38 protein-coding genes and 10 pseudogenes are annotated in these 57,671 nt (G+C 69.3%); 21 read left to right on the forward strand and 27 right to left on the reverse strand.

The window, feature by feature from the left end; all coding sequences use genetic code 11:
* Window positions 1-889: 889 nt before the first annotated feature.
* Window positions 890-1,363 (forward strand): annotated as a pseudogene (locus ABD347_RS20540) (DEAD/DEAH box helicase family protein); the annotation flags it as partial.
* 850 nt (window positions 1,364-2,213) lie between these two features.
* A complete protein-coding gene (locus ABD347_RS20545; RefSeq protein ID WP_344363453.1) occupies window positions 2,214-4,853 on the forward strand; it encodes a DEAD/DEAH box helicase in 2,640 nt (879 codons plus the stop codon).
* 145 nt (window positions 4,854-4,998) lie between these two features.
* Here ABD347_RS20545 and ABD347_RS20550 read toward each other — a convergent pair whose 3' ends face one another.
* The 3 genes from ABD347_RS20550 to ABD347_RS20560 form a co-directional block, all read right to left on the reverse strand.
* The gene (locus ABD347_RS20550) at window positions 4,999-5,877 is read right to left on the reverse strand and encodes a Shedu anti-phage system protein SduA domain-containing protein (RefSeq protein WP_344363455.1); all 879 of its coding nucleotides are present in this window, start codon (window positions 5,875-5,877) and stop codon (window positions 4,999-5,001) included.
* Window positions 5,878-6,318: 441 nt separating this feature from the next.
* Window positions 6,319-7,740: a hypothetical protein gene (locus ABD347_RS20555; RefSeq protein ID WP_344363457.1), complete on the reverse strand. Its 1,422-nt coding sequence runs from the start codon at window positions 7,738-7,740 to the stop codon at window positions 6,319-6,321.
* Window positions 7,737-8,159: a hypothetical protein gene (locus tag ABD347_RS20560; protein ID WP_344363460.1), complete on the reverse strand. Its 423-nt coding sequence runs from the start codon at window positions 8,157-8,159 to the stop codon at window positions 7,737-7,739. Before ABD347_RS20560 ends, ABD347_RS20555 begins: the two co-directional genes overlap by 4 nt.
* Before the next feature lie 377 nt (window positions 8,160-8,536).
* On the opposite strand from ABD347_RS20560, the gene ABD347_RS20565 reads away from it, so the two are divergent.
* From ABD347_RS20565 to ABD347_RS20590, 6 genes are all read left to right on the forward strand, one after another.
* Entirely contained in the window at window positions 8,537-9,790 is a 1,254-nt protein-coding gene (locus ABD347_RS20565) for a DNA-binding protein (protein ID WP_344363462.1), read from the forward strand.
* Window positions 9,745-9,930, forward strand: coding sequence for a hypothetical protein (locus tag ABD347_RS20570; protein WP_344363464.1), 186 nt, complete (start codon window positions 9,745-9,747; stop codon window positions 9,928-9,930). The genes ABD347_RS20565 and ABD347_RS20570 overlap by 46 nt, the downstream gene beginning before the upstream one ends.
* 200 nt (window positions 9,931-10,130) lie before the next feature.
* Window positions 10,131-10,940: a TnsA-like heteromeric transposase endonuclease subunit gene (locus tag ABD347_RS20575; protein WP_344363526.1), complete on the forward strand. Its 810-nt coding sequence runs from the start codon at window positions 10,131-10,133 to the stop codon at window positions 10,938-10,940.
* Window positions 10,937-13,069, forward strand: coding sequence for a Mu transposase C-terminal domain-containing protein (locus tag ABD347_RS20580; protein ID WP_344363466.1), 2,133 nt, complete (start codon window positions 10,937-10,939; stop codon window positions 13,067-13,069). Before ABD347_RS20575 ends, ABD347_RS20580 begins: the two co-directional genes overlap by 4 nt.
* 113 nt (window positions 13,070-13,182) lie before the next feature.
* A complete protein-coding gene (locus tag ABD347_RS20585) occupies window positions 13,183-14,169 on the forward strand; it encodes a TniB family NTP-binding protein (protein WP_344363468.1) in 987 nt (328 codons plus the stop codon).
* A 38-nt stretch (window positions 14,170-14,207) separates the two neighbouring features.
* Entirely contained in the window at window positions 14,208-14,963 is a 756-nt protein-coding gene (locus tag ABD347_RS20590; protein ID WP_425575719.1) for a helicase associated domain-containing protein, read from the forward strand.
* A gap of 94 nt (window positions 14,964-15,057) precedes the next feature.
* Here ABD347_RS20590 and ABD347_RS20595 read toward each other — a convergent pair whose 3' ends face one another.
* On the reverse strand, window positions 15,058-15,819 hold the full coding sequence (locus ABD347_RS20595; RefSeq protein WP_344363470.1) for a TIGR02391 family protein: 762 nt from the start codon (window positions 15,817-15,819) through the stop codon (window positions 15,058-15,060).
* Between the two features lie 299 nt (window positions 15,820-16,118).
* Between ABD347_RS20595 and ABD347_RS20600 the strand changes: the two genes are divergently transcribed.
* Window positions 16,119-16,595, forward strand: coding sequence for a helicase associated domain-containing protein (locus ABD347_RS20600; RefSeq protein ID WP_344363471.1), 477 nt, complete (start codon window positions 16,119-16,121; stop codon window positions 16,593-16,595).
* A gap of 1,399 nt (window positions 16,596-17,994) precedes the next feature.
* Here the strand turns inward: ABD347_RS20600 and ABD347_RS20605 are convergent.
* The 6 genes from ABD347_RS20605 to ABD347_RS20630 form a co-directional block, all read right to left on the reverse strand.
* Window positions 17,995-19,836, reverse strand: coding sequence for a hypothetical protein (locus ABD347_RS20605; RefSeq protein WP_344363473.1), 1,842 nt, complete (start codon window positions 19,834-19,836; stop codon window positions 17,995-17,997).
* Window positions 19,833-20,312 carry an ABC-three component system middle component 2 gene (locus ABD347_RS20610; protein ID WP_344363475.1) on the reverse strand — a complete coding sequence of 160 codons (480 nt, stop codon included), beginning with the start codon at window positions 20,310-20,312 and terminating at the stop codon, window positions 19,833-19,835. The genes ABD347_RS20605 and ABD347_RS20610 overlap by 4 nt, the downstream gene beginning before the upstream one ends.
* The gene (locus ABD347_RS20615; RefSeq protein ID WP_344363478.1) at window positions 20,309-21,322 is read right to left on the reverse strand and encodes an ABC-three component system protein; all 1,014 of its coding nucleotides are present in this window, start codon (window positions 21,320-21,322) and stop codon (window positions 20,309-20,311) included. The genes ABD347_RS20610 and ABD347_RS20615 overlap by 4 nt, the downstream gene beginning before the upstream one ends.
* 364 nt (window positions 21,323-21,686) lie before the next feature.
* Window positions 21,687-24,413: a hypothetical protein gene (locus tag ABD347_RS20620; RefSeq protein ID WP_344363480.1), complete on the reverse strand. Its 2,727-nt coding sequence runs from the start codon at window positions 24,411-24,413 to the stop codon at window positions 21,687-21,689.
* Window positions 24,410-24,817, reverse strand: coding sequence for a hypothetical protein (locus tag ABD347_RS20625; RefSeq protein WP_344363482.1), 408 nt, complete (start codon window positions 24,815-24,817; stop codon window positions 24,410-24,412). The genes ABD347_RS20620 and ABD347_RS20625 overlap by 4 nt, the downstream gene beginning before the upstream one ends.
* A gap of 104 nt (window positions 24,818-24,921) precedes the next feature.
* Window positions 24,922-25,047 carry a hypothetical protein gene (locus ABD347_RS20630; protein ID WP_344363484.1) on the reverse strand — a complete coding sequence of 42 codons (126 nt, stop codon included), beginning with the start codon at window positions 25,045-25,047 and terminating at the stop codon, window positions 24,922-24,924.
* A 177-nt stretch (window positions 25,048-25,224) separates the two neighbouring features.
* Between ABD347_RS20630 and ABD347_RS20635 the strand changes: the two genes are divergently transcribed.
* Window positions 25,225-25,764 carry a hypothetical protein gene (locus tag ABD347_RS20635; RefSeq protein ID WP_344363487.1) on the forward strand — a complete coding sequence of 180 codons (540 nt, stop codon included), beginning with the start codon at window positions 25,225-25,227 and terminating at the stop codon, window positions 25,762-25,764.
* Window positions 25,765-25,825: 61 nt separating this feature from the next.
* Here ABD347_RS20635 and ABD347_RS20640 read toward each other — a convergent pair.
* The 8 genes and pseudogenes from ABD347_RS20640 to ABD347_RS20675 form a co-directional block, all read right to left on the reverse strand.
* Window positions 25,826-26,218 (reverse strand): annotated as a pseudogene (locus ABD347_RS20640) (DUF6415 family natural product biosynthesis protein).
* Between the two features lie 320 nt (window positions 26,219-26,538).
* Window positions 26,539-27,120 carry a DUF5753 domain-containing protein gene (locus ABD347_RS20645; RefSeq protein WP_344363527.1) on the reverse strand — a complete coding sequence of 194 codons (582 nt, stop codon included), beginning with the start codon at window positions 27,118-27,120 and terminating at the stop codon, window positions 26,539-26,541.
* A 135-nt stretch (window positions 27,121-27,255) separates the two neighbouring features.
* Window positions 27,256-29,001: an ABC transporter ATP-binding protein gene (locus tag ABD347_RS20650; protein WP_344363490.1), complete on the reverse strand. Its 1,746-nt coding sequence runs from the start codon at window positions 28,999-29,001 to the stop codon at window positions 27,256-27,258.
* A 20-nt stretch (window positions 29,002-29,021) separates the two neighbouring features.
* A complete protein-coding gene (locus ABD347_RS20655) occupies window positions 29,022-29,453 on the reverse strand; it encodes a lasso peptide biosynthesis B2 protein (RefSeq protein WP_344363492.1) in 432 nt (143 codons plus the stop codon).
* Entirely contained in the window at window positions 29,450-29,788 is a 339-nt protein-coding gene (locus ABD347_RS20660; RefSeq protein WP_344363494.1) for a lasso peptide biosynthesis PqqD family chaperone, read from the reverse strand. The genes ABD347_RS20655 and ABD347_RS20660 overlap by 4 nt, the downstream gene beginning before the upstream one ends.
* On the reverse strand, window positions 29,785-31,602 hold the full coding sequence (locus ABD347_RS20665) for an asparagine synthase-related protein (RefSeq protein ID WP_344363528.1): 1,818 nt from the start codon (window positions 31,600-31,602) through the stop codon (window positions 29,785-29,787). Before ABD347_RS20665 ends, ABD347_RS20660 begins: the two co-directional genes overlap by 4 nt.
* 128 nt (window positions 31,603-31,730) lie before the next feature.
* Window positions 31,731-31,922 (reverse strand): lasso RiPP family leader peptide-containing protein, encoded by a 192-nt coding sequence (locus ABD347_RS20670; protein WP_344363495.1) that lies wholly within the window; start codon window positions 31,920-31,922, stop codon window positions 31,731-31,733.
* Window positions 31,923-32,773: 851 nt separating this feature from the next.
* On the reverse strand, window positions 32,774-32,905 hold the full coding sequence (locus tag ABD347_RS20675; RefSeq protein ID WP_344363496.1) for a hypothetical protein: 132 nt from the start codon (window positions 32,903-32,905) through the stop codon (window positions 32,774-32,776).
* Between the two features lie 440 nt (window positions 32,906-33,345).
* On the opposite strand from ABD347_RS20675, the gene ABD347_RS20680 reads away from it, so the two are divergent.
* Together ABD347_RS20680 and ABD347_RS20685 are read left to right on the forward strand one after the other, a co-directional pair.
* On the forward strand, window positions 33,346-35,430 hold the full coding sequence (locus ABD347_RS20680; protein WP_344363497.1) for a cellulase family glycosylhydrolase: 2,085 nt from the start codon (window positions 33,346-33,348) through the stop codon (window positions 35,428-35,430).
* 94 nt (window positions 35,431-35,524) lie between these two features.
* Entirely contained in the window at window positions 35,525-36,913 is a 1,389-nt protein-coding gene (locus ABD347_RS20685) for a cellulase family glycosylhydrolase (RefSeq protein ID WP_344363498.1), read from the forward strand.
* A 606-nt stretch (window positions 36,914-37,519) separates the two neighbouring features.
* Here ABD347_RS20685 and ABD347_RS20690 read toward each other — a convergent pair.
* Window positions 37,520-38,459 (reverse strand): annotated as a pseudogene (locus tag ABD347_RS20690) (LacI family DNA-binding transcriptional regulator).
* A 376-nt stretch (window positions 38,460-38,835) separates the two neighbouring features.
* Here ABD347_RS20690 and ABD347_RS20695 point away from each other — a divergent pair.
* The 5 genes from ABD347_RS20695 (at window position 38,836) to ABD347_RS20715 (ending at window position 43,666) form a co-directional block, all read left to right on the forward strand.
* Window positions 38,836-39,507, forward strand: a complete 672-nt coding sequence (locus ABD347_RS20695) for a lytic polysaccharide monooxygenase auxiliary activity family 9 protein (RefSeq protein ID WP_344363499.1) — start codon at window positions 38,836-38,838, stop codon at window positions 39,505-39,507.
* Window positions 39,508-39,741: 234 nt separating this feature from the next.
* Window positions 39,742-41,286, forward strand: a complete 1,545-nt coding sequence (locus tag ABD347_RS20700) for a PQQ-dependent sugar dehydrogenase (RefSeq protein WP_344363500.1) — start codon at window positions 39,742-39,744, stop codon at window positions 41,284-41,286.
* A 147-nt stretch (window positions 41,287-41,433) separates the two neighbouring features.
* Complete coding sequence (locus ABD347_RS20705; protein ID WP_344363501.1) at window positions 41,434-42,420, forward strand: fibronectin type III domain-containing protein; 987 nt, start codon at window positions 41,434-41,436, stop codon at window positions 42,418-42,420.
* Window positions 42,421-43,111: 691 nt separating this feature from the next.
* Window positions 43,112-43,468, forward strand: coding sequence for a PRC-barrel domain-containing protein (locus ABD347_RS20710; RefSeq protein WP_344363502.1), 357 nt, complete (start codon window positions 43,112-43,114; stop codon window positions 43,466-43,468).
* 24 nt (window positions 43,469-43,492) lie between these two features.
* Complete coding sequence (locus tag ABD347_RS20715; protein ID WP_344363503.1) at window positions 43,493-43,666, forward strand: hypothetical protein; 174 nt, start codon at window positions 43,493-43,495, stop codon at window positions 43,664-43,666.
* A gap of 106 nt (window positions 43,667-43,772) precedes the next feature.
* Here ABD347_RS20715 and ABD347_RS20720 read toward each other — a convergent pair.
* The 6 genes and pseudogenes from ABD347_RS20720 to ABD347_RS20745 all read right to left on the reverse strand — a co-directional run bounded on the left by ABD347_RS20720 (window position 43,773) and on the right by ABD347_RS20745 (window position 49,786).
* Window positions 43,773-44,755 (reverse strand): annotated as a pseudogene (locus ABD347_RS20720) (MSCRAMM family protein).
* Between the two features lie 168 nt (window positions 44,756-44,923).
* Window positions 44,924-45,355, reverse strand: a pseudogene (locus tag ABD347_RS20725) (hypothetical protein); the annotation flags it as partial.
* Between the two features lie 30 nt (window positions 45,356-45,385).
* Window positions 45,386-46,254: pseudogene (locus ABD347_RS20730) on the reverse strand (SPDY domain-containing protein).
* 14 nt (window positions 46,255-46,268) lie between these two features.
* Window positions 46,269-47,023: pseudogene (locus tag ABD347_RS20735) on the reverse strand (ATP-grasp domain-containing protein); the annotation flags it as partial.
* 324 nt (window positions 47,024-47,347) lie between these two features.
* Complete coding sequence (locus ABD347_RS20740) at window positions 47,348-48,508, reverse strand: lytic polysaccharide monooxygenase (protein ID WP_344363504.1); 1,161 nt, start codon at window positions 48,506-48,508, stop codon at window positions 47,348-47,350.
* A gap of 483 nt (window positions 48,509-48,991) precedes the next feature.
* On the reverse strand, window positions 48,992-49,786 hold the full coding sequence (locus tag ABD347_RS20745; protein WP_344363505.1) for a LacI family DNA-binding transcriptional regulator: 795 nt from the start codon (window positions 49,784-49,786) through the stop codon (window positions 48,992-48,994).
* A gap of 301 nt (window positions 49,787-50,087) precedes the next feature.
* Between ABD347_RS20745 and ABD347_RS20750 the strand changes: the two are divergent.
* The 3 genes and pseudogenes from ABD347_RS20750 to ABD347_RS20760 all read left to right on the forward strand — a co-directional run.
* A pseudogene (locus ABD347_RS20750) lies at window positions 50,088-52,325 on the forward strand (glycoside hydrolase family 9 protein); the annotation flags it as partial.
* Window positions 52,326-52,387: 62 nt separating this feature from the next.
* Window positions 52,388-53,778 (forward strand): annotated as a pseudogene (locus ABD347_RS20755) (cellulase family glycosylhydrolase).
* A 717-nt stretch (window positions 53,779-54,495) separates the two neighbouring features.
* Entirely contained in the window at window positions 54,496-54,618 is a 123-nt protein-coding gene (locus tag ABD347_RS20760; protein WP_344363506.1) for a hypothetical protein, read from the forward strand.
* A gap of 29 nt (window positions 54,619-54,647) precedes the next feature.
* Here the strand turns inward: ABD347_RS20760 and ABD347_RS20765 are convergent, their stop codons facing one another.
* Together ABD347_RS20765 and ABD347_RS20770 are read right to left on the reverse strand one after the other, a co-directional pair.
* Window positions 54,648-55,310: a response regulator gene (locus ABD347_RS20765; protein WP_344363507.1), complete on the reverse strand. Its 663-nt coding sequence runs from the start codon at window positions 55,308-55,310 to the stop codon at window positions 54,648-54,650.
* A pseudogene (locus tag ABD347_RS20770) lies at window positions 55,307-56,435 on the reverse strand (sensor histidine kinase). Before ABD347_RS20770 ends, ABD347_RS20765 begins: the two are co-directional and overlap by 4 nt.
* A 186-nt stretch (window positions 56,436-56,621) precedes the next feature.
* Between ABD347_RS20770 and ABD347_RS20775 the strand changes: the two are divergent.
* Entirely contained in the window at window positions 56,622-56,996 is a 375-nt protein-coding gene (locus tag ABD347_RS20775; RefSeq protein WP_344363508.1) for a DUF6223 family protein, read from the forward strand.
* The last annotated feature ends 675 nt before the right edge of the window (window positions 56,997-57,671 follow it).

A 57,671-nucleotide genomic window follows, 5' to 3' on the forward strand; every position in this document is an offset into this window, starting at 1 on the left:
CCCGCGGAGCGGGTACCACATCGCTGCGCGATGTGCAAGCGAACCCCCGCGCTGCGCGCGGGTGTTGCGCTCCCGCTCCGCGGGAGCGCTGGCGGGGGGCTGCGCCGCCCGCTCACCCCCGCCTGCTGCGCAGGCGGGGGTGACGGTCCGTCCGCTGCGCTCCCGGACCGGGCGGGGCGTTGCCCCGCTTCCCGGGCTTCCGCTGCGCTCCATCCCGGGTCGGCTCGTCCGCTTCGCTCCCTCGCCTCAACGCCCCTTTCGGCTGCGCCTTCAGGGGTGCTGGGCCCGCTGACGCGGGCCGGTCTGGCAGCAAGGGTGGGGTGTCGCTCGTTCGTGTCGGGTTCTAGTGTGCGCGTGCATCAGGTTGATGCAGCATGTACCGTTGGCGGAAACACAGGACACCCGCCAACGATCCTGGCCGGGTGTTTTCTTACCAGGAGGGTGGTGGCAGGTCGGGGCGGCATACCTCGCAAGCGCCGAGCCTGGCCTGGACGTCGCTGCGTGGGACGGACTCGATGTCGTGGACATCGTGGCCTTTCCAACGGGCATACCGTTGGCCGTCCTTGAGGCCTTCGCAGTTTGGTGTGCGGTGGTAAACGCTGCCGCCCTTCGTGATGTACACCCTTCGGGGGAGGTTTGATTGTGCTGAACGGCAATGGTCGCACTGGGAGGATGGAAGGAACATGACCTCGCAGAAGTCGTTAGCCATGACCAAAATTCTAATGTGCTGCTCCTCTCGTGACCATGTTCTTTTTGGTCAAGGAAGGTCGTGAACCGATGTTGCACCGAGTCCTCTGACTGGGTGACAGGTGGAGAGGCAGGCTTTCAGAGTAGATTCTGCTCGCCTCTGTAATAATTATCTTTGAACTCAGGAAATAGGAGACATTGAATGCCGGTGATCCAACTCCGGGAACACCAGGTAGACCAGAAAGCGCGTTTCCGTAAGTGGGTGGGATTCCCTGCTAGGTCGTCCGTGCCCCGCAGGATGCCCGGGGCACGATCGTGTCAGCGACCGGATCGGGAAAGACGATCACGGCAGCCGCGTGCGCGCTGGAGTCGTTCGCGGACGGCCGGATCCTCGTCACTGTTCCGACTCTGGACCTGCTGGCGCACCGCCCGGGCGTGGCGCCTGGTGGGCCACCGGGCCCCGATGGTGGCGGTGTGCTCCCTGGAGAACGACCCGGTGCTGAACAAGCTGGGGGTGCGCACCACTACCAATCCGATCCAGCTCGCGCTGTGGGCCGGATCCGGGCCGGTCGTCGTGTTCGCTACGTACGCCTCTCTCGTGGACCGGGAGGACCCGGAGGACCCGACGGGTCGGCGGAAGGTTCGCGGGCCGCTGGGGGCTGCTCTGGTGGACGGGTGTGGAGCGCCTTCCTCCTTGCGGCAGTCCTCTGGAGGGAACCATGGCTTGTTAAAAGAGACGGTCTGTGACGGGCACCAGCCGCTTCGGCATGGTGTCCACGTACCTTTCGCCCGGCTTCGTGGGGGCGACCGCTGGTCCGTCCAGGGCGACGCCGGCCACGGGCTGGCCTCGGGTGGCACCGTGCGCGTCCAGGCCGGCCCTACGGCGAACAACAGGTGCGGTATCTCGCCCGGCGGACTGTCACTGTGTCATTGGCAGCGAGAATGCGGCGGGTGAAGTCAGGCGGCTGCGTGGCCCGCTACGGGCCATCTGCGACCTGCAGCCCTTCAAGGGCCGCAGGGAGAGGAGAAGAGGGGGCTGGTGTCGGAGAGGTCCGGGGTTCGGTATGAGGACTGCTCAATCTATGTCGATGCGCAGGACAGCTCGACGGTCATCACCTGGCTCGGTGAACGGCTCGGTCGAGGTGAGGGGCATCAAGCCCTGAGCGTGGGGCCGCTGTGGGTGGACGGCGTATCCAACGACTACGTCACGGGCGGGAAGGCGCATCCTTTCGTCTTCCTTGAGTGGTCGACCGTGCTGGAGTGTGAAGCACCTGCAGGAGCGGAGCCCGGTGGGGTGGTGGCCGCGGTCACGGAGGTGCTGGAGACGCTGTGGTGCGGGGGGTGGAAGGCGATGGCGGCATGTGACTTCGAGGACGAACTGCCGGCTCGCGGTGGGCGCGAGCACTACCCCTTACCGTCCCCCTCTGAGGGTCTGCCGCAGGCAAGAACGGGCAGTTGGCGACGCCTGCTGGTACGGAGTGGGAAAAGAAAAGGAAATCTGTGTGATTCAGCTCCGAGAACACCAAATGGACCAGAAATCAGCCTTCCGGAAATGGGCAGGATTCCCTGCAAGATCATTTGTGCCCCCTCAGGGAGCCCGGGCCACAGGGGTGTCCGCGACAGGCTCCGGGAAGACGATCACGGCCGCTGCGAGCGCTCTGGAATGCTTCCCCGAGGGCCGGATCCTCGTCATGGTTCCCACTCTGGACCTGATCGTGCAGAGCGCCCAGTCCTGGCGGCGGGTCGGCCACCGTTCTTTGATGGTGGCGGTCTGCTCGGTGGACAAGGACGAGGTCCTCGAACAGCTCGAAGTGCGCACCACCACCAACCCGATCCAGCTCGCCCTGTGGGCCGGGACCGGGCCGGTGGTCGTGTTCGCCACGTACGCCTCCCTCGTGGACCGCGAGGACCCCGCCGACGTCACTGGTCGCCGGACAGTCCCTGGGCCGTTGGAATCGGCTCTGGCGGGCGGGGAGCGGCTGTACGGGCAGCGGATGGCTCCGTTTGACCTGGCCATTCTGGACGAGGGGCACATGACGGCCGGAGACATGGGGCGGCCGTGGGCGGCGATCCACGACAACAGCCGGATCCCTGTCGACTTCCGGCTCTACCTGACCGCCACCCCGCGCATCCTCGCCGCGCCCCGGCCGCAGCGCGGGCGGGACGGCCGGGAGCTGGTCATCGCGTCGATGGAGGACGACTCCAGCACCTACGGCACCAGGATTTTTGATCTTGGGCTGGCGGAGGCGGTAGAACGCTCGATCCTCGCCGGTTTCGAGATCGACGTGCTCGAGATCCGCGACCCCGACCCGATCCTCGGCCTGTCCGAGGACGCGCTGCGCGGCCGGCGCACGGCTCTCCTCCAGGCCGCACTGCTGGAGCACGCGGCGCAGCAGAATCTGCACACCACCATGGTCTTCCACCAGCGGGTCGAAGAAGCCGCGGCGTTCGCCGAACAGATGCCGCGCACAGCCGCCGAGCTGTACACCGCTGAGACCTCCGCGGCGGCGCTGGCCGAGGCGGAGGAGCTGCCCGCGTCGTCGATCGACGCTGAGCTGTACGAGCTGGAGGAGGGCCGACACGTGCCTCCGGACCGGGTATGGGCGGACTGGCTGTGCGGGGACCATCCCATCGCGCATCGGCGTGAAGTGATCCAGCGGTTCGCCAACGGCATCAACGCCCAGAACCGGCACGTACACCGGGCGTTCCTGTCCTCCGTACGGGCCCTCGGGGTCGGGGTCGACATCACCGGACTACGCGGAGTCGAGGCCGTGTGCATCGTCGGCTCCCGCAGCTCCCAGGTCGACATCGTCCAGAACATCGGACGCGCACTGCGCCCCAACCCCGACGGCACGACCAAGACCGCCCGGATCATCATCCCCGTCTTCCTCCAGCCCGGGGAGGACCCGAAGGACATGGTCGCCTCCGCCAGCTACCAGCCCCTGGTCGACATCCTCCAAGCCCTGCGCTCACACTCCGAACGCATGGTCGACCAGCTCGCTTCCCGCGCCCTGACCCGCGGCGCCGAACGGCGGCGCATCCACGTCCGCTCCTCCCCCACGACCGCGGCCGGCCTGGAGAACGGGGACATGCCCGCGGAGACCAGCCAGGCGCAGCAGGAGGTCGACCGCGTCACCTCCATCGTGGTCAACTTCGCCTCCCCCCGCGACGCCGCCGACATCGCCGCCCTCACCCGCTGCCGCGTCATCCGCCCCCAGTCCCTCGTCTGGCTCGAGGGCTACCAAGCCCTGATCCGCTGGCGTTCCGAGAACGGCATCACCGGCCTGTACGCCGTCCCCTATGACGTCGAGACCGAGGTCGGCACGACGAAGGGCTATCCCCTGGGCCGGTGGGTCCACCAGCAGCGCCGCGCGCACCGCGCAGGCGAACTCGACCCCCACCGCAAAGAACTCCTCGACGACGCCGGGATGATCTGGGAGCCCGGCGACGAAGCATGGGAGAACAGACTTGCCGCGTTCCGCTCCTATCGGCGCGCGCACGGGCACCTGGCACCCCGGCAAGACGCGGTGTGGGGCGAGGGCGAGGCGATGGTGCCCATCGGGCAGCACCTGGCCAATCTCAGGCGCAAAGGCGCGAAGAACGGCCTGGGCAAAGACCCGGAGCGAGCAGCGGTGCGTGCCGCGCAGTTGGCGGAGATCGACCCGGACTGGGACTGCCCCTGGCCGCTGGACTGGCAGCGGCACTATAAGGTGCTCGCGGACCTGGTCGACGCTGACGGTGTGCTGCCCGACATCCAGCCCGGCGTGCTCTTCGAGGGTGACGACATCGGACGATGGCTCCAGCAGCAGCGCAAGCCAAGCACCTGGGCGCAGCTCTCCGCAGAACAACAGGAACGGCTCACCACGCTCGGCATCAAGCCCCTTGAGGCACCGTCTCCCGCCCCTGCGGCTCCTCGTACGGCGAAGGGACCGAGCAAGGCGCAGGCGGCGTTCCAGCGAGGCCTGGCGGCCCTCGCACAGTGGGTCGAACGGGAAGGCCAACGGCCTGTACCGCGCGGCCACACCGAACAGATCACGGTCGACGGCGAAACCGAGCCGGTAGCCGTCAGGCTGGGCGTATGGGTATCGAACACCAAATCGAGGAAAGACAGGCTGGCCGCCGAACAGCTCGCCGCGCTACGGGAGCTGGGCGTGCAGTGGGCGTGACACCGGTCCTCGGCAGGCAAGGGGTTGTAGGGGCATCATCGCCTTGCCGCTGGGGCGTTCGGGAGGATGTCAGACCGGCCTGGTACGCAGCCAAGTCAGAAAAGGTCACCGCCCGGTCCAATGACGTCCACGCGCCATGGGAGAGCTATGCAGTCAACCCATTCGGCTGGTCCTCGGCGGTATCATCGATAGCGGTGACGTGACTTAGAAGTGTGTGGCATTGGGAAAGGAGCTGGTCATAGGTCATGACTGTGATCCCGTGCATTCTGCTGTTCAGCCCGTGTAGAGCACGCAGCTGAGCCTCCTCCCAATTGTGCGACCGCCCGATGATGACGACGGCACGCGGGTGGTAGGCGACAATTTCGGGCCGCGCAGGTCGCAGACCGAACTCCGCAGCACGATGCAAGGTATCGAGGTAGCGGTGGCACTGCCCGATCGCCTTCGCAGTATGCGATGACCAGTACCAGTTCTGGTGAGTGTCGTCGTACAGGATAACGTCCTTATCGGGGCGCTTCAGCTCGTACACGTCACGCAACCCGCTGGCGGTGGACTTCATAAGGAGATCGACGTGGTCCCCGATTCCGATGACTCGTTGGTCGTCGCGGGCAACGTAGGCGTTACCGAAGGCCCAGGAGTGGCGCTCACACCAGTCCTGGTAGACGTCCTCTCGATTACGCCCTTCTGCGAGGTGCTCTTGCAGTTCAGTGACGGCGGATCTCAGCTCGCCGATCCTGACGGCAGCTGAAAATGCTTTGGCCAAGGTCTCCGGGCTCACCTGCTGCGCGAGTTGGGCAGCGAATCGACGGTTTTCCAGGGCGCTACCGATAGCATCGACGGCGTCATCGGAAGCGTCCAGTTGCGCCCCGAACCCATCCGTTCTGAGCACCAGGTACTGACCATCATCGTCTTGCTCAGATACGGATAGGGCCTGGGCGATGTGGCTCTTGAGTATGTGCAGGTCCTCTGACTTGAGCGTCATCTCACATTGCTCGCCTGTCCGCTTGTCGGTGCGGACAAGCTTCATAGACAGCTCAGTCGATGAGTTCCTGTGTGGGATGAAGAAGGGGATTGCCTCAATCAATACATACGACGTGTCCCTGACTGCTAGTCGACTTCCGTACGAGAGTGCTCCCGACGCGGCAGGGCGCCGATCGAAGAAAGTAGGCTCATCTCCATCCATACCGGCATGTTGGGCCACTGCATCACTCTCTGTCCCAACTTTCCTGAAAGTGGATCGTTTGTTCGATCGCGCTTGCGGCATCCCGAAGACGGGGTTAACTTCACGGACGCAACCGACGGCCTCACCGACCGCAACCTGGGCACGCTCTGTTTCCGGGCGTAGCAACACAGTCTGGGGTGTGGTGTTCTCGCGCGGTGCTCGCGGCCAGCTTCGTGACGGGGTGACGGGGTGGTCACCTGCAATGCGGCCAGTGCCCACCTTCTACTGGCTGGTCGGGCACGAACCTTATATGTCGTCGAAGCTGGGCTGACTCCATGGCTGGTCGGGAGGCGGCCCTTGAGCACCGAGGAGCTGGGTGATCTTCTCGGCTTCGTCGTTTGAGAGCTCGGAGAGCAGCCGTGTCGTCGTACCGAGGAGGGCGTCCAGTGGTACCTGGGTACGTGCGCCGCGGGCGCTGGCGATTCCGGAGCCGAACATGCATTGGAGAGTCTCGCCGGAGGGGATGCGGGCTTCGGCTTCGATGACTCCCTCGGCCTGTCCCAGTGCGTCGCTGATGCCGTCGAGTTGGGTGTCGTGGGAGATGTCGTCGCCGGGGCCGCCGTAGCCGACGTGGCGGTCCGTTACGACCATGCGGAGAGAGGTCAGCGGGATGCCGAAGCGGTCGGCCCTGTTCCTCACTTCGTCGAGGCGGGGCAGATCGTGTTCCTGGCCGGACGGGAGCTGGCGCTGGGACTGGGCGACCAGTACATGGAAGCGCGGGGTCTGCAGGATCAGCTGGCCGGCCTTCACTGCCCAGCGCCACGGGCTGATGTCCGCGTCTGCCACGCCGGGCACGATCATGCAGACGCGGCTGGTCCAGAGCCGGATCGCCTCATGCATGAGGTATTGAAGATTGCCGGTGCCTGCAGCCGGGGTGCGCAGCAAGATGGGGAGGCTGATCATGCGGACGACCCGGTTCCAGAACGCGGTGTCGGTGATGTCCTCGGATTCCAGCAGGTACATCAGGGCCGTCTCGTCGAGATGGCCGACGCCTCGCTGAGGTGCGGGGAAGTTGGCGAGCGTGGATCCGCCGCCCTGCCAGAGCGCGGCGAGGAAGGCTGACATCCGGTCGGCGACGTCGGTGGTCATCCGTGCGGTGAGGGCGTCGACGGCATCGCGGGTGGGAACGCGTTCTCCCGCACGGGCGGCTTCCGCCCCTTGGACGACTGTGTTCAGGAATGCTTCGGTCGCCGGTTTGTCGAGGGTGCCGCGGCCGCCTTCGAGGACGGAACGGGACACCAGATGGGGGATGCCGGGAGAGTCGTCGGCCGGCTGGAGTGCGCCGAGCGCGGAAGCGTCGAGGAGGAGCGCGGTGCTGCTGCCGGGTAGTGGGGGGAGATCTCCTTGTTGCCGGGTGGAGGACAGTTGACCGAGGGCGAGAAGCACCGGCCGGTCCGCGCGGGGAAGGCGCTGCAGGTCGTCCTCGAGTTCGCGCTGATCCGATGTGGTGCGCAGGTAGATGAACCGGCGGGGTGTGCGGGGTCTGCCGGGCCATTCCAGGACCATGTCGGGGACGTGGGTGTGGTTGAAGAACTCGGTCTTGGTGACGGTGGCGCCGGGGTCCATGCGGCGTAGGTGCCGAGCGACGATGTCCTTGATCCGGGTGAACATCATCCGGTCGTCGGGCTCGTCCATGGCCTGGGAGATCGACTGTTCGACGATGTTCACCACGAGCCCTCTCTGCGGGTGAGTTCGGCGGCGACGATGGCTGCCCAGTCCTTGAGCGGCAGGAGAGTTTCCTGCTTGTCCGAGAGGACGATCAGCCACAGGCGTGCGGCGACCGACTGGGCGAGTTCGCTGTCCAGGAGTTTGCGGGCTTCCTGGGTGTCGCTGGTGCCGAAAACGCGGCTGCTGTGCTGAAGGACTGCGGTCTCGACCTGGCCGGGTGAGTTGAGGGTGGACCAGGAGTTCGCCCGGAACGGTGCCCAGGTGATCCACATGAAGTGATCGCTGAGATGGTGCTGGGCCTGGGCGGCCACGTAGCACTTGGCGAGGAACTCGTCGAACTGCGTTCCCTGGTCGCTCGGCTGCGCGTAGTTCTTGACCTCTGCGCAGAACATGTCGTTCTGGTAGGGATCACCGCGCATGGCTCCCCCCAGATCGAAGGAGAAGGTCCGGCCTCCGTGCGGCCATTTCAGAGTCAGCCGACGGCCGCAGGACTCCGAGTCCGTGTTCGCGTACGCACCGAAGATGCGCATCGTGCCCTCGAGCCACTGCTTGGCTCTTCGAGCCCCCGAGAAGCCCTTCACTTGAGCGTCTTCACCAACCACCACAGGCGTAGCTTAGTGCGATCGGATGATCACGGTGTGCTCGAACGGGCTATTTCTCCCGCCACACTGAGAGGGGTTGGCTTCAGGAAGGGGCAGCTGCGGCCTTGGGAAGGGCAGCCGACGACGGCCGGGAGGCCGGAAGGAACTACTGCGAAAACGCCCTCCCTGATCGGCAAACACGAGACCGTGGCGGAGTGATCCTTCCTCCCGGCCTCCTGCGGACCGCTCCCCTGCACGGAGAGACGACCTCGTCGCTGATCTGCCGCATCGCGAGCCGCTACGGGATGGAAGCGAAGGTGTTGCGGGCGTGGTGGAAGTGGCGCAACTATCCGCCCGGGCACGAGGGCGGGGGTGCGCGGGCCGATGCCGAGGTCCTGCTGAACGCCGCCGGGCGGCAGCTCCTGGCAGGTTTGTGCGGCGTGGAGGAGGACGTGCTGGCGCGGGCGTTGCCGTCCTGGGCAAAAGGGGACGCCAACCTGCGCGCTGATGCTGGTGGTCCGGTGGGGGTGTGGCGAGTCGGTGGTGTGGTGGCCGGTCCGGTGGGGTTCGGTTGCCGGCTGTGCACGGCCCGGCGTACGGGGGCGGCCGTGCGGGTGGTGCGGTATGCGCCCCGGTGGGAGCGGGTGTGCGTGCGGCATGGGCGGTGGCTGCTGGACGCGGACGCCAATCAGCCGCTGGAGCACCTCGATCTGCGGAGCTTGCCGGAGGTGGTGGCGGCGCAGCGGCGGTGGGCCCGAGTGGCGCAGCGCGCTGTGCGGGCCGGAGCGGAGCCGGAGCGCGTGTTCGGGCTGGCTCAGGCGGTGGTGGCCCGGTGGTGGGAGCAGGCTTACGGCTGGGAGCGGGAGAAGATCTGGCCGCGGCGCCTGCATCAGGTCGCGGGCGGTGATGCCGGTGATGATTTGGAGCGGTGGCGGATCGTGGGGCGGGACGCGGTCGTCTTCCCGGAGGTGGTGGCGGTGGCCGACGCGCTGCTGGATCCGGCCATGGTCGAGCTGGTGTGGGCCGACAGCGGTGCCGGGCAGCCGCGGGTGCTGCCCGCCGACAAGTTGTTCTGCCGCCGGCTCGGTGAGCGGCTGGAGCGGGAATGGCTGGGGCCGCTGGCGGCGACGGACCACGGCGGGCCGCTCATCGCGTGGATGGGCAGCGTCATCCGTCTTCGCCGCGGCGCCGGCGGGCCGCCCGGATACGCGGATGATCCGTGGTGGCTGCGCCAGGAACACCAGAGCGCGACCATGGCCGGACAGCTGAGAGTGCTGGGCAAGGAGAAGAAGGCGCCCGGCTCGGGCAGGATGTGGCGGGCGTCGGTGCCGCCCGAACAGCGGGCCCAGATCAGAAGCCTCGTCGACGGCGCTCAGGAGCAGCTATCCAGCTGCGCGGGGCGCAAACCGGTTCGAGTGCGGACGTGTCCCAGCATCTCCTGCGCATCCTCAGTCACAGCGCCGCCCTGATCGACAAGGCCCTGCAGCACACTGTTGTGGCGGCCGTGAATGCCGGGGTGCCGCCGCAGGATGTGGCCCAGTGGGCGAAGCTGCCCCCCGGTCCTTTGGCCGACGCGCTCAAGGCGTACCAGGACGCGGGCGACGGATAGGTGCTGGCTCGTCGGGAAATGGGCGGCCCGCGCCAGGTCTTTTGGGCGCGCTGGCGTGTGGCCCGCTGCTACCGCATCACGTGGCGCCACGTGATCGAAATACGCAAATGGCTCCGGCGGGAAGCCGGGCCGGTTTGGCTAAGCGGGTGAGCGGCAAAAATGCGGCGGTCAGGCCTGGCGGCAGGCCAGGACCGGTGGACGTGAACATCAGGGCCGGGTTCGAAGCAGTCTTCCTCGACCCCATCGGGCAGGCAGTGCAACAGCGGTGGGCGGATGCCGCTCTCGCGGTCGCGTTCGAAAACCTTGATCCGGTGTCGGCGTTCCCGGTGGTCCCGGGACGACGGTGGGGGCCGGGTCTGTGGTGGTCGGCCATGACCAGGCGGCACGTGGCGGCCGGATCGAACGCGATGCGTATCCAGCTGATGGTCCTGGACCGGGCCCCGGACGTGACGGGTCTGGCGGGGCGGCCGGTGCGGCTGCTGTGGCGCAACTCCCGTGGGCTGGTGCGGTCCTGGGTGCCGCAGCTCTTCGCCCGGCACCGCGACGGCACTGCCCTGCTGGCCGACTGTCCCAGCCGCCCCGATGCCGGCGGTGAACGCGCCCTGGCTGCCGCCGAAGCGGTGGGCGCGGCGTGTGAGGAGATTGGCTGGGGCTACCGGCGCCTGGCGCCGCTGGACGAGGTGCCGGCAGCGAATCTGAAATGGCTGGCCGGCTACCGACACCCGCGGCATCGGGGAAGAACGGGGCTGCTGGAGGCGGTGGTGGACGAATTCGAGCGGCCGCGGCCGCTCGTTGAGGGGGTGGCAGCGGTCGGTGATCCGATCGAGGTGCTGCCCGTCGCATTCCACGCCCTGTGGGCGGGACTGCTGGTGGCGGCGATCGATGTGCCGCTGCACGAACGCGTCCTGGTCCAGGCCCCTGCGTCCGGGGGCGGACTCGGATTGTTGGGCGCAGGGAACAGCAGCAGAGACGGCCTCAGGGCTGGTGCGGGCATCCGGGAGGCTGGGTGAGCGGGGTGCGGCGCCGTCGGCCGGTGGTGGAGGTCGGGGCGCAGGTCCGTTTCGGCGGGGTGCGGTGGCAGGTCGTGGCCCTTTCCCGGCAGGGCTTCCACCTGGTCGATGAGGGTGGCGCGGACCAGGTGGTGCTCGCCGGGCACCTGTTCGCCGACCCGGGCTTCGCGATCCTGGGTGCGGAGCCAGTGCAGGCGGTGCCGCAGTGGGGGCTGTTCGAGACCGCCCCTGTGGCGGCGCGGGAGAAAGCGATGGCCTGGCTGCGGCACATCAGGGAGGTCGAGTGCGGCTTGCCTGGCGGACCGGACAGCGGCGGGGTGATGCGGGCCGAGTATGACCCGCAGAGGTGGACGCTGGCCGAGCGCGAACGCGCCAAAGCCGCTGAGCTGACGGCTCTGGGCTTTGGGCGGGTGTCGGACAGGACGGTGCAGAAGATGCGGCTGGCGTACCGCAAACAGGGGCTGTGGGGGCTGGTGGACCACCGTTCCACACGGGGGCGGAGCGGTGGCGGACGCCAGGACGAGCGGGTCGTGGCCGCGGTCAGGGAAGTACTGCGCGGGCAGCGGGGGCGCTCCAAGGGCACCGTGAAGGGGCTGATGCCCCTGGTCGCACGGCTCCTGGACGACCGGTACAAGGGTGCCGTGGGGATGCCGTCGCGGGCCACGTTCTACCGCCTCGTCCATGAGATCGCCCACCCGGCGGACCATCCGGCCACCCGGGTACGGACGGTGCCGGTCACCGACGACGGACGCGGATTTACCCCGACTGTGGCATTGCGGCCCGGGGAGCAGGTACAGATCGACACCACCCGCCTGGATGTCCTCGCACGGTTCGACGACGGCAGCGTGGGCCGGCCGGAACTGACGATCGCTGTAGATGTCGCCTCGAGGGCGATCCTGGCGGGGGTGCTGTGCCCGGCCGGAACGCAGGCGGTTGACGCCGCTCTGCTGCTGGCGGAGATGGCGGTGCCGCATCCGGCGCGGCCGGCCTGGGCCGATGCCCTGCGCTTCACACACAGCGCGGTCCTGCCGGCCGAGCGTCTGCTTTCTTTGGACGAACGTCTTCGCGGGGCAGCCGCCCGGCCGGTGGTGGTGCCCGAGACCGTGGTGGTGGACCGGGGGAAGGTGTTCCTGTCGAAGGCGTTCACGGGTGCCTGCGAAGCACTCGGGATCAGCGTGCAGGCCGCCCCGCCGTTCGCCCCTACAGCCAAAGGCATCGTGGAGCGGACCTTCGGGTCGATCAACACCCTGTTCTGCCAGCACCTGCCCGGCTACACCGGCTCCGACGTCACCCGCCGCGGCAAGGACGCGGCACGCGACGCCTGTTACAGCGTCGCCGAGCTGCAGGAGTTGCTGGATGAGTGGGTCATGCACTATCACCACCGCCCTCACCAGGGCCTGCGGCATCCCAGGCTGCCGAAGATCGCGCTGTCCCCGAACCAGATGTGGGCGGCCCTGGTCGCGGTCGCCGGATACGTGCCCGTGCCGCTGACCGGCAATGACTACCTGGAGCTGCTGCCTGTGCGGTGGCAGGCCATCACTGAGCTGGGCATCCGCCTGCACCACCGCACCTACGACCACGACCTGCTCGGCCCGCACCGCGGGCAGCCCTCCACCGTGGCAGGCCGCGGCGGGAAATGGGAGATCCACTACAACCCCCACGATGTCCGCCAAGTCTGGATCCGCCTGCCCGACGGCCAGCTCACCGAGATCCCGTGGATCCACCGGGACCACACCCACCAGCCATTCAACGACCGCATCTGGCAATACCTGCGCACCATCACCGGTCAGCGGGCCGGCCAGGACGCCGAACAGGCCGAAGCCGCTCTCGCCGAGGCCCTCGACGCTCTGATGCGCCGTGCCCGGGCAGGACAGGCCACCGCCCAGGAGCAGCACCTCCTCAACCGCACGACCACCGTCCGCACTCCCCCACCCCGCCGCTCCGAGAGCCGGTACCAGGCATTCCAACCGCAGCCGGGGGCCACGTGTGCGGGAGAGGACAGCCTCGACGGCCTCGACCAAGGCCAGCAAACAGAAGGCCTCGCGCAGGACGAGACGGTGGAGGGCCCGGCGGCGCCGGTGACCGGGTACGGGCTCTACGACGCCGAGGAAGAAGCTCTCAAGTGGTGACCGGCCCCCGCCCGGGAGCAGGAAGCAATCCTTTCACAGCGCACGGCAAGGACGCCCGAGCAGGGCTCGGTATCGCCCCAGACGGCGACGGGCCAACTGGCGCGGCATGGCCGGTGACGACCTGGCAGGGCTGGCAACACTTCGCCACCACCCCTCCCCCACAACCACCCGCGCCCGGAGACCCAGAACGAAGCACAGAAGAACGCCTCGCCTACCACTCCGCATTCGTCACGGTACGGACCCCGGCCATCGACACCCTCACCACGAACGTGCGCACGCTGATGATCCTGGGACAGCACCAGCAGACCACCGCACGGCCATCGTTGATCGTCACCGGGCCGGCAGCGGCCGGAAAGACCACCGCCCTCCTGCATACCGGACGCACCTGCCACCTCGCCCACACCCGACAGCACCCGCCATCGGACCGCAGCGTGCACGCATCGGTGCCCGTGGCGTATGTGCTGGTCCCGCCCGCAGCAAGTGCGAAAGCCCTCGCGACCGAGTTCGCCCGCTACCTCGGCATTCCCGTGACCGGCCGGATGACGCAGGCCCAGATCACCGACGCCGTCTGCCACACCTACAACCAAACCGGCGTGCGCCTGATCCTCATCGACGAGATCCACCGGCTCAACCCCCGCACCACCACCGGCGCGGAAACCGCCGATCTCCTCAAAGACCTCACCGAACGCATCCGAGCGACCTTCGTATACGCGGGCATCGATGTCACCACCACCGCCCTGTTCTCCGGGGTACGCGGAGCACAACTCGCCGGGCGAGCCTCCCTGGTGGAATGCGGAGCATTCCCCGCACGCCTCGGGAAACACGAACCCTTCCGCGAGCTCATCACGGGCGTGGAAGCAGCACTCGATCTACGGGCACACCAGCCGGGCACGCTCCCCCGCCACGCCGCCTACCTCCACCAGCGGACCGCAGGACGCATCGGGAGCCTGACCCGCCTCATCCGCCAAGCAGCCATCACCGCCATCATCGACGGCACCGAACGCATCACCAAAACCAGCCTCGAAGCGATCCGCTTGGACCACCTCGCCGAGACCCACCACCGCCCCACCCCGAACCGGCCCACCACACCCCACCGGTAACCCCCAAGCCGTCCGACGACGTCACGGCACACAACGCTTTGACCAGGGAAAACACACACCGACCTTTAGAAGACAGGACCACACGAGGGACACGGAGAATTCTCAACGAAAACGGGAGAACCCCACGCCAGCATGCCCACAGCCCAACAAGACCGCGCTCACACGGTCTCAACCAAACCGGGATACCCCCAGCACACAACAACGCCTGCACCTCAACTACACCCCCACGAAACGACAACTGGCAACGGCATTACCGGGTCCTCGCCGACCTCGTCGACGCCGACGGCCACCTCCCCTACATCGCACCCGGCGTACTGTTCGACGGCGACGACATCGGCACCTGGCGATGGCGGCAACAAGAACCAGGCACCTGGAAGCAGCTCCTACCCGAACAACGAGAACGGCTGACCGCACTCGGCATCAAGGCACCCGCTCCCGCTCCCTCCCCCACGGAGACGGCCCCAGCGGCGGCCGACGCGACGAAGAGCCCCAGCAAGGCCGGGAGCAAGGCTGAGGCGGCGTTCCAACGCGGCCTCGCGGCCCTGACGCAGTGGGTGGAGAAGGAGGGGAAGCGGCCCGTCCCGCGCAGCGCGGTCATCGAGGTCACGGTCGACGGCGAGACGGAGCCGGTGCCCGTACGACTGGGTGTATGGATCTCCAACACCCGAGCGAGGAGGGACCGGCTGAACACCGCCCAACTCGCCGCCCTGGCCGCACTGGGCATGGAATGGGCGGGCGCGGTGCCGGCCGTCGAGGCCGATCCGGCGGCGCAGCCGTTTCATGGCAGCGCCTGAGAAATCATGAAGACTCAGGATCTCGCTGCAGATGATGTACGTGTTCACTCTTCCTAGTCATCGAAGGATCAGCCCGGGACGCTTCACATGCGGATTAGATCGGGCCCTCACACTCGTCGATCCAGTGCGCGAGGAGGCTCAGGGCTGCGAGGCGTTCCAGTGCCTGTTGGGCGGTCATCTCGTCAGAGGCCATGTGGGTGGCAGTGTTGCGGACGGTCATGTTGAGGCCGGGCGCGTACTTGGCGAGGCCGTTCTGCATGGAGCTGACCGTGCGGTCGCCCGGGTCCCCGGGCCACCTCAGCACCGGGGTCTTGGCGTTGAAGACCTTCTCGTAGACGTTGGTGGCGTCCATGTTGGTCAGCCCGGTGCGGGTCTTGAGTTGGGAGGTGAGGGTCTCGGCGGCGCTTTGGACGGCGAGGCGGAAGTGGCCGTCGAGCCAGAGCTTGCGGGCGGCTCCCCAGATCGTCGGATGCATCGCCTCCACTCCGGTGGTCGGAGGGAGCTCGGCCTCCGCCTTGTCCGTCAGTGCCTCCAGACGGCCCAGAATCTGCTCCGCGGAGTCCAGCACGTCGCCCGGTTCGAGCAGCGGCTTCGGTGTGGTAACGGTCCTCCAGGCCGCGATCGGGTCCACGGGCTCGGGGAAACCGGCTACGCCTATGTACATCCGGGTCAGGCCGGTGGCTGCCGAGGCGCGGCCGGCTGCGCGCGCCACCCGGTCTGTGGCGGCCTGAAGCTCCTCGGGCGGCACCCCGTCCCGGGCGACCGCGGCTGGCAGGAAACCACGTCCGAAGCCGGCGTCCCTCGTCTCGGCGTGGAGCTCCATGAACGCCTTGAAGGCATCTTTGAACTCGCTCACAGCTGCGGCAATCTTGCGAAGGTACTCAGGGTTGCGGGAAGCGTCCATACCGCTGATCGTGTCACGCCCCTGAAGGTTATTGCCGGGATAGGGCCGCGACGCGGACGGATCCGGGTGCTGACCTCCGTCGATGCGAACCGAGCCGTGCCGCGTTCGAGGCGCGGTCCCGAGACAGCGGCGGCGCGGCGCCGCAGCGGGGGCGCCGCAGCAGGAGGCGGAGACGGCGGGACGGGCGCGGCGGCGGGACGGCGACGGAGGCCCCGCAGCGGCACGGCGGCGACCCGGCGGCGGCGCGGGCGGTGGGATCGGCGCCTACCTCGCAGTCACGACGCAGGCGCCAAGAACCAGGCCCGCAACAACGCCGCGACGGCGACGGCGGCGGGACAGCGGCAGGACCACGGAGGCAGCGACCCGGGCGCCTCAGCAGTGCGGTAGGCGAACGGCACGCCCGCAGCTGGGCAGCCGACCACGGCCACCTCTGCCCTCCGATCAAGATCGTCCGCGACGGCTTCCCTCTTGGCAAGTGGCTCGACAGCCAACGCCAACTCGCGAAGAAGCGGACCAGCCCCTCCCCGACCCAGCAGGTGCTCGCCACGATCGACCCGTGGTGGAACCCTCCCTGGCCCATCCTGTGGCAACGCGCCTACCACCACGCCCACACCCACCCCCGCCACCCAGTAGCCCGCCAATGGCTCCACAACCAGCAACGCGGCTGGCCACTCCTCCACCCCCACCAACAACACCTCCTCACCACAGCCAGCCTCCTCAGCATGTGAACGCCAGGCCGGTACGGACCCCGATTGCTCGCTCAACCAGCTGTGGGGGCAGAACTTGGTACCGATCTGGCCGAACATCCCCTGAGTGGCGCCCCGATGAGCGATACTGGTGGGCAGGTCCGGCGTGCCCGCAAGAGGACGCGCACGACCGACGAGAAAGAGAAAGGCGGCGCGGAAAAGGTTAGATGAACCGGCTTAAGGGCTTTATCAGCATTCTTTTTGTTAGCTACTGCATGTAGCCCACCCTGCCCAAAAAGCCGAAGAAAACCTCTCCCGCAAAGACCGCCGAACCACCCCTCCAAACCACCCCACAGGAACAGCGAACCCGCGCCCCAAGGGGTTAGCAGGCCTGCCGTAAAACACCACCGGACCGCCCTACGGCGGCGCCGGCCCTCGGCATGCCCTCACACCACGGCACCCCTGTGCCGCCTCTCCCCGTCCCAGCCGTCCCCGCACGGCTCGTTCAGGCATGAGGCGGCCCAGCCGTCGCGTGCTGGAAGGGCATCCACACGATGAACTCGTCCTCCCTCGCCCCCATCGCCGGCCTTCTGGCCGGACTCCCCGCCGTCCTCGCCGGCGCCCTGGGCGGCGCCCCCTGGTGGGCCGTCGGAGGCATCGTCATCGCGGCATACCTCGCCGTCCCCCTCACAAGTCTGATCCTCGAACACTCACGACAACGAAAAGGAACACTGGTCGATGAGAAATTCGCAGCCACTCTCGACCAGATAACAGACCCCGAAAAAAGAATCCAAGCCATCATCAGCTACCGGCAAGCCACAGCCCTCGCCGCGACTCCCCAGCCACCACCCGACCCGCCACCAGGAGCACTACCGCCCGCCAACCCCGACAGCACCAGCCAATCAGCGGCATCCGCATAGACAACAACGACGGGCGGGGCTCCGGCGGGGCGCGCCGCCCCCAGAACGGTCTGCGGAACATGCCTCCTTGGCTCAGAGTCGCAGGGGGTTCGACAAGGCCACAACGGCCCTCCGGCGCTGAGGGCCGGGCCGCACGCCCCGGATGACGTAGGCGCGCTGGTCCGCGTTACGCAGGCCGCTGTTCAGCTTGCCGCGCAGCAGGCCCAGGAAGAACACCACGACATACCAGCGGTCACTGAAACTGATCCCCGATCAACAAAGATGACACCACCTGTTCACCCCGCCCACTACCTGACAAACCCACAGATCAGGCCCCCACCGACCAAGATCCGCTCCCACACCCGCACCCACTGCGAAGCACCCGCACCACCGACCACACCAGCACACCAAACTGATAACCCCAGGTCACCCCACCAGCCACCAATCAGAAACACCGCTCCTGGACAGCCGCCCTCACTGAGCTGGGGGTGAACTGGGCGTGATCGAGGCACGCCCGACTATCCGTGGTGGGCGGCTGGTGCTTACTGCCTGTCTCGGGGTGGGAAGAATCCTTGGCGTTCCGAGCCGTCCACGCTGAATGCGTGGACGGTGGCACGCCCTCTGATGCTCGCTGGCGGTGTCGGGTTCTCAATCACGACGACCTGGCCCGGCGGATTCTCCAGGAGGTCGCGGTAGAAGTTCTCGGCGACGTCGGCGGTCATCAGCTCGGGACGGTCTTCGTGCGGGTCTTCGGGCCGACGGTAGGTGAGGACCGGAGTATCGAGCACGACGAAGCCCGGATGGATCAGGTCGTGGGCTGTGTTCCGACGCGCGAGTGATACGGCGAAGGCGGCGTGGAGGATGGACCGCATACCCCTGCCGCGGCTCTTTCGCGGTTGTCCGTCAACGGAGAGCTCGGCAGTCGTCGGGTCATAGCTGACGCGGTTGCCCCCCGGAACATGCCAGGCTTCCAAGGTCTCATGGATCATGCGTTCGAAGTCGGCGACGGCGGCGGCAGGGATGCCGTCGGGACGGGCAGCTGGCGGAGCAGGAGCCACGGTGGACAGCGATGCCTTGAGGTCCTCGAGCTGCTCGATCTGAGCGTGCAGGGCCAACTCGTTTTCGACCCGTGAGCGGGCGTTCAGTAGTTCGGTGGCGTCCGTGTCGACCGGCTGCATCCGTTGATCGAGTGCGCGGAGCTCCGCAGCGTTGTGCGTGAGCTCTTCGTGTCGGGCAGCGCGGGCCGATTCGATGTCCGCTGCCTGCTCTTCCAAGTCCTCGATCATGAGGAGCAGGTCGTTGAGCAGGTCGGTTGTCTTACGCATCTCCGCAGATACAGACGCTGCCAGCTGGGTGCTTTCGGCGAGGGGGTGCTCCGGGTGCTGGTGCTGGGGCTCGGCGCCGCAGAAGACGCAGGTCCCGGTCTGGAAGTAGCCCAAAAGGGTACCTGCTTCGCCGACCATCTGGAGCCGGGCCAAGTCTGACTCGTACTGCTCTTTCAGCAAAGCGAATCGTGCCAGCAGCTGCTGGACCTCGTCGCCCCGCTGCTGCGCCGCGAGGTCGGCCTCTTCCAGGCCCCGGCGGCTACGTAGGAGACTGGTGCGGACTTCAGCAAGTTCGACGGCGACGGCGGTCACCTCGCCGAGGGCCGCCTGCAGGCGGTCGAGTTGCTCCCGCAGTTGCGACTGGTTCGCCTCCATCGTGAGCTTTCCGCGGCTCTCATCGATCAGGTGGTCGATGACCGCGATCTTCCCCTTGCCGAACTGCTTCTCCAGATTACTGGGCGCCGTAGGACGCTCCGGCTCTTCCTCTCCGCTGAGGAGGAGTTTGAAGACCGACTTCTCCCTGGTCTCGTTCAGCGGATTCCGGGTGCCGAGTACCGGAGAGTGTTGGTCTGCCATGCGTGTGTCGTTGACGACGGCCAGGCGCGCGAGATCCCGAAAGTTCAGCGGCAGCACGTTGCCGCGGCCGCTCTGGAGGATCCGCTGGCCGTCGATCCCTAGGACGGTCAGCAGGTAGCGGGAGATGTTCTTCTTCGACTTGGCGTTGTGCTTTGACTTGAGAGTCTCGTCCGCTGTCTCCGTTGGCATCTCTCGGAGATCGTGGTTGAACACCTCGATGGTGTCGCCGCCGATGGCGCGGGACAGGGTGAGGCTGCGGCCGTCGCTCACCTGTAGACCGAGGAGAATGCGGGTGTAGCCGTCGTCCTCGGGGATGGACTTGAGTTCGCTGGCGCCCAGCATGTAGTCCACGGCCTCTTCGACGTAGGACTTGCCCGTGTCGGAGGCTCCGTAGATGACCGTCAAGCCGGGACTGAATTCCACTGCCGCCGAGGGCCTGTCCATGCCGAGGAAGGTCAGGTGGACGAGCGTCAGTCTGATCACAGGACGTCCTCTCCCAGGTCGCCGGGGCTCACGTGTATACGGTCAAACCAGCGCTGGGTGATCTGCTTCATGCCCTCGCGGACATCCGTTCCTTCATGCATGTAGGTGCTGGTGAGCCAGTCGGCCCGCTCGATGAGCTGGCCGACGTAGGGGGCTTCCAGGGCGCTGAGGAAGCTCGCTGCCTCGTCTGTGGCCCCGTACATGAAGCCGTGGTCGGTGGTCTTCATGTCGGCGAGGCCGGCGCGCAGCAGGACCATGAGGCCCTGCTCAATGAGGCGCCGGCGCAGGCCGAGCTCACCGGGGTTGGCGGGTAGGTCGGGGTGGAGGCTGGCAGGGCCGTGGTCGAGGTCGCCGCTGTGGAGCATGGCGTGGTCCAGGTAGACGAGCTGGGCGACGTCCAAGCGGCGGGGGAAGGTCTCTGACAGGAGGACCAGAGCGCGCATCCCGGCCTCCACGGGGCCGTTGAGGGGGGTCACGAGGTCTCCTCCTTGCACCAGGTCAGCCGGTCGTCGTTGGCAAGGCGATGGCACATGCCCTTGAGGTCAATGACTTTCACCACGGGGGCGAGGATGTTCGCCGGGTTCGGCTGGTGCGCGACGGCCGCGTCGAGAACGGCTTCGAGCCGCGCGTAGCCGCTGGCGTGGTCTCGGTCTTCGATCTCGATCACGGCGTCGTATAGGTCGGTCTCGATCGCGGTGTAGGTCGCTTCCGGGACGCTCTCCTGCGCGAAGCGCCAGAGCGACTCGGCGTGGAAGAAGGCGGCGCGCTGACGGAAAAGGTGGCCACGGACCTTCGCATGGTCGCGGGCCTCTTGCAGCGTCTCCAGAGCGAGGCCGTGTTTAGCGTTGTAGGCGTCCAGCAGCTTGCGGACGTAGACAGCTTCATGGGGTGCCTGGTCTGGTGGGGCCGGGTCGGCGGCGGGGCGCTCCTTGAGCTGCTTCGGGAAGCGTCTTACGTGGTGGGGGGTCGCGGCGTGCAGATCGAGAATCTCGTCTAGGTCTCCGGCTTCGAACATCGAGAAGTCCGTCGCCCGCGCCAGCTCACCCACAGCGGTGCGCATCTCGGGGGTGAGCTTCTTTCCAAGCTTGGAGTCCTTGTCGTCCCACGCCGCGAAGAACTCGTCCCTCAGCTGGGGCGGGTTGAGCAGAAGCCGCTCCAGTCCAGTGCCGATCCTAGGCGCGACGAAGACGTAGCGCGTGGGCAGCTCGTACGTACCGAGGATCTTCGCGACGAAGATCTTGACCATCTCCGGAAAGGCATCCGCCTGCCCAAGCGCCTTGGCGTAGTGCTTGCACTGGTAGCAGTGCCATTCGCCCGCGGTGCCCTGCGCAGAGAGGCAGGCCGCGACGTCCGCTCCGCGGTCGCCGGCCCCGCCCATCCTTTGCACCCGGACGTAGGGACGCCCGGCCCACGTACCGAACTGGTGGACCCACTCGACGGTGAAGTCCTCCCACTCGTCCTCGTTGTAGATGTACTTCAGGTACACCTGAGGCGTGGGCAATGGAGCGCTATGGGTCGGCGGGGCAACCACGACGACCTCCGGCGACTTGGGCTCCGGAAAGCCCTCGAATACCGGCCGGGCTCCATCTCTCCCCGGCTCAAGCCCTCCTGCCACAGCCCACCCCCGCCCCCACGCGCAATCACTGACCGTAGTGATATCACCCCACACGGTCCGCCAGGAAGGCAGCCGGGCAGCCTCACCCCTTGAAGCTGGTAGTCGATCACCCGCGGCGGCAGCCGGCCGGCCCCGAACCCGGGGTCGTCGTGGTCGTGGCCGTAGACCCGGCCGCGCAGCAGCTGCTCGTCATCGAAGAGCGGCGTCCCCGGTGTCACCACCGGCGGCACCGCCTTCATCGTGTCCGCGCGCGTATTGCGTCCAGATCGCCGCGCAGCTCGGCGGTGAAACTTGCATACGCAGGCGGGATGAGGTGACCATACGCCAGCGCGAGGGCGTTCTCCCAGACGCCGAGCGCCTCCGCGTCGTGCCCGGAGTCCGCCAGCAGCAGGCCGAGGTGACGGAGGACCCGGGCGAGGTCGAAGCCATGGCGCTCGGGGGCCGCCTGCCACGCAGCCTCGTACAGCCGTACGGCGCGGACGGCCATCACGAGGCCCGCCTTGTGCCGGCCGGTCGCCACCAGGCAGACGGCTTGGAGCGACACGCACTTCGCGAGGTCGGCGCGGTGGATCTCGGGCGTGTCAGTGTGGAGGGGGTCGAGAAGCTGGACGCCTTCCCCGGCTGCCGCCAGCGCCTCGTTCGGGCGGCCCGCTTCCAGGAGGAGGTGGCTGAGGTTGGACAGGACATTCGCGAGGTCACGGGCGTGGGCGTCCGGGTTGGTCCGGTGCAGGCGGCGGCGGACGGCGACGGACTCGGCCGTCGTGTCCAGCCCTTCGGCGTGCAGTCCCGCTTCGTTCAGGCTCACGCCCAGGTCCATCAGAGCAGCCGCGAGGCCCGGTTCGTAGGCGACCGGGTCGACGCGGGCCAGGGCGCGCAGGGACTCCACCGCTTGCCGGGCGGCCTTCAGTGACATCTCCTGCTCGCCCAGGGCGGCGAGCGACGCGGCGAGGGTGACGAGGCCGGAGACGAGATGGGGCTCGTGCGCCGCCATGTTTCCTTCGGCGAGCGCGAGCCGGAGGGAGGTGGACTCGCGGGTGGCGGCGAGGCCCTCGTCCCAGCGGCGGTGGTTGTTGAGGTGGCCGCCGAGGGCCTGCAGGGCGGCGGCCAGCCCCTGCGTGTGGCTGGGGTCGGCGGCGGCGAGCCGGCGCCAGCGGGCCGTCGCGCTCTCGCTTGCGACCAGGGCCTCCCGGTGCCGGCCGACCGCCGCGAGCCGCCTGGCGAGGTCGGAGAGGAGTCCGGCGTACTGCGGCTCGTGGCGCGCCGGGGCGGCCTCGGTGAGCGGCTGCAGAAGGGCGGCGGCTTCCTCGGTGGCGCGCAGGGCCTCGGACGGGCGCCCGTTGTGGGTGAGGCAGTCCCCGAGCCGGCCGAGGGAGGCGGCGAGCTCCGGGACGTCGTCGAGCTCCCGGGCGGCGTCGACGCTCCGCCGGGCGGCGTTGAGGGCCTCGTCGTCAAGTCCGGCGTTCAGCAGGCGGGTGCTCAGGTGGTAGTAGCCGGCGGCGCGGGCGCGGGGGCTGCCGTCCCGGGCGAGGAGTTCGGCGACCACCCGCCGGGTCAGGGCCGCCATCCCGGCGTTCAGCTCGACATGGCCGCCGGCGGGGAACTCGTCCTCGATGGCGGCCAGCAGCGCGAGGGGGATGTCGTCCAGGGCGGCGAGCGCGCTGAGGGCGGCGCTGCCGGCGGCGAGCGCGAGGCGCGGGGCGTAAGCAAGGCGCGGGTAGAGGTGCCGGGGCCCGACGTGCGGCCAGCGTTGCGCGGCTGCGGCAAGGAAGGTGACCGCCCGCCCGGCGTGCGGTCCGAGCAGGCGGGCGGTGATCTCGGGGGCCCACGCCATGGCGGGGTAGTCGGCGTCGTGCCCCGGGAGCGTGAGGGCGAGGAAGTCCTCGGCGAGCCGGTCGGGGTAGAGCGGCTCCAGGACCGTGCCGCGTCCCGGCTCGGCGGCCGGGTAGCAGTAGGCGTGGTCGTCGAGGACCCGGCCGGGGGAGTGGCCGGTCCCGAGCCCGGCCACCACGGCCGACGCCGTGGGCCGGTCGAGCGTGCCGGTGAGCGCGGCGGCAAAGACGGCCCGGTTCATGGCCGGCGGCGGCGTGGCGTGCGGTCCGCCTCTGGCGTGCAGGGTGGCCCAGTGCAGGTGCTCCCGGTCGAGCAGGTACACGGTGAGCCCGGCCAAGTCGGTGGGCGGGCGGCGGCCCGAGGCGGTGGCGTCGACGTCGACGAGCGCGGCCATGTGCAGGGCGAGCGTCAGCCCGTACGGGGGCGGAGGAGGGCCGGGCGCGGGCGGCAGCCCGTACCGTTCGGCGAAGGCGGCGCGCGCGGCCCCGTACATCCTGGCGGTGTCGGGGAGTTCGGCGAGGAGCCGGCTAGAAGTGGCGGCCTCGATGTTGCGGAAAGCGGAGCGGACGGCGGGCCACGCGTCGGCGGTACGGGCGAGCAGCAACACCCGGGTGCGTACGCCCGGCCGGTGCAGCACCGCGTTTCTCAGGAGCCAGGTGAGGTGGGTGAGGGGCCAGCGGTCGGCGTAGTCGACGACGAGGAGCACCCCGGCGTGCCCGTCGACCGTCACGTCCTCGCTGCCGGGCGGCGGTTGCACCGAACCGGGGCCGTGGACCGCAGTGATCACCCGCCAGCCGGTCCCTTGGGTCTCCTCGGCGAACCGGGCTGCGAGCCGGGTCTTGCCCTGCCCGCCGGGCGCGTGCGTCCAGCGGACGGCGAGTCGGGGCCCTTCGTCGCGCCAGGCACGTAACTCGGCCAGCTCCGCCTCCCGGCCGGTGAACGGCACCACCTCGAAGCGGGCGTTCAGCATCCGGCTCGGCAGCTCCCGCAGCCAGTCGGGGTCGGCAGCCGGGGCGGGCCGCCAGTTGTGGAGCAGATAGACGGGCGTCCCGTCGCCGAAGACGTGGAGATCTGCCCCGATCACCCCGTACGCGAATCCGGCGTGGGCCGTGACATGTTGTTCGGTGCTCACGCCTCCTGCTGCCCCTGGTGGATCACGATGCTGCCGTTCTGGACGCCGAACACCCGTCCCTGGTCGCGCGCGGTGTTGTACTGGACGGAGTGGGGCGCGCCGCCCTCCGCCGGGAGCAGGGCACGCAACTCCTCGGCGTACTCCGGGTGCGCGGCGAGCAGGGTGCGCAGTTTCAGCGCCCAGCCGGGCGCGAGCGCCTGTCGTGCGGCGTCGGCCGACTCGGCGTCCGCGGCCGTCGCGACGAGCGCGGCGTCCTCGTCGAGCCGGCCCTCGACCTCCGCGCCCTGGCGCCGGAACAACCGCACCACGCCGTCCCGGGTGGTCTGCCAGGCGTCGGTGGCCATGGCGGCGACGACGGCCGCGCCGCCGCTCGCGGCCAGGGTGACGATCTGCTCCTCCAACACGCTGCCTCCTCAGGGGCCGTGCCCGTGGCCGGGCCGGTGTGCGCTCCCCTCCGTTCTACCCCGGCGCGTGGCCCCGCGAGGCCGGAACCGACGCGTCAGCTCCGTCAGCGCCAGAAGTGGTCGAGCCAGCCGCCACAGCCGTACTGGACGCCGCGGTGCGGGCGGAGGGCGCCGGCCACGGGGCCGGGGCGGGAGTGGGAGAAGGTCCTGCCGCGGCTGCGGGCCGTCACCCGCGGCCGGCTCGTCGTCCCCGGCGACCCGGCTGGCGACCGAGCCCGGATCGCCGCCGCCACCGAACGGGCGGAGCGCCGGCTCATGCACCTAGCCGATCCGGACCGCTGGGCGCCGGCGACAAGCCGATCGCCGGGCGCACCGCGCACCTTCCTGTCGGCGAGGCGTGCACTCACGTGCGCGAGGCGCTGCTGCGGCACGCGGCCGGGCGCGGCCCCACCACCGGCCGCAGGGGCACCCCGCGGTCCGACGCGCTCGGCACCCCGAACCGGACTATTCACGGCGAGAAAGCGAACGTGACGGCGTTCGTGGTGCGCCGGTTCGTCGACCGCGGCCTCCTGGTCGACCTGAGCGCGAACCCGGACGGGACTCTGCACCACCCCGACCAGGTCGCGGAGGTCTGCCGCCGCGACCTGGCGGACCTGGTCGCCGCCGACACCCCGCTCGGACCCGAGCAGGCCGCCGCCCGGCTCCGGGTTCGACGTGCCGACTTCGACCACATGGTCCGGCTCGGATGGGTCCGCTCCCCGCAGTCGATCGAGGTCCGCTTCGGTACCAGCCGGGCCGGGGCCGTCGACGTCGCGCTCTACACCACGGCGTCCGTCGACGCGGTCGTCCCCGCCCACCCCGAGGTCGACTGGGAGCAGCTGCGCGCGGTGGAGAAGGGCCGGCGCTCCCCGCTCGCCTCGCTACGCCCGGAACCGGCGCCCGCGTAGGTCCGCTGCGGGTACAGCCCTCCGCACCCGGGCCCGTGGTCGCACCGGGTGCGGAGGGTGGTCACACGGCCTGGGGGCGCGCGGCCTCCAGGCGGTCCAGGCGTTCGTAGAGGGCGCGGACGAGGCGGGCGCGGTTCTAGACGCAGCGCACGGTGCCCTCCAGCGTCGCGGACAGCCGGCCTTCTGCCTCGCGCAGGACGACGTCGGCGAGCGCCTTGGGTCCGCTGTCCTTGGGTAGCTGGTCGGCGTGGCGGCGGATGTCGGCGGCGACGGCGCGGGCGTGGCCGGTGAGCTGGAGGGCGATCTGCTCCAGGTCGCGGGTGGTGAGGGTGTCCGCGCCGGTCCAGGCGAGGACGGCTTTGACGAGGCTCTCGTACGGTTCGCGGTCGAGCGGGAGGCCGGCTTCGATCAGACCGTCGGGGTCGTACAGGACCGTGTGGATGCTGCTGCGCATGGCGGGCCTCGCTGCCAAGAGCGTCGTGTGCGGGTGGCCGGCGGTCACCGCTCGGGGTCCTCGCCGTCGGCCCCGTCGTCCTGCTCCTCGGTCCGCTGGGCGAGGAACCGGGCGAAGCCGCGGTCCGCGCGGGCGAGCAGGGCGGTGAGGGGGCGCCGTGGGCGGGCGGCTGGAGGCCGCGGCCCTCCGGGGCCGGGGCGGTGGAGTCGGTGTGTGCGCGCAAGGGGGCCCCGCCTCTCCGGCTGGTGGTCCGTCGGTGCCGTCGACGCTACGCACCTGTGGTCCGCACGCTCAACGAAGTTGCGGAGAATTGCGGGACTTCACTCCAGGGCGTCGATCGCGGCCCGGATGAGGGCGCGGGCGGCGTCGCCGTAGACGGCCATCGACGCGAGGCCGGCGAACGCCTTGGCGTAGTCGGCGACCTCGCGCGGCTGCGTCACCTTGATCTCCGCCGTCAGCGTCTCCACCACGGCCATGGTGTCGTCGTGGACGTAGAACGCCTCCAGCGGCCACACGGTGCGCTGCGCGGTGAACGGGATGATCCCGAGCGAGACGGAGGCGAGCGGCATCACGGCCAGGAGGTGGCGCAGCTGCCCGCGCATCGCGTCGGGGTCGGCGGTTCGGTAGCGCAGGACGGATTCCTCGAGGAGGACGACGTAGAGGTGGCCGCCCTCGTAGAGGAACCGGGAGCGGGCGACACGGGCGGCGACGTCGTCGGGGGTGCCCTGGAAGCGGGTGATCTGCTCCATCAGGGCCGTCGCGAACGCCGGCGTCTGGAGGAACCCGGGCGGGACGTTGGAGACGTAGACCCGGCAGACGCGGGTGCGCTCGTGCAGGGTGTTCCAGTCCTGCTGGACCTTGCGCATCCCGTCTTTGTGCAGGCGGCGCCACTCCAGGTACATCGAGTCGACCGCACTGGCGCACACTCGATGAAAGTGTGGTTCAGCCCGACGTCACCGGCGCGTCGTGGGCCCGCTGGGGATCAGCCCGGACGAACCGCCTTGTTCGGCGTCTCCACGAGCCTCAGCATCTGGTGATTACGAGACGGATACGGCTCCTTTGCCCTCTTCCTGGCTTGGCGCCTGTTCTGGGAGCGGATCACCGCACGCGCTGTGTGTGACTCCGTTGTCGAGCAGCAGGCGGTGGGCAGTGTCTGTCAGGGCGGTTTCGCGGTGGGTGACCACCAGCAGTGCGCAGTGCTGTCCGATGTCGTGGAGGGCCGTGATCACGGATTCCTCGGAGGTTGGGTCCAAGTGGGCGGTTGGTTCGTCGAGAAGGAGAAGCGCGGGGCGTGCCGCGAGGGCGCGGGCGATGGCGATGCGCTGCCGTTGTCCTCCGGACAGGGCCGTGCCGTGTTCCCCGACCATGGTGTCCAGGGCGTCGGGCAGTGCGCGGACGTGGGTGGCCAGCCCGGTGAGTTCGAGGACGGCCCACAGTTCCTCGTCGGTGGCCTCGGGTGCGGCGTAGGCGAGGTTGTCGCGGATGGAGCCGTGCAGGAGGGGGCTGTGCTGTTCTACCAGGCCGACCGAGCGTCGGTACGAGGAGGCGGGCAACCATGAGATGTCGTTGCCGTGGAAGAGGATGCGTCCGCTGTCCGGTGTGTAAAGGCCGGCGGCGAGGTTGAGCACGGTCGTCTTGCCCGATCCGGAGGCGCCCAGCAGTGTGGTGACTCCGCGGGGCGGCAGTTGGAAGCTAGCTCCCCGCAGTTCGGCGCGTTCCCTGTTATGGCTGTACCAGACGTTCTGGAACTCCAGTGCGGGTGTGCCGGGTGTGGGGGTGGGGGTGCTGTTCGTGGTGCCAATTGGTGCCGACCGCGTGTGGGGGCTGGTGTTGGCTTCCTGCGGCTGGGCGAGGGTTTCGGCGACGCGGGTGGCAGCGCCGCTGGCCTGTTGCAGCAAGGCGGCGGCGCTGACGAGGGCGGTGAGGGGAACGGAGAGGTAGTTGAGGTAGAGCAGGAAGGCCGCCAGGTCGGCGATCGAGGCAGTGCCTTGAGCGCTGCGGACTGCCCCGACCACGACCGTGGCGGTCAGTGCGGTATGGAGGGCGAGTTCGCTGGCCGGCATGACAACCGCGTTCAGCCGTGCGATGCGCAGCCCGGCGGCGTGAGCTTGGCGGGCATGGGAAGTAATGCGGTCGGTCTCGCGCTGGGTGGCGCCGCTCATGCGCACGGTACGGATCGCACTGAGCGCGCGCTCCAGGTCGGCGCTCATCTGGCCGAGTACCTGCTGGTTGGCCTCGGCGGCCGGGCGCATGCGGTGCAGGGCGGGCAGCACCGTGAGGGCGATCGCCGCGACGACGGCCAAGGCGGTCGTCAGCAGCCACAGGTCGAGCCATGCCATCAGGGCCAGGGTGCCCAGGAGGCCGATGACTCCCGTCACGGCGTCGGTGCAGCCCGTGGCGAGGGCGGTGCGTAGCGCCGTGGTGTCGCTGCTGGTGCGGGAGAGGAGATCACCCAGGCGGTGATGTTGGTAGTCGCGGACCGGCAGGCGCAGGAGGTGGCCGATGAGGGTGGAGCGGAGCTGCAGGATGATGTTCTCACCGGTTCGTCCCAGCATGTATCCGTTGCAGGCTTGCAGGAGGGCCTGGGCTGTGACGAGGGCGGCCAGGGCGCCGAAGGCGTGCCAGGGCAGTGGACCGTGGCGCCCGGCTGCGTTGACGGTGTGGCTGACCAGCAGCGGCTGGGCCAGGCCGGCGGCCAGGGCGCAGAGCGTCAGCACCACGCCTAGGGCGAGGGTTGCGCGGTGGCCGCGGGTCAGCCGGGCCAGCATGCGAAGTCCGGGCATGCCGGCAGCTACGACGTCGTTCACGCCCTGGTCTGCGGTAGGCGGGGTGCGACCGTGATGATCGTGCGGTAGTGGTCAGCGGGATGCGGCTCGTCCACGGGGCGCCCCTCGGCCTCCACCCAGGCGTGGGCGGCGAACGGCTGGGTGCGTACTCCGGTGCACCACGTGGGCCAGGCGCCACGCACCCGGCACAGCAGCGCGGTGGCGAGCGAGCGTTGCAGGCAGCCCTCGCCCGCACAGGAGACGCTCAGCGCGACCACACTGGCGCGGGCCCGGCGTGCCTCATCGAAGGTGGCGGGGCGCGCGCCGTGGCTGATGAGGGTGAGCAAGGCACGGATGCGGCGCGGCGGCTGTTTGGCCAGCAGCCAGGCGAGGGCGATGGCGACGCGCACCGGGGGCCTGCGCCAGAGAGCGGGCCGGATCTCGGCGGGCAGGGTGGTGGGGACGCTCATGCCGCAGCACCTGGGAGCGTGCGGGCGGCCGGGTGGTGGGCCGGGCCGTCGGTGCTCTCTTCGTGGGCTGTTTCTGTGCCGGCCTCAGCCAGCCCTTGTTCCGTAAGCCCCTTGATGAAGGCCGCGATGTCCGCGCTGACGCGCTCGACGCCGCTGTCTGTCCCTTCGGACAGGCGCCGGGCGAGTTCGTGAGGAGGTGTTCCCTCCAGCAGGGCGGTCAGGACGGTGGCTCCGGTGGCGTTGAGTTCGAAGAACCTGCCTGTGGTCTCCTCCAGGAGCGCCATGCCGTTGTCGGTGACGGCGGTGGAGACATGCGGCTTCAGTCGTACGGTCACGCGTATTCCTCGGTGTCGGACGGGTCAGTGGACAGTGGCTGCGGGGCGCGATGCAGCAGCCAGTGCTCGCAGGCGAGGGAGTCCTCCAGTGGCACGGAGGTGTGCGGCGTCGGCATGAGCAGCGCGTTGCGCAGGGCTGCTGTGTCGATCAGCCCGCGCGCGCCCAGTTCGGAGCGGTCCACGAGGTCGGCGAGCGTGCTGCGGTGGGCGCGAAGACCGTCGTAGAAGTCGGTGTCCGTGCTCCCCTTGGTGGTCCTGGCCAGCAGTTCATCCGGGACGACGCTTCGCATGGCGGTGGTGAGCACCTGTTTGTAGGCGTAGGGGGTTCCCCGGTGCTCTGGGCGGACCGCCAGGCATGCTTCGAGGACCTTGTCGTCCAGGAACGGCAGAGCGATCCACGGGGTGGTCAGTTCCTGGCGCATCAGCCGGTAGACCTGCGCTGCCGACCGCACGCGGTGCAGGGTGTGGTGCTGCCCCCGGTCAGGGGCGAGGGGCTCGGCGCGGTCGGCCGCTTCCTTCAGCAGACCGGCAACGAGCGCTTCGGCCTCCGGGCTGGCCCAGGGCGCCAACCGGATCGGCTGCCCCCAGCCGAACGGTGGGCTCGCCTGTTCAGGGGCCCGCAGCAACCGTGCCTCATCAGCAAGCCATCTCCCGTACGGGCGGCTGTCGGTGAGCGCCCGAAGCGTGGACCCCAGAGGCCAGCGTCTGCGCGAGCGGTGGCCGCGCAGATGCCGGACGGCCTGGGCAGGATGACGGCGCACGAGCCCATGCAGGTACCCGAGGGTCGCCTGGAGCACCTCGTCACCGCCGTGCCCGGCCAGGTGCAGGCTGATGCCGTGACGGGTGTATTCGGCTGCGCCGGTGTTCAAGACTGCCCTGCCACGCAGCAGTGGTGAGGGAGCGTCTGCTAGGAGTGGGGCGCACCCGGCGGCGGCGTACTGGGCGGGCACATGGCTGCCTGCGAGATGGAGCGCTGGTCCACCCTGGTGCGGCAGTCGTTCCCGGGCGCGTGTGGCCCAGACCAGATCGTCGTTGGCGGCATCGGTGTACTGGACAGTCAATGTCGCAAGGGGGCCGGACGCGGCGGCGAGGAACGCCAGTGACGTGGAGTCCAGCCCGCCGGACAGGTCGCAGCCAGGGGTGCGGCCGTGACGTTTCTCGGCGCGCAGGCGGGCGTCGACCGCAGCGGAGAGAGCTTCGCCCACCGCGAGCGCTCCCCGCCGCAGAGGACCTTCGGCTGCCGAGGCCTGCCACCAGGGCCGCAAGCGCGGGCGGCCCATAGGGTCGACGGTGATCGCACTGCCGTTCGGCACTGCGACGACCCCGTCCCAGCAGGACAGCTCATCCAGCGGCGCGGGGACTTCACCGACAATCAGTCGCGCGGCCAAGGCCCGCGTGTCCAGGGAGGCGCTGGTGAGCCGGGCCAGCACATCGCCGCGGTCGGCGACGACGGTCATGCCGTGGTGCCGGGCCTGGTAGAGCCTGCGCAGCCCCGACGCGGTCCCCTGCACCCGGCTTCTGCCGTGCGCGGAGAGGGCCAGATGGAAACTGCCGCGGAAGCAGCTCGCGAGCGTGTCCAGCTCGTTGAGGTCCGGCACGTCACGGACCCGCGCAAGACGGGCCAGCAGTGGTGCGCAGGTGCCTTGCTGCGTACCTGTGCCCCTGGCGCCCGTCGCGCCGGAGACACAGGTGCCGACCTCCGCTGTCCGGCCCAGAACCGCGAGCCGCACAGTACCCGCGGTGAAGATCCGCACCCACGTGGCCGGAAGCCGACCCACAAGCCACGGGTGACCCGAGGCATGGGCGGCGATCATCACGCCAGCGCCCCCCAGCTCCTCCAGGACCCCCCGAGAGGAAGGACAGTCCGGCAAGGCGACAAACCAATACACAAAGCCCTCGAAGGGTGGGGGGAGCGGACGAGCAGGTCAGTGCGGAGCAGCCCCTACAGGAAGCGGCCGACCCCGGCTTCGCGGTACTGCCCGGAGCCGCCTCGGGTCACCTCGGCGAAAGCACCGGCCTCCGTGAACATCGGCGGCTCATACGACCCGGCCACCGGCTCCCCAGCCTTCTCCTCCACATGGACCTGCTCGATCTCGTGCTGCATCTCTGCCTCCAGCAGTAAGAACCCGACCACTACGGTCGGTACTCCAAGTACTACCAGGAGTGACAACCTCAGTGCGTCGCCCCCAAGAGTGGTTTGACCACCTCCCCCACTGCTCGTCGGCTGCTTCCTTGCGGGCGACGTCGTCGGCGTGACAGCCGCACACGGCCGCGTCCCCGGCGCTCCAGGCCGTCCGGTGCGCGGTGGTCTCCTCCCAGCGCTGGTCGGTGAACTTCCTTCCGCACCGCTTGCAGACGGGGCGCTGCGCCTCCCGCTCAGCGGCACGGCGCCGCTTGTCCTCCGCTTCGGCGCGGGCCTCCCGCTCGCGGAAGAGGGCATCGCCGTCGGGGTTATCGAGCGCGGCCAGTCAGCGTCTGCTCGCCCGTCCGCCCCAGCCGCCGCCACACCGCCGTGTCCGCGCCGTGTCAACTCCGCGACGTTCCCACCCGCCTGAGCGAGGAACTCCCACAACGCGTCACTCAGCGTAAACCCGTCCTGCCGCGGCCGTGCCTCGACGAGTCCCCGGCGTCCATCGGCCAGCCACCGCCACACCGTCCGCTCCGACACCCCCTGCCAGCTCCGCCGCGATCCGCACATGCAGCGCAGTCAGCGTCCCCTCCTCATCCACCGCGAGAAGCCGCCGTACCACCACACCCCGCGCCAACGCCCCCCCCCCGGCCGGCACAGCCCCAGCCGATCCCGCCCCGCCCTCGGCCCACATCCGCCGTCCCGTGAACCGTCATACAGCCCAGCCCACCCGACCCCGCCCGCCCCTCACATAGGAACAGCTAAACCCATGACAGCCAGCAACCAGACCTGCTAGCCACCCCACAACAGCCGCTTGGTCACCCCATGACAGCGACCACAACCCCGCACCACACCCACTACCAGAACATCCGCATCACGATCCCGCTGACGCCCACCCACTGCCACCCCACCACCCACTCACAGCAGGTACCGTCTGCGGGGCGGCGGTGGTCATGGTCGCCGCCGAGCGCGTACACAGCGGTGCCCACTACCCCTCCAACGTGGCCGCGGGAGGAGTGATCGGACTGGGCGCGGCAGCTCTCGTACTCGGCGCACCGCGCGTGGTGAGACGGCACGTCTGACCGGCGGTGACCGCGTAACGCGCCCGGACAGCCGCTGAGCATGAGACAGCAGGATTGACGCCTCCCCTCGTCAACGCCCCCGCTGCTGCCATGTTCCTCCCGGCCGTCACCAGCCGCCCCTGCCGCTCGTCCCAAAGCGGCAGCCACACCCCACGCTCCGGCGCGAGTTGGCCGCTTTGGTTCAAAAGGTTGACAGTCCTCAACGCGCCTGGCTTCATGAACAGCGCGCAATTTTGGGAGCGCTCCCAACGCTGTTCCGTGCTTCTTGTTCTGGCCGTGCGACAGAAAGGGACATCGTGGGACTGCCATCAAGACGCGGCCGCAGCCGGCCATTGCGGCGCATCCAGGTGGTACTCGCTGCGGCGCTGACCACAGGACTACTGTTCGCGAGCGGCCCAGCGCTGGGGGCAGAGGAGCGCCCGGTTCTCGCGCGCAGCGAGGCGGCCGTCGCCGCACCCGGCGACGACTGGCTGCACACCAAGGGCAACAAGATCGTTGACGCGAACGGCGACGAGGTCTGGCTCACCGGCACCAACTGGTTCGGCTTCAACGCCGGCGAACGGGTCTTCCACGGACTGTGGTCCGGCAACATCACCGACATCACCAAGTCGATGGCATCCAGGGGCATCAACATCGTCCGGGTGCCCATCTCCACCCAGCTCCTCCTGGAGTGGAAGGACGGCAAGGCCGCCGTCCCGAGCGGCGTCAACGCCTATGCCAACCCCGAGATCGCGGGCAAGACCTCCCTGGAGGTCTTCGACCACTGGCTCGCCCTGTGCGAGCGGTACGGCATCAAGGTCATGCTGGACGTACACAGCGCCGAGGCCGACAACTCCGGCCATATCTACCCGGTGTGGTGGAAGGGCACCATCACCTCCGAGGACTTCTACACCGCCTGGGAGTGGGTGACCGCCCGCTACAAGAACGACGACACCGTCGTAGCCATGAACGTCAAGAACGAGCCGCACGGCACGGCGAGCACGTCCCCGCGCGCCAAGTGGGACGGTTCGACGGACCAGGACAACTTCAAGCACGTGTGCGAGACCGCCGGCAAGCGGATGCTCGCCATCAACCCCAACCTGCTGGTGCTCTGCGAGGGCATCGAGATCTATCCCAAGGCCGGTGCGAGCTGGACCTCCACCACTCCCACCGACTACCACTCGAACTGGTGGGGCGGCAACCTGCGTGGCGTCCGCGACCATCCCGTGGACCTCGGCGCGCACAACGACCAGCTCGTGTACTCCCCGCACGACTACGGGCCGCTGGTCCACCAGCAGCCCTGGTTTACCGGCGACTGGAACCGCACCACGCTCGAGCGCGACGTCTGGGACCCCAACTGGCTCTACCTGCACAAGGAGAACAAAGCCCCGCTCCTGGTCGGCGAGTGGGGAGGCTTCCTGGACGGCGGCCCGAACCAGAAGTGGATGAGCGCACTGCGGGACCTCATCGTCGAGCACCGGATTCACCAGACGTTCTGGTGCCTCAACCCCAACTCCGGTGACACCGGCGGCCTGTTGCTCGGCGACTGGAAGTCCTGGGACGAGGAGAAATACGCTCTGATCAAGCCGGCGCTGTGGCAGCACGGCGGCAAGTTCGTCAGCCTCGACCACGAGGTTCCCCTGGGCGGCGCCGGCAGCACCACCGGCATCAGCCTGAGCGACGTGTACGACGGGCCGACGGACCCCGAGGACACCCAGGCGCCCACCGCCCCCACCGGCCTGGCCAGTACCGCCAAGACCTCCACCAGCGTTGCGCTGTCCTGGACGGCGTCGACCGACAACACCCGGGTGACCGGGTATGACGTCTATCGGGGAACGACCAAGGTGAACGCGGTGCCGGTGACCGGCACGACCTACACCGACACGGGGCTCTCGCCCTCCACGGCGTACAGCTACACCGTGCGGGCCCGGGACGCGGCAGGTAACGTCTCCGCTCCCTCGGCGGCGCTGAACGTGACCACGCAGTCCTCTGACACCCCGTCCGGGGCCGTGAAGGTGCGGTACAAGAACAACGACGGCTCCGCGACGGACAACGCCATCCGGCCCTCGCTCCAGGTCGTGAACACCGGCGGCTCCACCGTGAAACTCGACGCCATCGCGGTGCGCTACTACTTCACCCGCGACGGATCGGCCTCCGTGAGCGCCTGGTGCGACTACGCGGCCGTGGGCTGCGCGCAGGTCAAGCTGCGGGTCGTGCCGCTGGCGACACCCGTCTCGGGCGCGGACGCCTATCTGGAGGTGAGTTTCACGGGCGGCTCGCTGGCCGCCGGCGCCAACAGCGGTGACATCCAGTTGAGGATGAGCAAGGCGGACTGGTCGAACTTCAACGAAGCGAACGACTACAGCCGTACGACCTCGACGACGTACACCGATGCACCGGCCGTTCCCGCATACACCGGCACGGCCCTGGCCTGGGGCACGCCCCCGGCCTGACCCGCCACACATCGAACAGGGCGGAACATATCCCCGCCCTGTTTTGGGAGCGCTCCCAATTCAAGCTCTATCGGCAGACAAAGGAGAAAGAGCTGTGAAACGTCTACTGGCCTTACTGGCGACCTGCGCGATGGTCCTGGGCCTCACCGTTCTCGTCAGCCCACCGGCGGCGGCCGCCACGGGCTGCAAGGTCGATTACACGATCACCAACCAGTGGTCGGGTGGTTTTCAGGCCGGGGTGAAGGTCGCCAACCTGGGTGACCCCGTCAGTGGCTGGACCCTGAAGTGGACCTGGGCCGATGGCGGGCAGAAGGTGAACCAGGGCTGGAACGGCACCTGGTCGCAGTCCGGCTCCGAGGTCAGCGTCACCAACACCGACTGGAACCGCACCCTGGCCACCGGCGGCTCCGCCGACCTGGGCTTCACGGGTACGTTCACGGGCGCCAATCCGAAGCCCGTCGCCTTCACGCTCAACGGCGTGGCCTGCACCGGCACCATCGGCGGCGAGGAGCCCCCGCCGGACCCGGGCCCCGAGCCGCCCACCGGTACCCCGGTCGGCATCAACGGGCAGCTCAAGGTGTGCGGCGTGTACCTGTGCAACCAGTACAACCGCCCCATCCAGCTGCGCGGCATGAGCACACACGGCATTCAGTGGTTCAGCAAGTGCTACAACAACGCCTCCCTGGACGCGCTGGCCAAGGACTGGAAGTCGGACCTGTTCCGCATCGCCATGTACGTGCAGGAGGGCGGCTACGAGACCGACCCGGCGGGCTTCACCAGCCGGGTGAACAGCCTCGTCGACATGGCCGAGGCGCGCGGCATGTACGCCATGATCGACTTCCACACCCTGACGCCGGGCGACCCGAACTTCAACCTCGAGCGGGCCAAGACGTTCTTCGCGTCCGTCGCCGCCCGCAACGCCGACAAGAAGAACGTGATCTACGAGATCGCCAACGAGCCCAACGGCGTGAGCTGGGCGACCATCAAGAGCTACGCCGAGCAGGTCATCCCGGTCATCCGCGCTGCCGACCCGGACGCCGTCATCATCGTCGGCACCCGCGGCTGGTCCTCGCTGGGCGTCTCGGACGGCTCCAACGAGACGGAGATCATCAACAACCCGGTCAACGCCACCAACATCATGTACGCGTTCCACTTCTACGCCGCCAGCCACAAGGACAACTACCGTGCCACGGTGAGCCGTGCGGCCACGAAACTGCCGTTGTTCGTTACCGAGTTCGGGACGGTTACCTACACCGGCGGGGGCGCGGTCGACCGCGCCAGCTCCGTGGCCTGGCTGGACCTACTGGACCAGTTGAAGATCGGCTACGCCAACTGGACCTACTCCGACGCCAATGAGGGCAGCGCCGCGTTCAAACCCGGCACCTGCAATGGCACCGACTACAGCAGCGCCGGTGTGCTCACGGAATCGGGGGCGCTGCTCAAGAGCCGCGTCAGTACCCCCGACGCCTTCCCCACCAGCTGACTCCCTCGGGGGCTCCAGCCTTGTGCTGGAGCCCCCGCTTACTGCAGGGGGAGAACGCCATGCCCTGCGAGGTAAGCCCTGCTGTGCGGAGACCGAGGTGCGGACGCGCTCGCCCGGTTTCCCCACGCCGACGCGTGGCCGCGGTTGCGCTGCCGGTCTGGATCAGGTCCGGCTGCGGCTGCGGCTGCGGCTGCGGCAGGCGAGTGCACCTACACGCCCACCGGCAGGCCGCCGTCGGTCACGCTGGACTGGGAACGGCGCGATACGGGGCCAGCGCAGGGACCACGCTCCACCCTCGGGCTCGGTCGCGGACGCTCCCGGACGAGGCAACCGGCGGATTACTCCCGCACGACACGGCCGACGTGACGAAATCCGTCACGTTCAAGTACGGCCACGGCAAGGCGGTCGAACGCAACGCCTGCTCGTCATCGCCGCAGTCAGGGGCTCCACGCCCGGGGCGCTGGGAGCGCTCCCGGACGGCGTCGGTGAGGGGCCAACCCGAGGAATGGGACATCAAGTCGACGCACAGCGTCAGGGCGGGCGCGGAGACCGGCCCGGCGGGCCGGGGCCGGCAGGCGCCACGTGTGGTGAAGTGGGGCGAGCGGGTCAGGCGGAGCCGCGGAGCACCAATTGTGTGCGCAGGCTGACATGCCGCCAGGCCATCCCGGAATCCTCCATCTCCTCTAGAAGTAGCCGCACCATGGCCCGGCCGATCTCCTGGAGCGGTTGGCGCACTGTCGTCAATGTGGGCTCCGTACGCTGCGCCAGGAGGAAGTCGTCGAATCCGACCACGGCGACGTCCTGCGGTACTCGGCGATCCGCCGCGCGCAGGGCGTTCAGCGCTCCGGCGGCCATGCTGTCCGATGCGGCGAACACGGCGTCGATCCCCGGGTCCCGCGCGTCCCAGCGCCTCGCGGTAGCCGCGCAACCGGCACTGGGCGACGTACATGTCGAGCGGCCCGGTGATGGTCGCGACCGCGCTGCGGCCGCTGTTCAGCAGATGGGTGACCGCGCTTCGGGCGCCCCCGGCGTTGTCCGCGTCCACGTAGGTGATGCTCTCGTCGGCCGAGCGACGGCCCAGCATCACGGTGGGCACGCCCGCGTCCGCGAGCATGTCGGGCAGTGGGTCGTTGGCGTGCACGGACATCAATAGCACGCCGTCCACCCGGCCGCCACGCGCGTACTCCACGAAACGCTTCCGCTCCTGGTTCGTGCGCACCTGGGTGAGCAGCAGTTGCATCGTGGTGTCGGTCAACGCTTCCCCGACGGAACGAATGGTCTCCGAGAAGAACGGCTCCGCGAATTTCCGCCAGTCGGGCTCCGTCATCACTAGAGCGATCGCGTCCGTACGGCGCCCGGCCAGCGACCGGGCCGCCAGGTTGGGTACGTACCCCAGCTCGGCGATGGCATGCTGCACGACGCGGCGCGTCGACTCCTTCACTCCTGCCGCGTTGTTGATGACGCGGGAGACAGTGCCCCGCCCCACACCGGCGAGCGCGGCCACCTCCTCCAAGGTCGGCCCCGCGCCGGGGCGCTGCTTGCCCATGAACTTCTCCCCCCACCCACAAGAAGCCCAATATTAGGGCCATGGCCGTCCGTGAGCGACCGGCTCCGGCCTGCTGATACGCACCTGGCGCACGTCCGGGGCGCCAGGCACCCCGTCGGGATGGGAGGGCCGGCCGGGCACGGTGGATCGCGAGGGCGCGCGCAGTGGACCAGGACCGCCGCTCCTGCCGCAGGGCATCGCGACGGGCGTCGACTCCCGCTCTGCAGGGGAAGGTTCGCGCCACCTGGCGCGGAAGTGGCGCAAATGAACGTTGCCGCTCCGTCTCATGACACTCAATCTGAAGTTATGGGAGCGCTCCCAATCGCTTCATCCCCACGCCGAGACCCGGCATCCCCCCATGGGAAAGAAGGAGACCATGGCGTGTCATGATCACATCAGTCTGGTGCGGCGCCGTTCGACGCTCGTTCCGAGCCTCCTCGCGGCGATGCTCCTCAGCCTGCTCCCCTGGAGCGGCACCGCCGTGGCCCACGGCTCGGTCGTCGACCCCGCGACCCGTAACTACGGCTGCTGGCAACGATGGGGCAGCAATCACCTGGATCCGTCCATGGCCCAGCAAGACCCCATGTGCTGGCAGGCGTGGCAGGCCAACCCCAACGCCATGTGGAACTGGAACGGTTTGTACCGCAACGGATCCGGCGGCAACTTCCAGGCAGCAGTCCCCGACGGCCAGCTGTGCAGCGGCGGCCGCACCGAGGGTGGGCGCTACAACTCCCTGGACGCCGTGGGCGCTTGGAAGACCACGGATATCGCCAGCGACTTCACCGTGAAGCTGTACGACCAGGCCAGCCACGGCGCGGACTATTTCCTGGTCTACGTCAGCCGGCAGGGCTTCGACCCGACCACCCAGCCGCTGCGCTGGAGCGACCTCCAGCTGGTGGCCCGCACCGGCAGGTACGGGCCCAGTCAGAACTACTCGATCCCGGTCAGCACGTCCGGGTACAGCGGTCGCCACATCGTCTACACGATCTGGCAGGCGTCGCACATGGACCAGACGTACTTCCTGTGCAGCGACGTGAACTTCCGCTGAGCCGGCGCCCATGAGCTGTCCCGCCGGACGAGCCCGCGTCCGGCGGGACACCGCTCTCCGCCCTACCACGGTGCTCGGACACACCCACGCGCCGCCCGAACATCAGGGCCGCCTGACCGGCCCCGAGGGGTGGCGTTCGCCGCCGTGTGCGCGTCTTACGGGTCACGCCACCGGGCCGCGTCCCCCGTATGCGAACACCACCACCTGACGAGCGTTTTGATACCTGGAGCCGATATGCCAAGACGCCGCTGGACCGGACCGCTCCTGCTGGCCCTCCTGTTCACCACCCTCACCCCGCTGTCCGCCGCCGCGTCGGCCCCGCCCGCGTCGGCGGACACCGTGCGAGCCCGCACGGCGGCGGACCCCTCGGCCGTCCCCCTGCCGTCGCTGAAGGCGACCACCACCCAGGTCGCCTCCGGCCTGCGGCGGCCCATCGCCCTCGTCGCCCCCGACGACGGCACGGACCGGTTGTTCATCGCCGAGAAGTCGGGCACCGTTCGCGTCTACCACCCGGGCACCGGTCTGGCCCGGGACCCGCTCATCGACATCAGGTCCGCCGTGGACGAATCGGGCAACGAACGCGGCCTGCTCGGCATAGCCGTCCCGCCGGACTTCGCCGACAGCCGCCACCTGTACCTGGTGTACACGGCGCTGCCCGACGGCGCGGTCACGCTCGCCCGATACCGGCTCGACGACTCCCGCTTGGAACCCCTGCTATCCCAGCCACACGCCGAGTACAGCAACCACAACGGCGGCCAGATCGCGTTCGGCCCCGACGGCAACCTGTACTGGAGCATCGGCGACGGAGGCGGCTCCGCCGACCCGTTGCGCGCCGGGCAGCGCCTGGACACCCTCCTTGGCAAGATCATGCGCATCGACGTCAGCCGCAGCTGCGGTCACCTCGGCTACTGCGTGCCCAGCGTCAATCCCTTCGTGGACACCCCCGGCGCCCGTGACGAGATCTGGCTGTACGGGCTGCGCAACGCGTGGAAGTTCTCCTTCGACGACGCCGACGGCTCGATGTGGATCGGGGACGTCGGACAGGGCCGATGGGAAGAGGTCAACCACCTCCCGGCCGGTCAGGGTGGGCTGAACCTCGGCTGGTCCTGCTATGAGGGTCTGGAGAAGTTCCAAGGAGGCCACTGCGTACCCGGCGAGCAGCACACCGAACCAATCTTCACCTACTCCCCGTACACCGGCGGCTGCTCGATCATCGGCGGTCACGTGTACCGGGGCCAGAAGTACGCCGGCCTCGTCGGCGGCACGTACATCGCCACCGACTACTGCTCGTCCACGGTCTGGGCGCTGCGCCCCGACGGTGAAGGCGGCTACGAGCAGGCAGAGATCGGGGAAATGCCCACCCAGGTGACGTCGATCGGCGTGACCGTCGACGGAGAGTTCTACGTCGTCAACGACCTGCCCGGCGGCCTGCACCGCGTATCGTTCGCGCGGGAGGAACCCACCTGCCGGGTGGATCGCACCGTGCGGACCTGGGGGACCGGCACGACCGTCGACCTGACGATCACCAACACCGGCAACACCCCGGTGAGCGGCTGGACGTTGAAGTTTCCCTTGGCACTCGGCCAGACCGTCACCTCCGACTGGAACACCGACCTGACGCAGGGAAGCAACACGATCACGGCCGGCAACGCCTCGCACAACGCCACGATCGCACCCGGCGCACGCGTCACTCTTGGCTACCTCGCCGGCCACACCGGTGACTCCTCGCCGCCGCCGCGGTTCACGCTCAACGGGGACGCCTGCGCAATCGGCCGCTGAACGGTCCGCACGGGGGCCCGGGGGCCCGCCGTGCCGCCAACGGCGGGCCCATCCGCCCTCTTCGCTCCTTCTTCCGACATCTCCGCAGATCGCATGGTCCCGACGGTTGACATGATCTCGTCCTCACTCCGGCGTCGGAGGAAAGTCATGCCCGAGTCCCGCACACCCGGGCGTCGGCCTGCCCTTCTCTTGTCCTGCTCCGTCGCCCTGCTGGCGCTCACGGCGTGCAGCAGCGGTGAAGAGCGGCCGCCTGCGCCCCCGACCGGGGTCACCGCGCAGTCCAGCAGTGCGACCACCGTCCACGTCATGTGGAAGCGGGTGAAGGCCGCCAAGGACGGCGAGGCTGTGCAGGCGTACGAGGTCCTGCAGGCCGGGAAGAAGGTCAAGGAGGTCGACGCGGACCGCACCATGGTCGACATCGTCGGCCTGAAACCGTCCGCCGACTACGTGTTCACCGTCCGCACCCGAGACGCCGTCGGCAACTACTCCGCCCCTAGCCGCAAGGTCGCCGTCACCACCCTCGCCGCGCCCGCCGAGGACGGCCAACCGCCGACCCGCCCGGGTCGGCTTCGCGGGAAGACCAACGGATCGCGAGCCGCCGACCTGCGCTGGACTGCCTCGACGGACGACCAGCGAGTCGTCTCGTACGACATCTATCAGGGCGACGCGAAAAGTCACACGGTCGACGGTGCGGAGACGAGGGCCGTCCTCACCGGTCTCCGACCGGGCACCGGCTACGTCTTCACGGTGCGCGCCCGGGACGCGGCGGACAACCTCTCCCCTGCCAGTGCACCACTGCGACTGACCACCGCTCGGGGCGGAGGCGGCGGGGCGGAGCCCGAGGATTTCCAGGTCTCGGTGCGCAAGGACCCGAAGGACAAGGCGTACTACCTGAATCTGTCGTGGACACCGCCCAGGTCGGACGGACTCGTAGCCGAGTACCAGGTCTACCTCGACGAGGTGTTCGTGACGACCTTGGCCGGGGGTGACGACGCGCGCGGGGGACGGGCGAGGCACACCGTCAACCTGGGCACGGAAGAAGGCAAGACGTATGACGTGAGGATCAGACCGCGGCGGCCGGACGGCACCTGGGGAGCATTCTCGATGGAGCGGACTGTCACGACGGGCAGCTGACGTCTCGACGGCATGGTCAGCGCCCGCCATGCCGACGAAGACCCTGAAGTGTCCGGTGTCGCCCTCGTCCACCCGCAACAACGGGGCCATCGCCGTTCCGGTGCTGCTCCACGCCGACTGGGACTGGACGCCGGCGTACGCGCGCTTCTCCTCGCGTTCGTGGTGTTCCTGGCCGGCGCCAAGAAGCAGTTCACGGCCACGTCACTGCGGACAGCCTCCGCTACGTCGTAGGCCTTTCAGGACAGGGGTGACGATGGTGTCGGCGGCTTCTGTCGACAGTGCCGGCCGCAAGGGGTCCAGGAAGGCGCGAGCGGCATCGCGGACCTCTGCGACAGCGGTCGGCCGGGCCTGCGAAACGGAGAAGGTCGTTGCTGTCGGGACACTCGCGGTGCTGGTTCCCGTGCGGTTCATCAGGCTCACCCCGGTCTCTGGTTCGTTCATCCATGGCTGGGCACTGCCTACGGGGAGCCGTTTGCCTGAAATGACACGCTGATAACGCCACGATCCAGCGAACTTGAGTAAAGCCTTGTCAAGTTCTTGTCCCGCGCTGCGGCGGATCACACGCATCCCGATCGCGGACCCACGCGCAACCTCAACGGAACTGCCTCGGCATGGGGCCGTACAGGTTTGTGTGTAACGGGAAAGGCGGGGCAGGCTGGAAGTGCACCGGCTACGGGAAAGAGGCCCTGGGATGATCCAGATCGCGGACATCCGTGAGTGGCGGAACCACGACGTCATCGACTCGGGCGGTCACAAGATCGGCACGCTGGAGGCCATTTACGTGGACACCAGCACCGACGAGCCCGCCATGGCCACTGTCCAGACCGGGCTCCCCACCCGCCGCCATCTGGTCTTCGTGCCGCTGGCCGGCGCGACCGTGGGCCCTGGGTACGTCAAGGTCGACTACGACAAGTCGCTCGTGAAGAAGTCCCCGGCGATCGGTACGGACGACGTTCTGCCCGCCGAGGACGAAGCGGCAGTCTTCGCGCACTACGGCCTGCCCTACCAGCCCGGCACGAACGGTGAGCGGCAGCTCGCCCGCCGCTGACCGGCCCACCGAGGAGGTGTCTCCGTGACGTTCTTCCTGATTCTCGTCATCGCGGCGATCGTGCTGGGCATCATCGGCGCCGTCGCCGAAGGACTGTTCTACCTGCTCATCATCGGCATCGTGGTCTTCGCCGCCGCACTCGTTTACCTGGTCCTGCATTTGCGCCGCTCCGGCCGGCAACGACGCACGCTCCGCTGAGACACCCGGCGGACGCTCGCCCTCCGCCGCTGAGGACGCGGAAAGCTCGATAAGCAGCAGGCCCCCAGGAATCCTGGGGGCCTGCTGCTTGAGGATGATCGTGGGGCTAGCTGGTCTTCGCGGCGTTGTCGTCTTGCTCGGGCTCGGAGGCGGTCCGGCGGCGGACGGCAACAACCGCGCCTGTGCCGGCGGCAAGGAGGAGCCCGGCTCCGCCGAGGATCCACGCGGTGGCGTCCGCACCCGTGTGGGCGAGGGAGCCGGCCGGAGTCTTCGGCGACGCGCTGTCCGTTGCGCCCGCGGGCGGGACGAGAGAGGAGTCGGCGTCCGGCGTACCGGTGGCCGTGGGCTCGGGCTTCGACTCACCGGGGGCGTGTTCGGTCGGCTTGCCCGTCGGCGTGGACGGCGTGCCGGTCGGCTCGTCCGTAGGCACCGCCGGCGGGGTGGTGGCGGTCTTGGCGTTGGTGACGGTCACGGTGACCGGGGCGCCGGGTCCGGCGGTGAAGCTCTTCGCGGGCTTGTAGAGGTCGTAGCCTTCGGGTGCCTTGACCTGCTTGACTCAGAACTCAGTCTTCCTGCTGGTCAGCGGCAGTCCGCCGGTGGCGGTGCCCTTCGGGCCGGTGGTGAGGATGAGCAGCGTCTTGTCACCTGCCCCGATGTTCACGGTGGAGCCGGGCAGGAGCTTGCCGGTCTTGTCGTCCTTGGCCTTCAGGAGGACCTCGGCGGGCTTGAACGGGTCGACGATCGTCAGGCGGGCAGTGGCGCCGGGGGTGACGATGACGTCCTGGTCACGACGACCTCGTGGAGCGGGCTGCCCGAGGCGGTCTCCTTCAGCCGGTACACGCCGGGCGCGAGACCGGTGAAGGCCAGCTTCCCCTCTGCGTCGGTCTTGCCGGTGCCCGCTTGCTGACCGGTGGCGTCGAGGAGGAGGAAGGCGGCGCCCGGAAGGACGTCGCCGGCCGGGTCCTTCTTGGTGATGGCGACGCTGCCCGCGTCGGGCTCGGGGATCACGCTGGGAGCGGTGGAGGCGGAGGGTCTCGGCTCGGTCGCCTGGGCGGTCGCGGCCGGAGCCCAGGTCAGGGGGCCGGTCACCGCTGCGGCGACGGCGGCGACGGCGGCGACGGCAGCGACGGCGACGACGGCGGCGACGGCGGCGACGGCGACGACGGCGGCGACGGCGGCGACGGCAGCAGGAAGGCGGCGGGCAGAGCGGATACGCAAAGAGGAACTCCTGAAGGTGTAGTGGCGAAGGAGGGAGCGGCGAGCCGGAGCGCGGCTCGGCGCGGACGCGGCCCAAGCGCCGGGGAACCAGACGGCGGTGTACTGCTCTATGGCATCGCGCAGCCCGATGGTGACCGCGCCCTCCCACGGCGGACGGGCGGGACGGTGGTACTTGTCGAACGTGCCGTACTGCTTGGTGTTCGCGGGGGTGTTGTGGGCTACGTCGCGGCGGTGGAAGGTGCCGTGGTCCACGAAGCAGAGTGCCACAGCGTCGATCTCGCCCCAGTCCGCGTGGACGACCGCGAGGCGCAGGCCGCCGTACGTGTCCGCGTGGATGGTTCCGGTGAAGGTGATCCGCAGCCTCAGCGGTGCGGCCGCGACGGGAGTGGCGTAGTAGGTATTGCCGACGACGATGCTGTCGGCAAAGGGCAGCATCATCTCGGCGAAGAACTCGGGGGCCTGCAGGGACAAGAGGGGCCTCCGGTCGAGGTCGAGCTGGTGTTATCGGCGCGGGCCGGGCAGGGCCGGGCGGCTGGTGGTGCTCCAGCGCGGAATGCTGGGAGCGGGTAGCGCGGCCGGGCGGCGGGATGCGGCATCCCGTTGCACGTCGAGTGGGGTGGGGGCCGGCGGTTTCGGCGGAAGGATGGGGGTGAGCTGGGCCATGCCCTTGATGTAGCTGAAGGTCTCCTGTCGCCACCGGGGCAGTGGGGCCGAGTCGGAGACGCACCGGGTGACGGCGGTGAACAGGGCGACGGGGGTGTCGGTGCTGGCGGTCGCATACCAGGCGGACGGTCGACGGATGTGCCGGCCCACAGCTGCCAGCGGGCGTCGCGGGTGGTCAGCTCGGCTTCCGGATCAAGAGGTCCAGTGGTGAACTCCAGCCCGGCGAGCCCGTCGGGCGACTGGATCGCGAACACGCCCCAGCGGGGGCGGTCGATCTGCCAGCCACGCTGGATGAGCGGGACCACAGCAAGAAGCGGGTCGCGGTCCGCGCTGCCGGTTTCCGGCGCCGCAAGGTAGGCGTCCGGGCCCTGCTCGTACGCCTCGGCAAGTGCGGCCGTGAAGGCGGTCACGAACTCCGTCGGACACGAGTCGTTGAAGCAGACGCCCCAGGTCGGCGGGCCGAACGGGTCACGGTAGGCGTTGATACGCCACAGGCCGTCATCTTCTCCTTCGGGGAGGTAGCCGAGGCGGACCTTTCGTTCGGGCGCGGTCACGTAGGCGTTGCCGAGGTCGTCGTGTTCCAGGTCCCAGCCGAGGTCGAGGAGCGGCGCCAGGCCGGGGGCGCCGATCGCTGTGCTGCCGGCGAGGTAGCGCGGGAAGACGTAAACGTCCCCGTCGATGGTGCGAAGGTCGTCGTCAGTTGACATGGGGAGTCCGGTGGTCAAGAGGTGGCGGTGGTCGGTTCGACGCGGGTGACGAGACGGCCGAGGGCGGTGTCGGCGCGGGCGCGGGCCGCTTCTGCGGTGGGACCGGTGGTGATGAGTTAGCCGATCCGGGCGGTGAACATGTCACCCCCGTCCGACGGGAGGAGGAGCCGGTCGCCCGGGCGACGCTGGAAGTGGACCCTGTCCAGCCACGGCGGGCGGGGACCACCAAATCGGAGGGCGGTGAGAGTGCCGGATGTCTCGGGGTAGATGAGCTGGATCACGGCAGCCGAGGACCTGGTCGGGGTGAGGTCGGGGGCACGCTCGCAGGCGACGTCGGCGGCGGCGCGCGGCAGGTCGATGCCGGTGGCGAGGCGGACCAGGTGGCCCACCATGTCCCCCGCAAGTCGGCCGTTGACCTCGACGAGCCGGGGCCGGCCGTCGACGAGGCGCATCTCGACGTGGCTGACGCCGTCGGTAATCCCGAGCGCGCGGATCGCCGCCCGCGCAACGGGAGCGACCACATCAAGAACAGGGTCGGCAGCGTCGACCGAGTGCGCCAGCCTCTCGAAGTATGGAGGGGGCTGACCGTCTTGCCTGTTACAGCCACCACAGTGGTCTCGCCCTGGTGCCTGACGCATTCGACTGAGACCTCCGGGCCGTCGAGGTACTCCTCGACCAGCACCCGCGTGCCCTCGACACCCTGGCAGGCGGCGCGAGCGGCGAGGTCGTACGCGGCGGTGAGCTGGGCGGGGGTGTCGACGCGGATCACCGGGTGAAGCGGGGCTCGAGGGTCGCGCGTGACGAGACGCGTCCGGCAGGATGCCGCCCCTTGAGTGACCCCGAGGAGCCGCTGGCCGACTGGGCCCGGCGCCGCGAGGAGCGTCTCGCGGAGCGGAGAGGACGCCGACGCGCCCTGCCCGACGGCTCCCGCGCCAGAGCTCGTGAACGTCGTCGACTTCGGGGTTCCTTCGCCGGCCTTCTCCCTCGCCGGCCACGGCGTCCGTGACTACAGCCAGGCCCGGGTGGCCTGCTGCCGTGCGCGGCAGCGCCGCCTCCCGCGCGCGGCGGGAAGCGGCACTCCCTCACTCAGCGGCTACGGGGTGACGCAGCCGATGGAGCCGACCGGGAAGTCGTTGCCGGTCGAGGTCGCCGTGAAGCCGAACGTGACGCTGCCGTCCGGCGGGATGGTCCGGTTGTAGTCGAGGTTCGCGACGGTGAGCGTGCCGTCGGATCCGGTGGTCAGGGCTCCGTTCCAGACGCTGTTGACCTTCGTGCCGGCGCCCGGCTTCCACCTCACGGCCCAGCCGTCACGTGCCGTCGCGGCGTGGTTCATCACCTCGACGGAGCCCTGGAAGCCACCGCTCCAGGCGTTGGTCACGTTGTAGACGGCCATGCACCCGGTGTGCGGATCGGTCGGGCTGGGAGTCGAAGTCGGAGTGGGAGTCGGGGTCGGGGTGGGAGTCGGGGTCGGGGTCGGGGTGGGAGTCGGGGTCGGGGTCGGGGTGGGAGTCGGGGTCGGGGTCGGCGTGCCGTCCGAGCCGCGGATGCCGGTGACCTCGCCGTTGCCGCCGTCGAAGACGATGTCGGAGCAGGAGAAGAAGTTCTCCTGGCTGTCCGAGCGCACCCACTGGATGAACATCACCGCGTCGCCCGAGCGGCCCGACGGCAGGTTCAGGTTCCAGTAGTAGTGGCCACCGTCCGTGCCGGGAGAGCCCGTCTGCGGCGGGTTGGTGACGGTCTGGATCAACTCCAGGTCGTCCCAGCCCAGTTCGGTGGTCGGCGAGTATCCCGGCTTGGAAAGGTAGACCCGGAAGGATCCCGGGTGCGCGGCCCAGTTGCTGTGCTTGACCTGGATCGCCTTCCCGGATGTCAGGTGCGTTCGGGGCCAGTCCGCGCGGGCGGCGTTGTATCCGGTGAAGTTGTACGGCGACCGGTCGCCGGCGCTGCACAGCTTTCCGTCCGGTACGTAGCCGGGGCCACGGCCGCCCGCGTTGGAGTCGAGCACGGCGAACCAGTTGTAGAGCGACGAGGCGCCGCTCTCGTTGAGCGCGGCCCGGCAGGCCGGGTTGGTCGGATCCATCGAGCCGGTGCTGGTCTTGCCGTCGAGGTAACAGAGGTAGGTGCGCGATCCGGGCATCATCGTGACGCCGTGCGCCTGGGCGCTGCCTTGCCCCAGCAGGGCCAGACCGATTCCGCCCAGCAGGGTCGCGAAGACCGCCGCCAGCGAGAGCAGTCGCTTCTTGCGTTGGACCATGGTTGTCTCCTGTGCCTGTGTGGGGGTGGTTCGGGCTCTTGCTTCCCTCCTTGCGGCTCGCTTTCCGGTCATGGGGACGGGGGCCGGCGCCCGGGGCGACGTGACCGGACCGAGCGATCAAGAAATCGAGAGTGCTCCCCGTCTCTCAGATTTGGGAGCGCTCCCATGCTCGTCTCGGAGGGACTGTAGGAGAGCCGCGGCACCCTGACAACCCGTCGGTATCGAACGCGTCGAAGGAGAAATTCAAAGAGGGAGGTCAGAGGCCACAGCGAAGCACGATCGCACCTCCGTCGGAGGCGAGGCGATCTGGGAGCGCTCCCGAAACCCCTCCTCCCGCCCCACCCCGCCCCATCCCGCCCCCCCGATGCCCGGGGGGCAGCACCTGCGTGCCGTCGCACCGTTCGTCCGGAGGTAGCGGCGTCCGGTCGCCCGACCGGGCGAGCTGCCCGAAGGCCCCTTACCGGGCCGGTTCCCGGGCCCGCCTCAGGCCGATCCCCGCACCATCAGCCGGGTCCGCAGGATCACATGACGCCAGGCCACCTCCGGCTCCTCCATCTCCTCCAGCAGCAGCCGAACCATGGTCCGCCCGATCTCCTCCATCGGCTGACGGACAGTGGTCAGCGGGGGCTCCGTCTGCTCGGCCAGCTCGAAGTCGTCGAAGCCGACCACCGCCACGTCCTCCGGCACACTCCGTCCCGCCGCGAGCAGGGCGGTCAGCGCACCGGCGGCCATGCTGTCGGACGCGGCGAAGACGGCGTCGACCTCGGGGTGCCCCTCGATGAGCTCGCCCATCGCCCGCAGCCCGCTGGCCTCGGTGAAATCGCCCTCCGCCACCAGGGACGGCACCTCGCGGAGCCCGGCATCAGCCAGCTCCTCCCGATAGCCCCGCAGTCTGCACTGGGCGACGTACATGTCGGGTGGTCCGGTGATCGCGGCGATGGCCTTCCGCCCAGCCGCCGGCCAGGTGGCCGACCGCGACGCGCGCCGCCGACGTTGTCCGTGTCCACGTACGTCACCCGAACGCCTGCCCAGCAGCACCGTGGGCAGCCCCGCGTCGGCAAGCATGTCGGGCAGAACGTCACCGGCCCGCACGGACATCAGCAGCACTCCGTCGACCCGACCTCCGCGGACGTACTCCACGAGACGTCGCCGCTCGTCGTCCGTGCGGACGAGGGTGAGCAGCAACTGCAGGCCCTCTTCGGACAGGGCGTCCCCGACCGCTCGCACAACCTCCGAGAAGAACGGCTCTCCGAACAGTCGCCAGTCCGTCTTCGTCATCACCAGCTCCGTCGAGCGCTCGGCCGATACGTCTCCGCAGTCAGCCGGTACGCCTCCGCGGCCGGGTCGCGAGAGGGCGGCCGAGCGGGACCCGCCCTCGTCGACAGCGAGAGCTCCGCGCGCGAAGCCCCCCAGGGAAACCCAAAGAACGCGCGGGCAGGAGGAGTTGCTCGAACTTCCTCATGCAACGGGTCCCGTCCTGGACGTTGACGGCTCGGCACTCCGGCCACCAGTATGACCCCGCCCGATGGGAGCGCTCCCATTCCTGGGTCACTCCCTGTCTCCTGTGAGGAGCCGAGACGTGAACAAACGCAGAACCGCCCTGCTGTCCCTGACAGCTCTGCTCGCGGCGGGCCTCACCGCGGTCCCCGCCGGCCCCGCAGGGGCGGACGAGGTCGAGCAGGTCAGGAACGGCACCTTCGACAGCGGCACCGACTCGTGGTGGACGAACAACGTCACCGTCGGACCGGCCGACGGCAGACTCTGCGCCGACGTGCCGGGGGGCACGGCGAACCGCTGGGACGCCGCCGTCGGACAGAACGACCTCACGCTCGTCAAGGGAGAGTCGTACCGGTTCCGCTTCAGTGCGACCGGCGCGCCCGAGGGCAACTCCGTCCGTGCCGTCGTGGGGCTCCAAGTGACGCCGTACGACGCGTACTACGAGGTCACCCCGCAGGTGAGCGTCTCCGGCAACACGTACACGTACACGTTCACCTCACCCGTCGACACGCCGCAGGGCCAGGTCGCCTTCCAGCTCGGTGGTGCCGCCGCGCCCTGGACCTTCTGCCTCGACGACGTATCCCTGCTCGGCGGGGTGCCACCGGAGGAGTACAAGCCGGACACCGGCCCCCGGGTCCGGGTCAACCAGGTCGCCTACCTGCCTCGGGGCCCGAAGAACGCCACTCTCGTCACCGAAGCGACCGAGCGGCTGCCCTGGACGCTGAAGAACGCCTCCGGCGCCGTCGTCGCGAGCGGCCGGACCGTGCCGCGCGGGGTGGACCCCTCCTCCGGGCAGAACGTCCACACGATCGACTTCGGCGACTACGGCAGGGCCGGGTCGGGCCTCACCCTGGTCGCCGACGGCGAGACCAGTCGGCCCTTCGACATCGGCACCGCCGCCTACGAGAAGCTCCGCCTGGACGCCGCGAAGTTCTACTACACCCAGCGCAGCGGGGTGGCGATCCGCGACGACCTGCGGCCCGGCTACAACCGCGAGGCCGGTCACGTCGACGTCGCCCCCAACCAGGGCGACGGGAACGTGCCCTGCCAGCCCGGCGTGTGCGACTACACCCTCGACGTCACCGGCGGCTGGTACGACGCCGGCGACCACGGCAAGTACGTCGTCAACGGTGGCATCTCCGTCTGGCAGCTCCTCAGCACCTACGAGCGTGCCCGCCTCGCCCGCACCGGGCACGCGGAGAAGCTGGGCGACGGGAGCCTGAACATCCCGGAGAGCGGGAACAAGGTCCCGGACATCCTCGACGAGGCCCGCTGGGAGCTGGAGTTCCTGCTCAAGATGCAGGTGCCGGACGGCAAGCCGCTCGCCGGCATGGTCCACCACAAGATCCACGACGAGCAGTGGACCGGCCTGCCCCTGCTGCCCTCCGACGACCCGCAGAAGCGCGCCCTGCACCCCCCGACCACCGCGGCCACCCTGAACGTCGCGGCGACCGCCGCCCAGGCGGCCCGCCTCTACAAGGCGTACGACCCCCGGTTAGCCGCCACCTCGCTCGCCGCCGCCCGCAAGGCATGGGCCGCGGCCCTCACCCACCCCGACGTGCTGGCCTCCGAGAGCGACGGCATCGGCGGCGGCGCCTACGCCGACCGCGACGTCACCGACGAGTTCTACTGGGCGGCCACCGAGCTGTATCTGACCACGGGCGGAAAGGAGTTCCAGGACCACATCCTGACCTCCCCGGTCCACACGGCCGACGTCTTCGGGCCGATCAGCTTCGACTGGGCGCGTACGGCCGTCCCCGCCCGCCTCGACCTGGCCACCGTCCCGAACCGGCTGCCCGGCCGCGACAAGGTCCGCCAGTCCGTACGCGAAGGTGCCGACCGCTACCTGGCCACCCTGAAGGCCCATCCCTACGGGATGCCATACGCCCCGGAGGGTCACAGGTACGACTGGGGATCCACCCACCAGATCCTCAACAACGCCGTCGTCCTGGCCACCGCCTACGACCTCACGGACGACGCGAAGTACCGCGACGGGGCCGTCCAGAGCATGGACTACATCCTGGGCCGCAACGCCCTGAACATCTCGTACGTCACGGACTACGGCGAGGTCAGCGCGCAGAACCAGCACAGCCGCTGGTACGCCCGCCAGCTCGACCCGGAGCTGCCCAAGCCGCCCGCCGGCTCGCTCTCCGGCGGTCCGAACTCGAGCATCCAGGACCCGCTCGCCCAGAGCAGACTGCAGGGCTGCACCGGGCAGTTCTGCTTCATCGACGACATCCAGTCCTGGTCGACCAACGAGCTCACCATCAACTGGAACTCCGCCCTGACCTGGATGGCCTCCTTCGTGGCCGACCAGGGCGCACCGGCCGCCTACGGGAGCGCTCCCGACGGCACCTTCCGACCCACACGAGGAGGAACACGATAAAATGCCTCTTGGCCTTGAGCGCGACCAGCGCGACAGCGCTCGGACTCATGGCCCTGTCGAACCCCCCGGCGGCGGCCGCGGCCGGCTGCAGAGTCGACTACACCGTCACCAGCCAGTGGCAGGGCGGCTTCCAGGGCGGAGTGAAGATCACCAACCTGGGAGACCCGGTCAGCGGGTGGACACTCAGGTTCGCTATGCCCGACGCCGGCCAGAAGGTCGTCCAGGGCTGGAACGCCACCTGGGCGCAGTCCGGTTCGACGGTCACCGCCACCAACGTCGACTGGAACCGCGCGCTGGGCACCGGCGCGTCGACCGACCTGGGATTCGTGGGCTCCTTCACGGACGCCAACCCGAAGCCGACGGCGATCACGCTCAACGGCGTCGCCTGCACGGGCAACGTCGAAGAGCCCCCGCCGGGAGGCGGGGGCCCACGCCCGGCCCGGGCACCGGAACCCCGGTGGACGTCAACGGTCAGCTCCGCGTCTGCGGCGTCCACCTGTGCAACCAGTACAACCGCCCCATCCAACTGCGGGGCATGAGCACGCACGGCATCCAGTGGCTCAGCAAGTGCTACAACACCGCGTCCGTCGACGCGCTCGCGAAGGACTGGAAGTCGGACCTGCTGCGTATCGCCATCTACGTCCAGGAGAGCGGTTACGAGACCGACCCGGCCGGCTTCACCAGCCGCGTGAACAACCTCGTCGACATGGCCGAGGCCCGGGGCATGTACGCGATGATCGACTTCCACACCCTGACGCCGGGCGACCCGAACTACAACCTCGACCGGGCGAAGACGTTCTTCGCTTCGGTCGCGGCCCGCAACGCCGCCAAGAAGAACGTGATCTACGAGATCGCCAACGAGCCGAACGGCGTGAGCTGGACGGCCATCAAGAACTACGCCGAGCAGGTCATCCCGGTGATCCGGGCCGCCGACCCGGACGCTGTCGTCATCGTCGGTACCCGCGGCTGGTCCTCGCTGGGCGTCTCGGACGGCTCCGACGAGAGCGAGATCATCAACAACCCCGTCAACGCCACCAACATCATGTACGCGTTCCACTTCTACGCCGCCAGCCACAAGGACAACTACCGCGCCACGCTGAGCCGGGCGGCTTCGCGACTGCCGCTCTTCGTCAGCGAGTTCAGCACGGTGAGCGCCACGGGCGGTGGAACGATGGACCGGGCGAGCACCACGGCCTGGCTGGACCTACTCGATCAGCTGAAGATCGGCTACGCGAACTGGACCTACTCCGACGCGCCCGAGTCCAGCGCGGCGCTGCGCCCCGGCACCTGCAACGGCAGCAACTACAGCAGCAGCGGCGTGCTGACGGAGTCGGGGACATTGATCAAGAGCCGGATCAGCAGCAGCGACAACTTCCCCACCAGCTGACCCCCGACGGGGCTCCGGCTCCCCCGGAGCCCCGTCCCGCCTCTTGGCGAGTCGGCTTCCCGGCGGCCACGGCGGAGCAGAACAGCAAGTCAGCGTACTCTTCCCCGCGCCTTCAGCGGGGTGGCGGGGACCTCCGGGGCGGGCAGGGGGGCGCCGTCGTAGCCCTTGACCTCGCCGAAGCGGGTGCTGGTCATCCAGTCCTCGCGGGCCTGGCGGAGCCGGGCAGCAGTGAATACCAGGGCTCGAACGTCGTCGGCACGCTGGAAGCGTTGAACGCTCTCGTCAGCCAGGTCGAGTAACAGTCGGCCCGGGGACGGGTGAGGCTGACATCGAGCGGCAGACGAGCCCGTTGCGCGGCACGAGCAGCCCACCACCACCCACCCCTGCCGACCTTCCCCCATGGTTCGCCGGCACCGCAAGAGGCGGTCTGTGGCCTGTGTTCCACGCAGTACTGCCCTGCCGAGCTGACCGACCGGGCCTTCGCCGTCATCACCCCGGCCCTGGACGCCGTCGTGGGATCCGGATCGCCCGGCGGCCATCCCTCGCCCGCCTGACGGAGAACCCCCACGCGTGCGCAACTTCGACGGCTTCGGGGTACGCTTCGCGCTTGGCGTGCTCGGCGAGTGCCTGGTAGACGCTGGCCGCGGACGGGTCGCCAGATCAGCCCCGGCACACCCTGTACCTGGAGGCGGGCGGCCTGCTGGTCTCCGAGCAGGGGTGATCGACGACCGCGCCCGCCGCGTCTACAAGGCGACCGAGGCCGGGAAGCAGGCTCTGGCGGAGGACCGGCGGGCACTCAGGGAGTCGGCCCGTGAGGTTCCGGGCGGAGAGGCGCCGTAGCGTACTGACACAGTCCACGGCGTGCGGGGTTAGAAGCTGCGCGGAGTCACCAGGCCGGATTCGTAGGCGAGGACCACGAGCTGCGCGCGGTCGCGAGCGTGGAGCTTGGTCATGGCCCGGTTGATGTGGGTCTTGGCGGTCGCCGGACTGATGACCAGGCGGTCGGCGATCTCCTTGTTGGACAGACCGTGTGCGGCCAGGGCGACTGCCTCGCGTTCGCGGCTGGTCAGCTCTTTCAGTCCGCTGCCGATACGGGCGGACGGCGGCTGGGTGACGTATCGGTCGATGAGCTTGCGGGTGATGGCGGGCGCGAGCAGGGCGTCGCCCCGGGCGGCGACGCGTACGGCGTGCAGGAAGTCCTCCAGCAGGATGTCCTTGACCAGGAAGCCGGCTGCGCCGGCGCGCAGCGCGTCGAAGACGTACTCGTCCATGCCGTAGTTGGTCAGCATGACGACGTGCACTTCGGCCAGGGCCGGGTCCGCGGCGATGCACCGGGTCGCTTCGATGCCGTCCATGAGCGGCATCTGGACATCGATGAGCGCGACGTCGGGCAGCCGCGCCTTGACGAGGGCCAAGCCCTCTCGGCCGTCGGCGGCCTCGGCCACCACCTCGATGTCGTCTTCGAGGTCGAGCAGTGCTCGGAAGCCGCTGCGGATGAGGGGCTGGTCATCGACCAGCAGGACCCGGATCATGAGGCTCCGTTCATGGGGAGTTCGGCCTGGACGGTGAAGCCCCCGCGCTGCGCGGCTCGGTGCGCAGCCGGCCGCCCAGGGCCGTGACGCGTTCGCGCATGCCGAGCAGCCCGAGCCCGGGCGTCGGTGCGGAGTGCAAGGCGGCCGTGCCATTGTCGTCAACGCGGATGGCGAGAACGTCCGGCCGGTAGTCGATGAGCACTGAGGCAGTGGTTGCCGCGGCGTGCCGGGCGACGTTGGTGAGCGACTCCTGAATGATCCGGTAAGCGGTGCGGCTCACCGCGACCGGCACGGCGTGCGGATGTCCCTCCAGCGTCAGCGTCGTCTCCAAGCCGACCCCTTGGAACCGTTTCACGAGGTTAGGTATGTGGTCGAGTCCGTGCGGCGGGGTGGTGTCGTCGTCGCGCAACGCCTCGAGGGTCGCGCGCAGCTCCCAGCTCGCCTCCCGGCCGGCTTCCTGGATCGCGAGCAGGGCCTGCGGTACCTGCTCACCGCGGCGCCGGGCCACGTGGACGGCGACCTCGGACTGCACCTTGATGACCGAGATTTGATGGGTGAGCGAGTCGTGCAGCTCCCGCGCGATGCGCAGCCGCTCCTCGTCGGCCCGGCGGCGCGCGGTCCCCTCGCGGGTGCGCTCTGCTTCGTCCGCCCGCCGTTCGGCCTGCCGCACCGCCTCCCCCGCGGCGAAGGCGGCGATCAGCCAGGCGAGCTCAAGGGTGCTCCGGGCCTGCGCCACGGCCTCGCGCGAGGGCCCATCATGAACGACCAGGGCCGTGAGGTGGAGCCCGGCCGGCAGGGCCACGGAGACAGCCAGTGTGACGGCACGGTGGCCGGAGCGTACCGCGCCGTGGACCGCGACCAGGTAGGAGACGGCGAGCACCTCGAACCCGGCACCCAGGTAGCCCACCGCGCACAGCCCGGTGACGGCCAGGACCACGAGCGGCGCCCGGCGGCGCGCGGCCAGCGCCAGCCCGCCGGCCCCCAGCAGCGCGGAGCCGAGCAGCTCGCGCCCCCGGACGAGTGCGGCCCGGACAGCCCGGTGCCCACCAGCAGCGTCGCCACGCCCACGGCGATCGCCCAGTCGGTGACTCCGGCCGGGACAGCGAACCGTCCTTTGTTGTCCATGGGCGCACCCTAACCGGACGCGGTAGCGGGAGAGTCCGGCTCGTGGACGAGCGGTCGGCTACCGCGTGTGCGGCACCAGCGGGAAGTGCCTGCGTCTGCTGGACGACCGGCAGGAGGGCCGGCGCGCATGCTCGCAGGGCACATCAAACTTCGGAAACGACGACGGAGAAGAAGGAGGAGAGCGGTATGAGCGCTTCAGCAGCACTAATGGCGGCCGCCGAGGGCGGGGTCATCGGCGACGGGCGGACCGGCGCCAACCTGGCTTTGGGAGGAGGACTGCTCGGCCTGGTCATCGGCTGGCTGGCCCTGGCCCGCGCCGGCCGCCGGATCATCACCGGCAAAGCGCGCACCGGCGGGGTGGTGGCCATCGCGGTGGGAACGGTCGGCACGGTTCTCGCGGTGCTGCACTTGGCCACCACCAGCGGCGGCCCCGGCAGCGGCAACGGACTCGTCGGCGCCATCGTGGCCGTCCCGCTGGGGCTGGGCGCCGCACTCCTCGGCCGCCGGGCACTGACCCGCTCGCGCGGTGCCGACCGGCCCACTGATCGGATGACCGTCTGACCGCCACCCGGTCACGACGTGCGTGCGGCCACCGTGCGCCGGACCTCGTAGGTGGCAACACCGACGGCCGGACGTCCACCCCCCTACCTCGCCGACCTCACAGGCCATGACCGGTCCGGCGGCCTGACGCACAGCGGCGATGATGCGCTGGTAGTCCCACGGGAGCGAATCCTCCTCCACCCCCGGCCCGCGGTGCGGGGCCAGCATCACCGCCCGGCCAGCCATCTGCCCGGGGATCGCTCCGACGGAGGAGCGTTCCTCGGCAAGCTGCCCGGTCATCCGTTCAAGGGCGCGTTCCGCGACGGCGAGTTCGTCCCGCTCAGCCCGCACTTCCGCCAGCTGTCTGGCTAACCGCTCTTGAAGTTCGTCCAACTCCGCGCGCCGCGCGGTGATCCGTTCCCGCAACTCGGGATCCAGCATGTGCCGGATCGTAGAAAACCACCGCCCACGGGGAGCGAGAACCGGCAACCCCGACCGCTGAGGGATGGCTCATAGGCGAGATGCGACCCAAGTCGCAGCGCGCGGGCTTACTCGGTGAGGTCGGAGCCGGGGGAGGGAGATGACAAGACCCGGACGTGGTCGGGTGAGAGGTGCAGCTCATACGGCAGGCAACAATCAGAGCAGAGGGTCGTTTCAGTGGAGCCCATCGGGTGGGCTTCACTGAGTGGACGCCAC

The organism is Streptomyces gobitricini, from assembly GCF_039532985.1.
Taxonomy (GTDB): domain Bacteria; phylum Actinomycetota; class Actinomycetes; order Streptomycetales; family Streptomycetaceae; genus Streptomyces; species Streptomyces gobitricini.

Excerpts from the sequence above, each read along its gene's own strand:
- ABD347_RS20545 (WP_344363453.1), top strand. The coding sequence starts at position 2,214 with ATGGACCAGAAATCAGCCTTCCGGAAATGGGCAGGATTCCCTGCAAGA.
- ABD347_RS20645 (WP_344363527.1), bottom strand. The coding sequence starts at position 27,120 with ATGTACCTGGAGTGGCGCCGCCTGCACAAAGACGGGATGCGCAAGGTC.
- ABD347_RS20710 (WP_344363502.1), top strand. The coding sequence starts at position 43,112 with ATGATCCAGATCGCGGACATCCGTGAGTGGCGGAACCACGACGTCATC.
- ABD347_RS20695 (WP_344363499.1), top strand. The coding sequence starts at position 38,836 with ATGGCGTGTCATGATCACATCAGTCTGGTGCGGCGCCGTTCGACGCTC.
- ABD347_RS20705 (WP_344363501.1), top strand. The coding sequence starts at position 41,434 with ATGCCCGAGTCCCGCACACCCGGGCGTCGGCCTGCCCTTCTCTTGTCC.
- ABD347_RS20740 (WP_344363504.1), bottom strand. The coding sequence starts at position 48,508 with ATGGTCCAACGCAAGAAGCGACTGCTCTCGCTGGCGGCGGTCTTCGCG.
- ABD347_RS20650 (WP_344363490.1), bottom strand. The coding sequence starts at position 29,001 with ATGCCCGGACTTCGCATGCTGGCCCGGCTGACCCGCGGCCACCGCGCA.
- ABD347_RS20775 (WP_344363508.1), top strand. The coding sequence starts at position 56,622 with ATGAGCGCTTCAGCAGCACTAATGGCGGCCGCCGAGGGCGGGGTCATC.
- ABD347_RS20700 (WP_344363500.1), top strand. The coding sequence starts at position 39,742 with ATGCCAAGACGCCGCTGGACCGGACCGCTCCTGCTGGCCCTCCTGTTC.
- ABD347_RS20550 (WP_344363455.1), bottom strand. The coding sequence starts at position 5,877 with ATGAAGCTTGTCCGCACCGACAAGCGGACAGGCGAGCAATGTGAGATG.
- ABD347_RS20745 (WP_344363505.1), bottom strand. The coding sequence starts at position 49,786 with ATGACGAAGACGGACTGGCGACTGTTCGGAGAGCCGTTCTTCTCGGAG.
- ABD347_RS20560 (WP_344363460.1), bottom strand. The coding sequence starts at position 8,159 with ATGCGCGGTGATCCCTACCAGAACGACATGTTCTGCGCAGAGGTCAAG.
- ABD347_RS20665 (WP_344363528.1), bottom strand. The coding sequence starts at position 31,602 with ATGATCGCCGCCCATGCCTCGGGTCACCCGTGGCTTGTGGGTCGGCTT.
- ABD347_RS20655 (WP_344363492.1), bottom strand. The coding sequence starts at position 29,453 with ATGAGCGTCCCCACCACCCTGCCCGCCGAGATCCGGCCCGCTCTCTGG.
- ABD347_RS20765 (WP_344363507.1), bottom strand. The coding sequence starts at position 55,310 with ATGATCCGGGTCCTGCTGGTCGATGACCAGCCCCTCATCCGCAGCGGC.